At 45.1% G+C, this 57,113-nt stretch carries 55 protein-coding genes and 1 pseudogene (1 of these 56 running past the window's edge); 27 read left to right on the top strand and 29 right to left on the bottom strand.

Annotated features, from left to right (window positions below; translation table 11 throughout):
* Positions 1–210: 210 nt before the first annotated feature.
* The 3 genes from CLV31_RS17725 to CLV31_RS17735 all read right to left on the bottom strand — a co-directional run bounded on the left by CLV31_RS17725 (position 211) and on the right by CLV31_RS17735 (position 4,031).
* Positions 211–3,156 carry an FAD-binding and (Fe-S)-binding domain-containing protein gene (locus tag CLV31_RS17725; RefSeq protein WP_111394415.1) on the bottom strand — a complete coding sequence of 982 codons (2,946 nt, stop codon included), beginning with the start codon at positions 3,154–3,156 and terminating at the stop codon, positions 211–213.
* Positions 3,157–3,291: 135 nt separating this feature from the next.
* Positions 3,292–3,624: a nucleotidyltransferase domain-containing protein gene (locus tag CLV31_RS17730; RefSeq protein ID WP_111394416.1), complete on the bottom strand. Its 333-nt coding sequence runs from the start codon at positions 3,622–3,624 to the stop codon at positions 3,292–3,294.
* A complete protein-coding gene (locus CLV31_RS17735; RefSeq protein WP_111394417.1) occupies positions 3,624–4,031 on the bottom strand; it encodes a nucleotidyltransferase substrate binding protein in 408 nt (135 codons plus the stop codon). Before CLV31_RS17735 ends, CLV31_RS17730 begins: the two co-directional genes overlap by 1 nt.
* A gap of 212 nt (positions 4,032–4,243) precedes the next feature.
* Between CLV31_RS17735 and CLV31_RS17740 the strand changes: the two genes are divergently transcribed.
* The 3 genes and pseudogenes from CLV31_RS17740 (at position 4,244) to CLV31_RS17750 (ending at position 7,633) form a co-directional block, all read left to right on the top strand.
* The gene (locus CLV31_RS17740; RefSeq protein WP_111394418.1) at positions 4,244–5,014 is read left to right on the top strand and encodes a YdcF family protein; all 771 of its coding nucleotides are present in this window, start codon (positions 4,244–4,246) and stop codon (positions 5,012–5,014) included.
* A gap of 149 nt (positions 5,015–5,163) precedes the next feature.
* Positions 5,164–6,216: pseudogene (locus tag CLV31_RS17745) on the top strand (AAA family ATPase); the annotation flags it as partial.
* 73 nt (positions 6,217–6,289) lie between these two features.
* Positions 6,290–7,633 (top strand): hypothetical protein, encoded by a 1,344-nt coding sequence (locus CLV31_RS17750; RefSeq protein WP_111394420.1) that lies wholly within the window; start codon positions 6,290–6,292, stop codon positions 7,631–7,633.
* On the opposite strand, the gene CLV31_RS17755 is transcribed toward CLV31_RS17750, so the two are convergent.
* The 4 genes from CLV31_RS17755 to CLV31_RS17770 form a co-directional block, all read right to left on the bottom strand.
* Positions 7,630–8,931: a type II toxin-antitoxin system HipA family toxin gene (locus CLV31_RS17755; RefSeq protein ID WP_111394421.1), complete on the bottom strand. Its 1,302-nt coding sequence runs from the start codon at positions 8,929–8,931 to the stop codon at positions 7,630–7,632. The two genes, CLV31_RS17750 and CLV31_RS17755, sit on opposite strands and share 4 nt — an antisense overlap.
* Positions 8,925–9,260: a helix-turn-helix domain-containing protein gene (locus CLV31_RS17760; RefSeq protein ID WP_111394422.1), complete on the bottom strand. Its 336-nt coding sequence runs from the start codon at positions 9,258–9,260 to the stop codon at positions 8,925–8,927. The genes CLV31_RS17755 and CLV31_RS17760 overlap by 7 nt, the downstream gene beginning before the upstream one ends.
* A 294-nt stretch (positions 9,261–9,554) precedes the next feature.
* Positions 9,555–13,415, bottom strand: a complete 3,861-nt coding sequence (locus tag CLV31_RS17765) for an AAA domain-containing protein (RefSeq protein ID WP_111394423.1) — start codon at positions 13,413–13,415, stop codon at positions 9,555–9,557.
* Positions 13,416–14,228, bottom strand: coding sequence for an SDR family oxidoreductase (locus CLV31_RS17770; protein WP_111394511.1), 813 nt, complete (start codon positions 14,226–14,228; stop codon positions 13,416–13,418). It lies immediately after the preceding gene.
* 121 nt (positions 14,229–14,349) lie between these two features.
* On the opposite strand from CLV31_RS17770, the gene rlmD reads away from it, so the two are divergent.
* From rlmD to CLV31_RS17800, 6 genes are all read left to right on the top strand, one after another.
* Positions 14,350–15,756: a 23S rRNA (uracil(1939)-C(5))-methyltransferase RlmD gene (rlmD, locus tag CLV31_RS17775; protein ID WP_111394424.1), complete on the top strand. Its 1,407-nt coding sequence runs from the start codon at positions 14,350–14,352 to the stop codon at positions 15,754–15,756.
* Entirely contained in the window at positions 15,753–16,130 is a 378-nt protein-coding gene (locus CLV31_RS17780) for a hypothetical protein (protein WP_111394425.1), read from the top strand. The genes rlmD and CLV31_RS17780 overlap by 4 nt, the downstream gene beginning before the upstream one ends.
* 165 nt (positions 16,131–16,295) lie before the next feature.
* A complete protein-coding gene (locus CLV31_RS17785; RefSeq protein ID WP_111394426.1) occupies positions 16,296–17,768 on the top strand; it encodes an ATP-binding cassette domain-containing protein in 1,473 nt (490 codons plus the stop codon).
* A 48-nt stretch (positions 17,769–17,816) separates the two neighbouring features.
* Positions 17,817–18,023, top strand: a complete 207-nt coding sequence (locus tag CLV31_RS17790) for a DUF2191 domain-containing protein (protein ID WP_111394427.1) — start codon at positions 17,817–17,819, stop codon at positions 18,021–18,023.
* Positions 18,020–18,415, top strand: coding sequence for a PIN domain-containing protein (locus CLV31_RS17795; protein ID WP_111394428.1), 396 nt, complete (start codon positions 18,020–18,022; stop codon positions 18,413–18,415). Before CLV31_RS17790 ends, CLV31_RS17795 begins: the two co-directional genes overlap by 4 nt.
* A 145-nt stretch (positions 18,416–18,560) precedes the next feature.
* Complete coding sequence (locus CLV31_RS17800) at positions 18,561–19,829, top strand: aminotransferase class V-fold PLP-dependent enzyme (RefSeq protein WP_111394429.1); 1,269 nt, start codon at positions 18,561–18,563, stop codon at positions 19,827–19,829.
* On the opposite strand, the gene CLV31_RS17805 is transcribed toward CLV31_RS17800, so the two are convergent.
* Positions 19,826–20,203, bottom strand: a complete 378-nt coding sequence (locus tag CLV31_RS17805) for an iron chaperone (RefSeq protein WP_245943439.1) — start codon at positions 20,201–20,203, stop codon at positions 19,826–19,828. The two genes, CLV31_RS17800 and CLV31_RS17805, sit on opposite strands and share 4 nt — an antisense overlap.
* 63 nt (positions 20,204–20,266) lie before the next feature.
* On the bottom strand, positions 20,267–21,214 hold the full coding sequence (locus CLV31_RS17810; RefSeq protein WP_111394430.1) for a toxin-antitoxin system YwqK family antitoxin: 948 nt from the start codon (positions 21,212–21,214) through the stop codon (positions 20,267–20,269).
* A 70-nt stretch (positions 21,215–21,284) separates the two neighbouring features.
* On the opposite strand from CLV31_RS17810, the gene CLV31_RS17815 reads away from it, so the two are divergent.
* Positions 21,285–21,623, top strand: a complete 339-nt coding sequence (locus tag CLV31_RS17815; protein WP_111394431.1) for a nucleotide pyrophosphohydrolase — start codon at positions 21,285–21,287, stop codon at positions 21,621–21,623.
* Positions 21,624–21,778: 155 nt separating this feature from the next.
* Here the strand turns inward: CLV31_RS17815 and CLV31_RS17820 are convergent, their stop codons facing one another.
* The 4 genes from CLV31_RS17820 to CLV31_RS17835 all read right to left on the bottom strand — a co-directional run bounded on the left by CLV31_RS17820 (position 21,779) and on the right by CLV31_RS17835 (position 25,718).
* A complete protein-coding gene (locus tag CLV31_RS17820; RefSeq protein WP_111394513.1) occupies positions 21,779–23,335 on the bottom strand; it encodes a M81 family metallopeptidase in 1,557 nt (518 codons plus the stop codon).
* A gap of 109 nt (positions 23,336–23,444) precedes the next feature.
* Positions 23,445–24,152 carry a 2-phosphosulfolactate phosphatase gene (locus CLV31_RS17825; RefSeq protein ID WP_111394432.1) on the bottom strand — a complete coding sequence of 236 codons (708 nt, stop codon included), beginning with the start codon at positions 24,150–24,152 and terminating at the stop codon, positions 23,445–23,447.
* The gene (gcvT, locus tag CLV31_RS17830; protein ID WP_111394433.1) at positions 24,152–25,246 is read right to left on the bottom strand and encodes a glycine cleavage system aminomethyltransferase GcvT; all 1,095 of its coding nucleotides are present in this window, start codon (positions 25,244–25,246) and stop codon (positions 24,152–24,154) included. Before gcvT ends, CLV31_RS17825 begins: the two co-directional genes overlap by 1 nt.
* A 145-nt stretch (positions 25,247–25,391) precedes the next feature.
* Complete coding sequence (locus CLV31_RS17835; protein ID WP_111394434.1) at positions 25,392–25,718, bottom strand: HesB/IscA family protein; 327 nt, start codon at positions 25,716–25,718, stop codon at positions 25,392–25,394.
* Positions 25,719–25,813: 95 nt separating this feature from the next.
* On the opposite strand from CLV31_RS17835, the gene mce reads away from it, so the two are divergent.
* The 3 genes from mce to CLV31_RS17855 all read left to right on the top strand — a co-directional run bounded on the left by mce (position 25,814) and on the right by CLV31_RS17855 (position 28,133).
* Positions 25,814–26,215, top strand: a complete 402-nt coding sequence (gene mce / locus CLV31_RS17840) for a methylmalonyl-CoA epimerase (protein WP_111394514.1) — start codon at positions 25,814–25,816, stop codon at positions 26,213–26,215.
* 190 nt (positions 26,216–26,405) lie between these two features.
* A complete protein-coding gene (gene thiL, locus CLV31_RS17845) occupies positions 26,406–27,434 on the top strand; it encodes a thiamine-phosphate kinase (protein WP_111394435.1) in 1,029 nt (342 codons plus the stop codon).
* Positions 27,435–27,788: 354 nt separating this feature from the next.
* Positions 27,789–28,133, top strand: coding sequence for a type II toxin-antitoxin system HicB family antitoxin (locus tag CLV31_RS17855; protein ID WP_111394437.1), 345 nt, complete (start codon positions 27,789–27,791; stop codon positions 28,131–28,133).
* Positions 28,134–28,223: 90 nt separating this feature from the next.
* Here the strand turns inward: CLV31_RS17855 and dtd are convergent, their stop codons facing one another.
* Genes dtd through CLV31_RS17880 form a run of 5 tightly spaced genes read right to left on the bottom strand, consistent with a single transcriptional unit; the run spans position 28,224 to position 30,994 of the window.
* Entirely contained in the window at positions 28,224–28,676 is a 453-nt protein-coding gene (dtd, locus tag CLV31_RS17860; protein ID WP_111394438.1) for a D-aminoacyl-tRNA deacylase, read from the bottom strand.
* Entirely contained in the window at positions 28,673–29,392 is a 720-nt protein-coding gene (locus CLV31_RS17865) for a Rossmann-fold NAD(P)-binding domain-containing protein (protein ID WP_111394439.1), read from the bottom strand. Before CLV31_RS17865 ends, dtd begins: the two co-directional genes overlap by 4 nt.
* On the bottom strand, positions 29,389–30,012 hold the full coding sequence (locus CLV31_RS17870) for a thioredoxin family protein (protein WP_111394440.1): 624 nt from the start codon (positions 30,010–30,012) through the stop codon (positions 29,389–29,391). Before CLV31_RS17870 ends, CLV31_RS17865 begins: the two co-directional genes overlap by 4 nt.
* A 41-nt stretch (positions 30,013–30,053) precedes the next feature.
* Positions 30,054–30,467 carry a YkvA family protein gene (locus CLV31_RS17875; protein ID WP_111394441.1) on the bottom strand — a complete coding sequence of 138 codons (414 nt, stop codon included), beginning with the start codon at positions 30,465–30,467 and terminating at the stop codon, positions 30,054–30,056.
* A 5-nt stretch (positions 30,468–30,472) separates the two neighbouring features.
* Positions 30,473–30,994 (bottom strand): DUF7935 family protein, encoded by a 522-nt coding sequence (locus tag CLV31_RS17880; protein WP_111394442.1) that lies wholly within the window; start codon positions 30,992–30,994, stop codon positions 30,473–30,475.
* A gap of 113 nt (positions 30,995–31,107) precedes the next feature.
* Here CLV31_RS17880 and CLV31_RS17885 point away from each other — a divergent pair, with 113 nt between their 5' ends.
* Together CLV31_RS17885 and CLV31_RS17890 are read left to right on the top strand one after the other, a co-directional pair.
* A complete protein-coding gene (locus tag CLV31_RS17885) occupies positions 31,108–31,422 on the top strand; it encodes a HesB/IscA family protein (RefSeq protein WP_111394443.1) in 315 nt (104 codons plus the stop codon).
* Positions 31,423–31,457: 35 nt separating this feature from the next.
* The gene (locus CLV31_RS17890) at positions 31,458–31,952 is read left to right on the top strand and encodes a DUF6265 family protein (RefSeq protein ID WP_111394444.1); all 495 of its coding nucleotides are present in this window, start codon (positions 31,458–31,460) and stop codon (positions 31,950–31,952) included.
* On the opposite strand, the gene CLV31_RS17895 is transcribed toward CLV31_RS17890, so the two are convergent.
* From CLV31_RS17895 to CLV31_RS17910, 4 genes are all read right to left on the bottom strand, one after another.
* Complete coding sequence (locus CLV31_RS17895) at positions 31,949–32,407, bottom strand: DUF4268 domain-containing protein (protein ID WP_111394445.1); 459 nt, start codon at positions 32,405–32,407, stop codon at positions 31,949–31,951. The genes CLV31_RS17890 and CLV31_RS17895 overlap by 4 nt on opposite strands.
* Positions 32,408–32,412: 5 nt before the next feature.
* Positions 32,413–32,778: a dihydroneopterin aldolase gene (gene folB / locus CLV31_RS17900; protein WP_111394446.1), complete on the bottom strand. Its 366-nt coding sequence runs from the start codon at positions 32,776–32,778 to the stop codon at positions 32,413–32,415.
* Positions 32,778–33,755: a DivIVA domain-containing protein gene (locus CLV31_RS17905; protein WP_111394447.1), complete on the bottom strand. Its 978-nt coding sequence runs from the start codon at positions 33,753–33,755 to the stop codon at positions 32,778–32,780. The genes folB and CLV31_RS17905 overlap by 1 nt, the downstream gene beginning before the upstream one ends.
* Positions 33,756–33,862: 107 nt before the next feature.
* Positions 33,863–34,783: a WD40 repeat domain-containing protein gene (locus tag CLV31_RS17910; protein ID WP_111394448.1), complete on the bottom strand. Its 921-nt coding sequence runs from the start codon at positions 34,781–34,783 to the stop codon at positions 33,863–33,865.
* A 36-nt stretch (positions 34,784–34,819) separates the two neighbouring features.
* On the opposite strand from CLV31_RS17910, the gene CLV31_RS17915 reads away from it, so the two are divergent.
* Together CLV31_RS17915 and CLV31_RS17920 are read left to right on the top strand one after the other, a co-directional pair.
* Entirely contained in the window at positions 34,820–35,449 is a 630-nt protein-coding gene (locus CLV31_RS17915) for a 4'-phosphopantetheinyl transferase family protein (protein ID WP_111394449.1), read from the top strand.
* A gap of 13 nt (positions 35,450–35,462) precedes the next feature.
* Positions 35,463–36,041 (top strand): thioredoxin domain-containing protein, encoded by a 579-nt coding sequence (locus CLV31_RS17920; RefSeq protein WP_111394450.1) that lies wholly within the window; start codon positions 35,463–35,465, stop codon positions 36,039–36,041.
* Here CLV31_RS17920 and CLV31_RS17925 read toward each other — a convergent pair.
* The 3 genes from CLV31_RS17925 to CLV31_RS17935 form a co-directional block, all read right to left on the bottom strand.
* Entirely contained in the window at positions 36,035–36,880 is an 846-nt protein-coding gene (locus CLV31_RS17925) for a transglutaminase-like domain-containing protein (protein WP_111394451.1), read from the bottom strand. The genes CLV31_RS17920 and CLV31_RS17925 overlap by 7 nt on opposite strands.
* 35 nt (positions 36,881–36,915) lie before the next feature.
* Positions 36,916–38,532 (bottom strand): acyl-CoA carboxylase subunit beta, encoded by a 1,617-nt coding sequence (locus CLV31_RS17930; protein ID WP_111394452.1) that lies wholly within the window; start codon positions 38,530–38,532, stop codon positions 36,916–36,918.
* Positions 38,533–38,669: 137 nt separating this feature from the next.
* On the bottom strand, positions 38,670–39,470 hold the full coding sequence (locus tag CLV31_RS17935) for an N-acetylmuramoyl-L-alanine amidase family protein (RefSeq protein WP_111394453.1): 801 nt from the start codon (positions 39,468–39,470) through the stop codon (positions 38,670–38,672).
* Between CLV31_RS17935 and CLV31_RS17940 the strand changes: the two genes are divergently transcribed.
* The gene (locus tag CLV31_RS17940) at positions 39,469–42,261 is read left to right on the top strand and encodes a putative LPS assembly protein LptD (RefSeq protein ID WP_220084350.1); all 2,793 of its coding nucleotides are present in this window, start codon (positions 39,469–39,471) and stop codon (positions 42,259–42,261) included. The two genes, CLV31_RS17935 and CLV31_RS17940, sit on opposite strands and share 2 nt — an antisense overlap.
* Here the strand turns inward: CLV31_RS17940 and CLV31_RS17945 are convergent.
* A complete protein-coding gene (locus CLV31_RS17945) occupies positions 42,258–43,472 on the bottom strand; it encodes an arginine deiminase (protein ID WP_111394454.1) in 1,215 nt (404 codons plus the stop codon). The genes CLV31_RS17940 and CLV31_RS17945 overlap by 4 nt on opposite strands.
* A 212-nt stretch (positions 43,473–43,684) precedes the next feature.
* Between CLV31_RS17945 and CLV31_RS17950 the strand changes: the two genes are divergently transcribed.
* Positions 43,685–44,431, top strand: a complete 747-nt coding sequence (locus CLV31_RS17950) for a DUF4197 domain-containing protein (RefSeq protein ID WP_111394455.1) — start codon at positions 43,685–43,687, stop codon at positions 44,429–44,431.
* A 382-nt stretch (positions 44,432–44,813) separates the two neighbouring features.
* On the opposite strand, the gene lysS is transcribed toward CLV31_RS17950, so the two are convergent.
* Positions 44,814–46,520 (bottom strand): lysine--tRNA ligase, encoded by a 1,707-nt coding sequence (gene lysS / locus CLV31_RS17955; RefSeq protein WP_111394456.1) that lies wholly within the window; start codon positions 46,518–46,520, stop codon positions 44,814–44,816.
* 151 nt (positions 46,521–46,671) lie between these two features.
* Entirely contained in the window at positions 46,672–47,850 is a 1,179-nt protein-coding gene (locus CLV31_RS17960) for a proline dehydrogenase family protein (RefSeq protein ID WP_111394457.1), read from the bottom strand.
* A gap of 154 nt (positions 47,851–48,004) precedes the next feature.
* Here CLV31_RS17960 and CLV31_RS17965 point away from each other — a divergent pair, with 154 nt between their 5' ends.
* The 7 genes from CLV31_RS17965 to CLV31_RS18000 all read left to right on the top strand — a co-directional run bounded on the left by CLV31_RS17965 (position 48,005) and on the right by CLV31_RS18000 (position 55,875).
* Positions 48,005–49,078: a bifunctional 3-deoxy-7-phosphoheptulonate synthase/chorismate mutase type II gene (locus tag CLV31_RS17965; RefSeq protein WP_111394516.1), complete on the top strand. Its 1,074-nt coding sequence runs from the start codon at positions 48,005–48,007 to the stop codon at positions 49,076–49,078.
* A 503-nt stretch (positions 49,079–49,581) separates the two neighbouring features.
* Complete coding sequence (locus tag CLV31_RS17975) at positions 49,582–50,679, top strand: chorismate mutase (RefSeq protein ID WP_111394459.1); 1,098 nt, start codon at positions 49,582–49,584, stop codon at positions 50,677–50,679.
* A gap of 79 nt (positions 50,680–50,758) precedes the next feature.
* Positions 50,759–51,808, top strand: a complete 1,050-nt coding sequence (aroB, locus tag CLV31_RS17980) for a 3-dehydroquinate synthase (RefSeq protein WP_111394460.1) — start codon at positions 50,759–50,761, stop codon at positions 51,806–51,808.
* Between the two features lie 12 nt (positions 51,809–51,820).
* Positions 51,821–53,053, top strand: a complete 1,233-nt coding sequence (locus tag CLV31_RS17985; RefSeq protein WP_111394461.1) for a 3-phosphoshikimate 1-carboxyvinyltransferase — start codon at positions 51,821–51,823, stop codon at positions 53,051–53,053.
* Positions 53,050–53,874 carry a prephenate dehydratase gene (locus CLV31_RS17990; RefSeq protein ID WP_111394462.1) on the top strand — a complete coding sequence of 275 codons (825 nt, stop codon included), beginning with the start codon at positions 53,050–53,052 and terminating at the stop codon, positions 53,872–53,874. The genes CLV31_RS17985 and CLV31_RS17990 overlap by 4 nt, the downstream gene beginning before the upstream one ends.
* Positions 53,871–55,019, top strand: a complete 1,149-nt coding sequence (locus tag CLV31_RS17995; RefSeq protein WP_111394463.1) for a pyridoxal phosphate-dependent aminotransferase — start codon at positions 53,871–53,873, stop codon at positions 55,017–55,019. The genes CLV31_RS17990 and CLV31_RS17995 overlap by 4 nt, the downstream gene beginning before the upstream one ends.
* 7 nt (positions 55,020–55,026) lie before the next feature.
* Entirely contained in the window at positions 55,027–55,875 is an 849-nt protein-coding gene (locus CLV31_RS18000; RefSeq protein ID WP_111394464.1) for a prephenate dehydrogenase, read from the top strand.
* Between the two features lie 57 nt (positions 55,876–55,932).
* Here CLV31_RS18000 and CLV31_RS18005 read toward each other — a convergent pair whose 3' ends face one another.
* A complete protein-coding gene (locus tag CLV31_RS18005) occupies positions 55,933–56,295 on the bottom strand; it encodes a four helix bundle protein (protein WP_111394465.1) in 363 nt (120 codons plus the stop codon).
* 142 nt (positions 56,296–56,437) lie between these two features.
* On the opposite strand from CLV31_RS18005, the gene CLV31_RS18010 reads away from it, so the two are divergent.
* On the top strand, positions 56,438–57,113 hold the 5' portion of the coding sequence (locus CLV31_RS18010) for a Kelch repeat-containing protein (RefSeq protein WP_111394466.1). 293 nt of this gene lie beyond the right edge of the window; only the first 676 of its 969 coding nucleotides appear in the window; the start codon lies at positions 56,438–56,440; its stop codon lies off the right edge, out of view.

The raw sequence follows: 57,113 nt of genomic DNA on the forward strand, positions 1-57,113 counted from the left end.
GACCAATTTCCTCAACAATCCGGAAAAAGAACTCCAGGAAAGCCTCGCAAAATCCTCCCAAATGAGCATCTTTCCAACTTAGGGGGCTTCACTTTTCAAAACGTACAGGAAAAACCCGAAATTGGACAGATAGAAAAAGAAATGTCCGACTATTCTATTTTAGTCGGACAGTAGTGATTTTTATTTAAAACCTTCGAGGATTTTAAAACCTCAAAGGTTTAATGCCTCCCAAAGTATCTCCACCGGATGCTTGGCTTTTCGGCCAGTCCCATCAGCAATCTGATGACGGCAAGAAGTACCCGGCGCAGCAATAAGTGTATCCGCTTCAGCATTTCTCACCGCAGGAAAGAGCATCAACTCCCCTACCTGCTGAGACAATTCAAAGTGCTCTGCCTCATAACCAAAGCTTCCAGCCATTCCACAGCAACCACTTGGGATCGTTTCTACACTGTAGTTAGCGGGAAGCGAAAGTATTTTTTGGGTCCAATTCAAGGAGGAAAGTGCCTTTTGATGGCAATGCCCGTGCAGCTTGATCTTTTGGGTTTTGGAGGTGAAAGACTCCGATTTGATGTTTCCGGCAGCCACTTCCTGACCCAGAAACTCGTCGATCAACTTGACATGAAACTTGAGTTTCTTTGCAGCAGGCACCAAATCCGGACTTACAATCCGCGGATATTCATCTCGGAAACTCAAAATCGCCGAAGGTTCCAAACCAATTAATGGCGTATTCCCATCAATAAGTTTTTCAAAAATCCGCACATTGGCTTCCGCATGTTTTTTGGCTTTGAGCAAAAGTCCCTTGGAAAGTGCCGATCGCCCACTTTCCTCGTGATCAATCACTTTGACTTCGTAACCGAGTTTCTTCAATAGAGAAATCGCCTTGATACCAATTTGGGTATCGTTATGGTTAGTGAATTCATCGATGAAAAAGTACACGGACTTGATCGTTTGGGCGGGTCCGGGAAGAGAAGCATAGTTCTTTTTGTACCACTTTCTCAGACTGATCGGGCTGATTTCTGGCAGATTTCGGCTTGGAGCCACATTTAAGATGGACTTCATCAAGCCACCAGTCAGGGAATTACGGAGAAAGAAATTAGCGATTCCGGGCACTTTGGCTCCCAATTCATTCAGCTCATTGATGTAAGCAAAAGCTTTGGACCGAAGTGGAACCCCATTGGTTTTTTGGTACTGATAAAGAAATTCCGCTTTCATGCTCGCCATATCTACGCCTGAAGGACACTCCGCCGTACATCCTTTGCAACTCAGACAGAGGTCCAAAGCTTCTTTGATCTCTGGATGGTCGAAGGCATTCTCCTTTTTATCCAAAGTCAAAAACTCCCGCAGGGTATTGGCCCGACCACGAACGGTATCACGTTCGTTCCGAGTAGCCATAAAGCTCGGACACATCGTCCCTCCCGAACCCGGAAGCTTGCGACAGTCTCCTGAGCCGTTACATTTCTCTGCTAAACGAAGAATACCCCCGTCTGCTGAGTAATCAAAAACCGTCTCATGCTCCGGAGTGACCATTCCCGGCTCGTAGCGCAGGAACTTATTCATCGGCGCAGCATCCACAATTTTACCGGGATTGAAGATGTTTTTCGGATCCCAAGTGTATTTGATTCGACGGAAAAGCTCATAGTTCTTTTCCCCCACCATCAAAGGAATAAATGCCGCGCGTACTCGTCCATCCCCATGTTCACCAGAAAGCGAACCCTGGTATTTCTTCACCAACTTGGCCGATGCCAAGGAAATCTGATAAAACTCCTCGACATCCTCGGCCTTTTTCAAATCTAAAATCGGGCGCATGTGGATCTCTCCTGCACCTGCGTGGGCATAGTGAACCGGATTTTGGTTGAATCCTTTCAGAATCTCATCCAACTCGTCGATGTAATCCGCCAAGTCCTCGATATCTACAGCTGTGTCTTCAATACAAGCCACCGCTTTGGGATCTCCGGGAATATTCCCCAAAAGTCCCAAACCAGCTGCACGAAGCGCCCAAGCAGAAGCCACTCTTGCAGGCTCAATGATCGGGTAGGCATAGCCATAGCCCCCTGCTTTCAGGTCGGCTACAAGCGCCTCCCCTTTGGCCATGGCCTCTTCCAGTGTTTTCCCCCGAAACTCGATCATCAAAATCGCCTTAGGATCTCCCTCGACGAAGTAGCGGTTTTTGGAGTATTCGATGCTTTCCTTGGTGCAGTCCAGGATGATTTTATCCATCAGTTCCACCGCAGTCGCAGGATGCTTCATTGCAACCTGAGCGGATTTCATGCTTTCGTGGATACTTTCAAAATGTGCAGCAACGACGATTTCCACCGGATCAGGAAGCGGATCGAGACTGATTTTAATTTCGGTGGTAAAGGCCAAAGTTCCCTCCGAACCCGCCAACAACTTACAGAAGTTGAATTTTTCCTTTCCTTCAAAAAGTTCGGCCTTTAGCAATTCATCCACTGCATAGCCGGTATTTCGGCGATGGATGGACTTTTTAGGAAATTGGGCATGGATTTCCTTCCTGATTTCAGGGTTATTGAGTTCGTCGAAAATCTGCCTATAGATGCTACCTTCGAGGTCTTTTTGCCCACACTTCCGGTCAAAATCGTCTTGGGAGATCTCTCCAAAAACCACCTTTTTCCCGTCACTGAGAATGGTATTCAGAGAAATCACCTTATCACGAGTCACTCCGTAGACGATGGAAGTTGTCCCGGAAGAATTATTCCCAACCATCCCTCCGATCATCGCCCGGTTGGCAGTGGAAGTGATCGGACTGAAAAATAGACCATGCGGCTTGAGGTAACGGTTCAGCTCATCTCGAACCACACCTGGCTGCACGCGAACCCAGCGCTCTTCTTTATTGAATTCCAGGATTTGAGTGAAATGCTTGGAAACGTCAACCACAATGCCGTTTCCCACGCATTGTCCGGCGAGGGAAGTGCCCGCAGTCCTGGGAATCAGGGAAGTGCCGTGCTCCGCAGCAAAGTGAATGAGTTTTTGGATATCTGACTCAGACTTGGGAAAAGCGACTGCCAAGGGCATCTCCCGATAGACAGATGCATCGGTGGCGTACAGGGTCCGGGTGAGTCGGTCAAACTGCAAACTACCCTCCAATTGGGTGGACAGTTTTTCTAAATGAGGTACTAGGTTAGGTTGGTTTGAAAGCATGGTCAAAAATAGCTTTCTGGCTAGATTAAAGAAATGAAATGATCAATTATCAATGAACAAGTTCAATGACCAATTTCCAATGGTCAAAATCAATTATAATTCTTAAAGGTCACTGAAAATTGAATTAGAACTGAGTCATAACTTCTCCAAAGCAGGGTGATTCTGATCAACCGAATAAAAAATCTTCCCTACTCTTCGGATATGTTCTTTGAGGTTTTCATTTTTGATATCTTTCCAAACCTGAAGATCGACTGTCAAGGGAAAATCACTCGAATTAACCTCCATCCAGATTTCACCTAAGGTCTTTCGATCTATCTCATCAAGAATCACCAAATCCAAATCACTCCGTTCGCTGTGAGTTCCTTTGGCACGCGAACCATAGACTTTTACCTCAGAAATGGCTGGGTAATTCCTAAAAATATCGAGAAGGATTTGGAAGGATTTATCAGATAGTCCAAAGGTTTCCATTAGTGAATTTCTGAAAGTTTTTTTGCCAGTGAGGCTAACAAAGGTGTATAAACAGACTGGATATCAGGAATAACCGATTCAAAGGTTTCCAGATCATAACTATGACTTAGTAAGTTCCGATCATTGATCATTTCCAGCCAAACCTCAATTTGATCAATGTACTTGGCCTGAAAGGCTTCCTTTACGACCACTTTGGGAGAAATACGATCCAAAATCAAGCCATCAGACTCCATTTTATCTTTCAGCGTCTTCCAACCTAACTCTAATGTATATTCAAATCGCTGGACAATCCCCTCCTTTTCTAATTGAGAAAGTTCGTCCAAATCCATAGATTTTACTTCCACAAGGAGATTTACCGCCTTGAGGAAATTATCCAAACGCTGAATCCAACGAATATCCTTTTCCATAAACTCCTGAATTGATTGTTCAATTTACCACAATTACTTTGAGAGAAAAATCAATGACCAAACGGTCAACGCTATTAAGGAATGATCAATAAACAATGACCAAACTCAATGATCAATTATCAAGTATGCCAAACCCTTGATAATTGATCATTGAAAATTGAGTTTGAAAATTCCATCCTTCCCACGTTTATTTGCCCAAAACCTAAGTCCCAATGTTCTTCTACCTCTCCCAGTTTTTGAGTTTTTTGGCCATGCCACTGACGATTGTGATGATATTGATCCTCAGCGGAGCTGTTTTTTTCCGGAGAAAGTGGAGTAAAAAGTTGCTGTGGGCAGGTGTTGGACTTCTACTCTTTTTCACCAATCCATTTCTTTCCAATTTGGCTTTATTGGCTTGGGAACCCGAATTCAAATCTTTCGAAGAGATCGAAAATCACGAAATCGGCATTGTCCTCACCGGAGTTACCAACCTGAGCAAAACTGCCTATGACCGCACCTTTTTCAACAAAGGAGCAGACCGCATCACCCATGCACTACAACTTTATCGTATGGGCAAAATCAAAAAGATCCTGATCACCGGTGGACAAGGCCTCAACCCAGTCAATCCTCAATCGGAAGCGGAAGTATTAAAGCGGTTTTTACTGATGACTGGAGTTCCGGAATCGGACGTACTCATCGAGGATCAGAGTAAAAACACGGCCCAAAACGCCCAGTTTACCCGTGATTTTTTAGAGAAAAACGGAATCTCCACTTCTCAGGAATTTGTGCTGATCACTTCCGCTTTTCACATGACCCGAGCCAAAGGCTGCTTTGATAAAGTGGGGCTGAATACTGTGACTTTTCCCGTGGATTATTATTCCCACGAAGTCAAATACGATATTCCTGCATTGATTTTCCCCGATGCGGATTCCATTTCCTATTGGCACAAGCTGGTCAAGGAATGGATTGGGATAGTGATCTATCGCTTGGTTGGATATTTGTGATTTTTCGGAAACTTTCAAAGGTTTGAAAATTGCGTAATTTCCGCAACGCAATACACGCAACGTGATGTGCGCAAAAAATCACCAAATTAAACAGTAAATGAAAACTCCATTCAATCCTTCCGTAATCAAAGAGCTTTTTCTGTGACAGAAAGAAAGAACTGGAAACTTTGATCCAGCATATCAAAAACGATCGGAATATCGTCCTCTATGCCTGGAGAAGATTGGGAAAAACAGCCTTAATTCATCGGCTTTTTGAAGATCTGGAAGGATCTAATGAATTTGAAACGATTTACGTCGATCTCCTTGCTACACAAAATTTAGGAGAATCCATACAAGCCATTGCATCAGGTATTTATGAAAAATTTGGCAAGACCAGTTCAGGTATTGGTGCGGCATTACATAAACTTCTCGCTTCAATTGGTGCATCACTAAATTTCAACCCTCATACAGGTTTTCCTGAAATCAGTGTCAACCTAAGAAAACCAGAAAAAGCTACAGAATCCTTACATGCTTTGGGGGTATTCCTGAAATCCAGAAAAAAAAGAATTGTCTTGGCAATAGATGAATTTCAGCAAATAAGCGAGTATGAACCGCAAGCAGAAGCAATTTTTAGAACTTGGGTTCAAGAAATTCCTGAAGTTAGATTCATTTTCAGCGGAAGCCATAGATCCATGATGGAAGCGATGTTTACTGAAACTAGGAGGCCATTTTACCAAAGTTCTCAACTAGAAGCTCTTAATCCCATAGATCTAGTCAAGTACACTGATTTTATACGTGATCATTTTTTGAAAGCAAAAAAAGAAATAACCGATTCATCAATCTCAAAAATCTATGAGCTGAGTAGAGGACAGACCTACACCATCCAACTCTTATGTAATAGACTTTATTCGACCTATCAACGAATCAGCGAAACAGAAGTATCCTTAATTTTTCAGCAAATTTTAGATCAACAAAAGGTGATCTATGCCAATTTCCAAAAAATCCTTACCCGGACTCAATGGAATGTGCTCAAAGCAATTGCCAAAGAGGAACCCTTGTTCAACCCGTTCGCAAAGGAATTTATAGCAAAGCATGACTTAGGGGCTACAAGCTCCGTTCGAACGGCAATCAAGGCCTTAGAAAAACAGGAAATGGTAATCCAAGATCAGGGAGCTTATCTAGTTCACGATGTTCAGCTGGCCAGATGGCTCACTCAAATTTAGAAATCGAATTTTAGCGGTTTTTTACAGGCTATTTCCGTAGACAATTACTAGTTAGGGGAAAAAGAATTTGATCATGAATATAGTCAGCCTTTCCCTGCTTTTCAGCCTGATTTTCCATTTTTCTCAAGCCCAAGTGTCACAGGGTTTCAAGGAGAAGTCTGATAAAGACAAATTTTTGATTCAGGAGATATCACTCAAATCACCTTTCACCCTGGATCAGGAATTTTTCTTCAACAAAAAATTCTATTTCACTGCCAAAACCTCCGAAGTACAAGTCGATTCCTACTTCCTGATGAATACCAAAAATGGCCTGATTGCTATCGACAAGGACATCGCTGAGCAACTCAAGGAGCAAAAAGGGTCGGCACTCTTCAATGAAATGGACTTTTCAGTTCGAATGGAAACAGGAGAGTTTTTCACTTATTCCACCCGGCAGCGAACCGGCGATAAAATCTCCTCCATCACCCGGGAAATGCTTTCCTACTTGCCCGACTATTTGGATGAAGTATCCGAACCTGAATTTTTCAAAGAGTACATGGAGCGGGATGGAAACAAGACTTATGTCGGTGACAAGTCCCAGTTTCCTTCGGAGAGTTTTCAGGGCGTGAATCTGGGAGAAGGCGGACACATGCTGGCTTGGTTTTCCAAAAACACGGATTTTCAAATTAATCCGGAAAATAGGGCGCTGATTCTGAGCCCTTTTGGCATCGGATATGTCTTTTTCGAAAACCGAACCTACTTGGTCACCGGCTGGGAAAGCGATGATTTTGTCTCTCGATTGGAAAAAATCGAGGATGTCAATATCACGTTCAACGGCAAGGATTACACCCCTATCCAGCAGAAAATAGAAGAGAAAATCGTGGAGACCGGTGAAAAAATGGATGCCGCACGGGCAAAAGAGGCCGACGCGCTTGCCCGGAGAGAGCGCGAAGCACAACAGCGACTTGCCACTGCTTCCTCCAATGGAAATGATGTCCGAAAAGCTCAAATCGAGGTAGAAATCACCGAGATCAAAAAGCAGATTTTGGAAAAGCGAAAAACCCTGGAATCCAAAGCCATCAGCAAATCCAAAGATTTCAGCAAAAAACAGGGCTCGCTGGAATCAGCCAAAGAATCCATGGAAGCCATGTTTGAAGGAAATGAGTTTGTGGAAATCCAAAAACTAGAGCTTAAGGAAAGCATTCTCAAAGATGAAAAAGCGCTTTTGGGCAATTCGCTGGATTCAAGAGAACGCGACACCAAGCAAAAATCCATAGATTGCCAAAAACGATTGCTGGCCATATTTGAAGGGATTTATGACAAATTCACGGCAATCGACCGACAATATGGAGCAGACCCTCAGCAGGTCTTTCTCAAAAAAATGAATGTCTACAATCAGGAAATGACTCCAGTGTTGACCAATCCCTGTGGAAATTAAACCAAAAGCGTAGCCTGAATCGAATCCCTGAGTTTGGGCTCCACCTGGACTTCTTCCGCAAATTGATTCCATCGTTTTACCGCTTTTCTGACCCGATCGATCTTCTCCTCCGGTTTTTTGATATTCATCTTTCGGGCAACTTCCAGAAAATCATCTTCAGAGATTCCTTCTCGCTTTCCATTCACCTGAAGGGATTGACTGCTGACCCACAAGCTTCCCGGTCGATAGGCATGGCAAATATCATAAGCAGGTGAAAGACTCCATTTTCCGCTCTGATCCATCAGGAAAGCAAAGTTTTTGGTGTGGTCATCACAGTTGCGGGCAAGCACATTGAAGACCATTCTGATGAACATCTGTTCTGCTTCCGGATACGACAATCTCAGCATCCGCATCGTCTCAAACACTTGCTCGTAGCTATATACTCCCACCTGATTGAAATCAAAATGACGCATTCCGCAGAGACTTTGCATGTGGATTTTGTCACCGGCATCCGTTCGGTCAAACCGCTTGGTCATAAAGTGCGCCCGTCCATTTTCCTCCAAAATCCGGGATTCATTCATCTCAATTCCTGCCTCAAGTGCCATTAGATAATAGGCCATTTCCACCCGACCATAACCCACCGATGCACCAAACTGACTGTCCATGACCCCGTCAAACTTGATCAGCCAGTAAGAAAAACCCGCAGGAGCTTTGACCTGACCGCTTTTTACTTCCCCGGTTTCGGGGTTAAACGCGATCACTGCCTTAGCCCGAGCACCACCCGCGGAAGTACCGATTTTCAGAATATCGGCCAAGGCAGCTTCTTCTTCCTTAGATAGATCGGTTTGGAAGCTTTCCCGGGTATTAAGGATTTTATTGGCAATCGCTACCAAACTGTCCAGCTCCAAAGTGCTTGAAGTGCCGCTCTCGGAACGGAGCGAAGGCTTGATCTCAAGTGCTCCCACTCCTCGCTTCCCGATAAAGCAAAGCAACTCCACAGGGTTCAGACTATCCGTAGGGCGACCGTTTTGAACCAGCCAGGTATTAATCAATTGATTGCCGTATTTGTCCGGAAGCATATCGGCTAAAAGTCCGGGAAGGCCTTTGAACGTATCAAAAGCATCATTTCGCCCGCGTCGGATCTCCGGAAAGGTGTATAAGCGCTTTCCTTGCCTTAGCGGCATCATGACGGGCGCAATATCCCATCCAGAGCGCAAGAAGCCCTGATCAAACTCAAAGCTTGCCAACTGCTGCGCCTCATCCCACAGGATCGCTCCAGCCAGCCGATCCCAAAGCCATACCTCCGCTGCGACTACCATTCTGAAGGGGGAGGCTCAGCCGCTATATCCATTTTACGAACTCGCTGCCGCTGATATTTCTTTTGGAGCTTGATGTACTCTAAGGGGCTGATCTGCTGACGCACCTCAAAAGCCTCCAACAGCTGCAGCTCGTCCAAAACCCGAAGTGCCTGAATCAAGGTCAGTAAATGAACCTTCTCGCCACGCTCTAGGAGACTGAGGGTAGATCGACTCATGCCCGCCTCCGTGGCCATCTCGTCCTGAGTCTTATTGAGAGCCATACGCTTCTTTTTGATGAAGTCCCCGATCATCCGGAGAATGGCCATATCTGATAGCTGTGCGATATCCATGACTTAAATTTCATTCATTAAATCCAAATTTACAAGTTTATGAATGATAAATCAATCAAAAATAAGAATCAAGATGATAGACGTAAAACGCTAGACATTAGAATCAAGACTTGCCGATATCCAATATTAATTAATACATGAATTATCATTCACTATAATTAAAAAATTAAATTAATAAATGAAATCTCATTCATTAAAAAAGAGTATAGCTATATAAAGACCCAAAAGTCTAATGTCTTGTGTCTTGGCTCTAGAAACGTGATACCAACTATTTGATACCAGCTACTTGATACTTCAAAAATTCCTGCTCCACTTCCACTCCCAATTCCAGCCTTTCTCCTCAAGCAAAATCGGATGATAGGCCATCGCAGCCTTTGCCGTAGGCGCATCAAAAAATCGCTGGTCATCAGTCAAAATCGCCATTTGATTCCCTTCTTGGTCGGTTCGGATCAAATCCATCACCGCAGAAGGAATTTCTTTTGAAAAACAACTATCTGACTTCAGAAGTTGATTTTTCAAACTCCAGTGCAGCTCAAAGCCAGGCACTTTCACTTCGGGGGAAGGGATTTTCCGGGCTTTACTTTGCACTTTCACCCAAGCCAAAAACTCGCGCAGCAAGGCCAAACCCGGATTAGTAAGCTGACCTGGGCGGAAGTCCTCCGGTTCGATGGAAGAAATCACATGAAGCATTTTCCTTGCCCGAGTGATCGCCACATTCAGCCGGTTTTCAGCACCCGACTTGCTCAAGAGACCAAAATTCGTCACCAGCTTTCCCTCCCGATTAGGCGCATAGCCCAAAGACAAAATCACCTGATCGAATTCATCTCCCTGCACATTTTCGATATTGCGGACTTTGATCGAAGCATCTTGAAAGCCAGCTTTCCATAATTCTTCCCGAATCAACTCCATCTGGAAATAATTACCCGTCACTATACCGATGGAGTCTTGAGGAGCTTCTTTTAGAATGCGCTGAACCCGATTCAAGACCGCAAAGGCTTCCATTCGATTGATCTGATTTTCCCAGATTCCTTCGACTTTTTCCCAAGAAAAGGGAGTTTTTCCAGCCTTGACCGTGCCATAATCCGGCAAAGTTTCCAGTCGATTTCCATAAAAATGGGTATTGGAAAAGTGAATCAAACCCGGATCTGCAGATCTGTAATGCCCTCTCAACTGGAGATTCTCAAAAAAATGAGCCGCCAACTCCAGCAGCGATTCGGCTTCGTATTCCATGCCCTCTTCCTCACTTTCCCATTTCACCTGGTAAAAATCCGAAGGTCGAAGTTGCTTGGAGTCCCCTGCCACAACCACCTGCTTTCCTCTCAGCATCGCGGGCAGGCCGCGCTCCACAGGACATTGCGAAGCCTCATCGAAAATCACCAAATCAAACACCTGGTCCGTCGGAAACACAGCCGAAACTGTCTCCGGACTACCCAACCAACATGGAAGAACGCGAAAAACCTCCACTCCCAATTCCTCGAGCAACTTCCGAATGGGCCATTTTTGGCGCTTTTTGCTCACCTGATGAAGCAAATCCCGATAGGTCAGCCGATTGCCCAAGCGGTTGTATTCCAAATGCTCGGCTACTTGCTCACGAAGCCTGAGCAAGGCCAAATGCCGGGCATTTTTTCGCTTTTCGAGAATTGCAGTTTTGAGCTCGTCCATTTCGTGATGGAGACGCAGGGAACCCAATTCAGGCAACATCGGATGCTGCCGTTCGATCTCCCCGATCCAAGCCAGTCTCCAACCATTCCAAAAAGCAGAATTGATATCATTAAGATTAGTGGCAGAAAAATTTTCGAACAATCGCTCACCCAAATCCCGGAATTTCCATCCCTCTAAAAACTGATCAAATCCTTTCAGTTCGGCAAAAACGGAGGGCCAGTTCAGCGGATTTTCTGGAAAAACGGCTTCCAAACTCTTTTCCATCAAATCCAAAAACTGCGCTTCACTTAACCAAAGTCGATACGCAACCAGATGGGAGGACAAGTCTTCAGACCAAATTCGAATCTGATCCATTGCAGCTCCAAACTCCGAATAGGAAAGCTTTTTCCAATCCAATAATTCTTGAATTTCCGGAACTGCCTCCCAATGCGCTTTCCAAGTTAAAAGCTGATCCACCTCAATTAAATCATCTGCAAATTGTCCGCTTATCTTGATATAGGAAGAAGTTGGTATTCCCTCCAATTCTGCCTGAAGCCGAAGTTTTGACCGACATTCCAGCTGAAGATCAAGCAGATTTTGGGTATTGAATGACGCGCTACATTGGCTCAAGGCTTGAAAAGCTAAGGGAAATTTGGCCTTTGAAAATTTGGCCTGAAGCTTTCCAAAAAAACTTTGCGAAAGCGGAATCAAAGCTTTCAATTCCTTGCTCAAGCTCTCCAAATCCGACCCCAGTTCAAACTTCCAGCCTTGGGATGTCTCGATAGCCTGAATCAGAAACTTTCGGATTTTGGTCAGCGCTTTTTGCTCTTTGGGTTGAAAAATAAATGCGAGGTCTTTTTCTGGCTTGGATAGGTTTGAAAGCGAAAATTGAAGCTTTTTAACCTTCTCCAAAAACACCCGATCGGACCAAATTGCTTTGAAAAACGGCTTTGATTTCTCACCAAAAAGGAATTGGCGAAGCTCCTTTCGATAATTTTCTAAACCAATTAAAGACGCAGAAATCTGACCAAAATTCGAGGGCTGAACCCCAGAAAATGATACTCGCTTTTCCCAAAAGCCTCCCGCAAACCTGTTCTGATACCCTGAAAAAATCCTTAAATCCTGTTCAAATCCTTTTGCTTGCTCAACATCCAACTGGGTCAATTTGGTGTTGGAGAAAGCAGGTCGATTCAAATCAGCTAGGAGGTAAAGGGCTTTGATTGGAATTCCTGCAGGCTTTTCATCGAAGAGAGCTGTTCGCAGTTCCTCAAACTTTGCCGAAAGTCTGGAAATAGTCTTGGAAAGTTGACTCAGTTCCCGCTCCAACTGAATTGCATCGATTCCCCGGTTTTGGCTTTGGTACTCCTCCACCGATTCGATCTGGCTTTTGATTTTTCCAAAAAGGTTTTTCTGATCTGCTCGGAAATCATGAACCAAGCCCAAAAATTGACCAAAACCCGCTTTTTCCAATCGCTCAAATACCACATCCAAGGCGGCGCGCTTTTGGGAAACCACCAATACCTTTTTGCCACGGGCGATATAATCCGAAACCAGATTGGCGATCAATTGAGACTTGCCCGTGCCGGGAGGGCCTTGGATCACCAAGCTTTTTCCTTGACGAACTTTGATCAGCGCACTTTCCTGTGAAGCATCGAGAGGAAAAACGGGAAACAGGTTTTCCTCTCGAATCTGTTTTTCACTTTTCTCGGAAAGGAAAAGATGCTGAAACAGATCCTCCAAGGAACTCTCAGAATGATCCTGAATCAATTGCTCATAATCAGAAAACAAAAAACTCCCCTTTTGGGCAAATTGACCTAAAACAGCGTATGGCTTTAGAATGACTTTTCCCTCAGCAAATCGCTCCTGATCGAGTGAAATTTGGGAATTGGGAAATGGTAGAATCTGATCTTCTAGCAGATTAGATTGAACCTGAATGGCGAAGAATTCTTGAATTAGCTTAACTAAGGCTGTCCGAAATTCAATTGAATCTTTTGGTAGATTTTCCAGGAGTTCATCGGAAAAGGTTTCCGGCATATTCTGCCCAGTGGCATGCCTCCAAGCCAGTAAAAATGCCGGATTCCATTGCCAATTCTCCTCCGAAACCAAAATCCAAAACCCATTTTCCTTGTGGAGTTGAACCGGTTTCAATAGCAAAGGACTCCTGACGATCTGCCCGTTGATCAGCTTTCCTTCAGCAAAAAGCCAAGCCAGATACAGACTTTGTTCACCCGTTTCCTCCTGAGTCAGTTGATCCCGAAAAGCCATTCTCGAAAGAACCTTGGAAACCTGATTGGCATCGCCAGACCTCGGATCAAGATCGGGGGAAAGCGTGATTTTCTTTTTTCCCCCCATCCCTTTTCGAAGAATTTCAAAGGCTGGTTCTCCGGTCAAAAAATCAAACTCCCGAACATCCAACATCCCGGTTCCCTCCAATTTCGGCAGGTACAAAGACCTGTTTTTGGTGGACAGGTCAGTGAGCCGATTCAGGTAGGTTTGGAAGATGGATTCGGGCATTTATTTAAAGGGCGAGTCTTTTTCTTTGGCCATCTGATTATAGACAATTCCGTCCATAATTCCCGGCATCCACTTGTTCAGAAATACGGCCAATTTGCCCTGACCTGTAAGAACCAGATCGCGCTTTCTTTTTAAAACCGCTTTCAAAATATGCTCTGCGACTTCTTCTGAACTCATCATTTTTGACTCATCACGGGGAGATTCGCCTTGGGAAGAACCGTCGGCTGTGAGTGCGGTATTGCGGATATTGGAGGAAGTGAAGCCAGGTGCCACCACCAATACATGAACTCCTTTTTTCATGACTTCGGTTCGAAGGGATTCGAAAAATCCATTCATCGCATATTTGCTAGCCGTATATGCCGTACGGGCGGGAGTCCCTCGATAGCCGTTAATAGAGGAAATGCCAATGATGGAACCTTTGGATTCCAAAATCGCAGGAAGGCAAAACTTGGTGGCATAGACCGTCCCCCAAAAATTGGTGTCCATAACCTTGCGGAAAACCTCCAAATCCAAGTCCTGAAACAGCGCCCTCATGGAGATCCCGGCATTGTTGATCAGGATATCGATCCGACCGTAATGAGAAAGCGTCTCCTCGGCCATTCTTTGATTATCGGATTCGGAACCCGCATCTGCGAGAATGGAAAGCACTTCAATATGTTGCGACCGGAGTTTAAGCGTAGTTTGTTCCAGCTTTTGGGAATTGCGTCCGGTGATGGCGATTTTGGCACCCTGCCTACCAAATAGCTCCGCACAAGCCTCGCCAATTCCCGAGGTAGCACCGGTGATGATGACGACTTTGTCTTTGAAAATCATGGGTAAAATTTGGGGGTAAAGATAGGGAATCGGAGGAATTGACGAATTCATTTGAACCGAGACCTTCGGGGTTTTGAAAACCCCAAAGGTCTTCTGCCCCATTTTCCCTAATTTTGCGCCCATGTCGAGAAAAATGAAAAATAAGGTCATCACCAATCTGCTGATCGATCGCATCGCCTCCGAAGGGAAATGCGTCGGCCATCATGAAGGCAAGGTGGTGTTTGTCTCCAATGTAGCTCCGGGAGATGTAGTGGATGTGCGGATTACCAAAGGAAAAAGCTCCTTTATGGAGGGCGAGGCCATCCGGTTTCACGAATATTCCAAGGACCGGATCGAGCCTTTTTGCTCCCATTTTGGAACATGCGGAGGCTGCAAATGGCAGCACATTAACTATGACCTGCAGAAAACCTACAAGAGACAGCAAGTTTTGGATCAGTTTCAGCGGATCGCCAAAGTGCCGATTCCTGAAGTGGCTCCGATCCTGGGCTCCGAAAAAACCCAATACTACCGCAACAAGCTCGACTTTACCTTTTCCAATTCCCGCTGGTTGACCCGGGAAGAAATCAACTCCGGTCAGGAGTTTGAGCGAAATGCTTTGGGATTCCATATTCCCAAGATGTTTGACAAAATCATCGACATCGAGCATTGCTACCTGCAAGGCGGAATTTCCAATGCCGTGCGAAATACACTTCGTGAATTTGCCCGAAGCAATAACCTTAGATTTTACGATATCCGAAATCAGGCTGGCTTATTGAGAAACCTAATCATCCGAACAACGAGCACCAACCAAACCATGGTGATTGTTCAGTTCGGAGAAAATGACCCTGAGTCAATCCGATTGGTGATGGAGTTTTTGAAAGGCCGTTTCCCGGAAATCACCTCCTTACTTTACGTCATCAATACCAAAGGCAACGAAACCTTCCAAGACTTGGAGTTGGTAACTTTTGCAGGTCTTCCTTACATCGAGGAGGAAATGGAAGGATTGAAGTTCCGCATCGGTCCAAAATCCTTCTATCAAACCAACTCCGAGCAGGCTTACGAACTCTACAAAGTCGCCCGGGATTTTGCCCAGCTGAAAGGCGAAGAAGTGGTCTATGACCTCTACACCGGCACAGGCACGATTGCCAATTTTGTGGCCAAGCAAGCCAAGCAAGTAATTGGGGTAGAATACGTCGAAGCAGCCATCGAAGACGCCAAGCTCAACTCCCAAATCAACGGCATTGAAAATACCCTTTTCTACGCCGGTGACATGAAGGATATTTTAAACGATGAATTCATCGCCAAGCATGCAAAACCGGATGTGATCATCACCGATCCACCCCGAGCAGGCATGGATGAAAAGGTGGTTCAAATGCTCCTCCAACTCGAGGCTCCGACCATTGTCTACGTCTCTTGCAACCCTGCTACACAAGCGCGTGACTTGGCACTTTTGGGAGAAAAATACCGAGTGGAAAAAGTCCAGCCAGTTGACATGTTTCCGCAAACCTACCATGTCGAAAATGTCGTACGATTAACTCTCAATTCATGATCTCAGATTTCAACGATCCCGAACTCAGCGGCAAGTACCTTGGCACGATCACGAGTGACTTTGTCAAGATCTGTGATGTACTCAAAGAGGCCTCTTATCAGGTACGCTCCAGGGGATTTTCGGACTATCCGATATTCCCAATTTCAAAGGACATGCAGCCTATCGGAAAGATCTTTATCGGCAAGGCTGAGAAGGATCTGGACTGGAACTACTTTATCACCTATGTGGATGAATTTGTCCAGCGCAAACTGATCGCTGAAGAAGCTTTGGAAGACTTCCAAAAAGCCTATAAAGACCCCGATGAATTCTGTTGTTTATTCGTCATTGATGGGGCATTTACCAGTTTTGTATATATCCCTTATCCGAACGACTGAGTATAAAAAAGGCTTTAGCATCGAATTAGCTAAAGCCTTTTTTATTACTTCTAATCAGCATTTTATATTCAATCACTTTTAGGTTAATTTGAACCGGAAAACCTTTCTTTTTCATTATCAGAACAAAAGCGATTACATTAGACAAGCATCTCAAAGCCTAAATCCTTGACTTCCAAAACACTGCTTCAAATCGAAAACGCCCAAGTGAATTATCTGGGCAAAGCCACTTTTGATCAGCTCAATTTCACTTGGAATGAAGGCCAACACTGGGCAATCACGGGAGATTCAGGCAGAGAATTGACGGCTTTTTTGGAGACCTTGAGAGGCACTACCCACCTACCGGAAGGAAGAATTTGGAGGCCATTTGCTGCCGATTATATCTCCCAAAAAACCGAGGATGGAAGCGTGCACAGCTTTAGGGATTTGATCGCTTACGTCTCCCAACAGTACCGATTTCGAAATAAATCCAACCTCCAGAACTTCTATTTTCAGCAGCGATTTAACAGCTCGGAAGCAGATGAAGCAGCTACAGTCAGGGAATATTTAAAAGAAAATTCCACCACCAATCCTGGCCCCTGGAAACTCGAAAAAGTTTCCGATTTGCTTCGTCTCACTCCCCTTTTGGACTCCTCGATTTTGAAACTTTCCAATGGGGAAACCCGACGCTTGGCCTTGGCTTTGGGACTGCTTAGACAGCCCAAAATCTACCTCATGGATCAGCCCATGACAGGCCTCGATCAGGAAAGTAGGGCGGCCTTTGGAGACTTTCTTCAGGCCATCATTTCAGAAGGAATCCATGTATTGATCACCACATCTTCAGCAGAAATTCCTGAAGGAATCACGCATGTGGGGGGGCTAAAATCCGGTGGAAAAATGGAGGTTTGGGAACGGGAAAACTACTCTTTGAACAAAGGTCAAAACCTAGATATACATTGGAATCTTAAGCTCCTGAATACACTATTAGAAGGGTTTCCCAAGATTGAAAATGAGGTTATCCGGCTCGAAAACGTGAGTATCCGATATGGAGAAAAGACCATTCTCAACCAAGTCAACTGGCAGGTAAATGCTGGTGAACGATGGCAGCTGAAAGGTAAAAATGGGTCCGGAAAATCTACTTTAATCAGCCTGCTTATCGGAGAAAATCCCCAAGCCTATTCACAAAATTTTTGGCTTTTTGGCCGAAAAAGAGGAAGCGGAGAAAGCATTTGGGAACTTAAACGACCCATTGGATTCGTAGCACCCGAACTAGTTCGTTTTTTCCCTGCCAATCAAACCGTGCGAAAAGTGATCCTTTCCGGCTTTTTTGATACCATGGGTTTATTCAAAAAAACAACTGCTGAACAAGAGTCAAAAGCAAATCAATGGCTTCAACTTTTTCAGTTGGAGACATTTGCAAACCTTCCCATCCAGCGGATTCCCTTGGAGCAACAACGCTGGACGCTTTTGGCTAGAGCACTGATCAAAGCTCCAAAACTGCTGATTCTGGATGAAGCTTCTCAAGGAATGGATGAACGACAGCGGGTGATTTTCCGGGAAACCGTCCAGAAAATCCTCGAGCTCACGCCGATCACACTCATCTATGTAAGTCACTATCAAGAAGATATTCCGGAAAATGTGGATAGAATTTTTGAATTATAGTTTTTACATACGATAGCTCTTCGTATAATTGTAAAAAAATATAAACCTATGAAAGTCACCGCAATAATCGAAGATGAGCTGATCGAAGAGTTGGTCAGAGAATCCGGCGCAAAAAACATAACCGAAGGATTGCGCATCGCTATTAAGGAATATTTGTCAAAAAAGAAGATTCGAGATTTCTCGGAGCAGATGGTTGCCGAGCCCCTAGAGTTTGAATACGGAGCTGCTTACTTACGCGAGCAAAACAGGAAATGAACGGAGTCCTGATCGACACCTCGGTTTGGATAGAATATTTCCGTGGGAACAGAAATTTTATCGATCCAGGGTTGGAGTTGATTGACTTGGGTATGGCCTACAGTCTGGAGGTTGTTTTTGCCGAACTTGCGCAAGGTGCTAAAAGCAAACGTGAATTGGAGATTATTCTTGCTTTCTTCTCCAATATGAAGCTTTTGGATAGCAATGGGTTGATTTTTAAGGCAGGTGTTTATTCCCAGCAAAATCGATTAATCGAAAAAGGGATAGGCCTGATAGATGCCATTTTGATTGTTTGCACGATAGAAAATGATCTTAAGCTCTGGACACTTGACAAGAAAATTCTTTCCTTTTTGAATTCAGAAAGAGTTTTTCATCCAAAAACAAACTTCTGACCTTTGTTCAAAAATACATTTAAATGAAATTTTGAGGATCCTTTACTTTAACTCCTCAATTCCCATAAATACCCCAACCAATTTTTGACAAGCGGGATAGTTATCAGGATGCGCTTTCCTATTTTTCTGTTATTCGCCAGATCTCATGAATACCAGAAGAAATTTTATTAAGCAATTAGGCTTGGGAATGGCTATTCCAGCCTTTTCCAGCTTTGATCTACCTACTAAAGTCCTCCCTCCTTTTCCTTCCCCTAACCTAGCTGGTGAAGATTATTGGACCGAACTGAGAAGGCAATTTCCACTGACTTCAGATCGGGTCTATCTGAATAGTGGCACTTTTGGCCCTGCTCCTTTTTCTGTGCTCCAAGCTATGGAAGCGAGCAATCTGCAAATCAATACTTCTGGAGAATATGGCAACTCCGATCAGGAACGCGTGAAATTGGCTGAGTTCTTCCGGATCAAACCGACTGAATTTTCTATCACCCACAACACCACCGAAGGAATCAACATCATGGCTTGGGGAGTACCGATGAAGGAAGGGGATGAAGTGATTTTGACTACACACGAACATGCGGGAAATGCCCTCCCTTGGCTCAATCGGGCCAAATTGGAAGGAATTGTTATTCGGACCTTCGAACCCAAATCCACTCAAGCGGAAAATCTGACTGAAATTCAAAAACTGATTAATCCTCGAACCAAGGTTATCGCAATACCCCATGTTACCTGTACAACCGGACTGGTTTTTCCGATCAAGGAAATCTGTGACATAGCTCGGAAAAAGGGAATTCTGACTGCAATCGATGGGGCTCATGGAGCAGGAACCTTTGATTTGGACTTGTATGATTTGGGCTGTGACTTTTATGCAGGCTGCTTTCACAAGTGGATGCTGGGGCCGAGCGGTACGGCTTTTCTTTTTGTGAGAGAAGATGCTTTGGAAAAGCTAAAAGCCGTCATGATCGGAGGACACTCAGACATCGGTTGGGATATGACGGTAAATCCTCCCGAATTCAAAGGCTATGTGCCCTCAGCAAGGCGTTTTGACTACGGGACCCAAAGCAAAACCCTGGCAGTCGGGATGGTTGCTGCGGCTGACTTCCATACCCAAATCGGTAAGCAAAAAGTAGAAGTTCGGGTCAAAGAATTGAATCAATACCTTTTTGACGGTCTCACTGAATTGGGTTCAAAACTTGAAATCTTGACTCCTGCAGAGAAGGAATCTCGGATTTCGGTCATTTCATTTCAGCCAAAAGGCATGGATTTCAATGCCTGTGGCGCGGAATTGGGAAAGGCAGGTTTCCGTATCCGATTGGTTCATGAAGGTAATGTCAATGTAATCAGAGTATCCACACACATTTATAACACGATAGCCGAATTGGAAGCTTTTTTGAAAGAATTGAATCGAATTTTGGCTTAGCGCTTCTTTTTTAATTCCGCCCGAAACTTAGCCTCTTCTGCTCTAAACTGAGCAATCTGAGCGATCAGATCAAGTGGCAATTCTCGATCATAAGGAAACTGAATGGCACCTTTGGAAGTCACGTACTCGGCCAATTCCTTTTTGAATTCCTCCACTCCGGAGTTGGTCGGATAATAGCCCAAATGACTTTTTGCGGCAGCATAGTAAACCAATACTTCCGAAGTCTTGAAGGCTGGCATGTGATAGCTGATCACCTCTTTTGCCTCCGGCAATGCAGCTCTTAAGGTCTCCCGGATTTGCTGGAGTTTGGCTTGGATATCGGGGGGAAACCAGGAAAAGTATTCTTCGACGGAAGTAGGTTTGGGGTTCATCATGGGATGATTTTACAAAATCCGGAAATGATTTTTCCATAAATAAAAAACAAAATAGAGCTTGTATCAATCAATCTCCTGACTCTCCTCGGCCATTTTCATCCCAAACTCATCATAGATACGGTAAATCAGCTTCTTTTTTTCATGGTCCATGATGGATTCTTGACTTAGGAATCTCCCATAAACCCCCACGGTATACTCTCTGGAAAAAACCCACTTTCCCTGATCGTCATAAAAAGATTCGCCATGGGGTTTATCTGGAAATTCCTTGGTCCAAAAGTAAGACAACCCCACCTGCACTCCATTCTTATAATTCTTTTGGGTCAATCTTGTTCCATCATTGTAATTCCAAGCGTAAAACCCATGTCGAAGTCCGTTTTTGAGGTGTTCTACACCGATTAAATTTCCGAGTGGAGTGAAATAGTTAAGCTCCACAATTCCATCTTGATCGGATGGAAATTTGACACGTTCAATCTTTCCGTTGGGAAAAAAGAGTGTATCCTTGGAAATTTGCATAATGTCCAATTTACCCTGATTAAAAGCACTATCGAGCACCGACAACATCCTGATTCCTCTCTCGCTGCCCCAATCCCGGAAACCATCATTTTCCCTATATTTCTCCGAACGGGAACAGGCACCTACCATAAACTCTCCATTTGATTCTTTGGCAAACAAAACCCACTCTTCTCCCACCTCCATACCCAGATCACAAGAGGTCACAAATCCCAAATCCCGATGTCCTCCCCTTATTTTTAGCTCCTTCGTGGAATTCCCTTTAAACCGATGAAGCTCCTCGATCTCCGCCCAGTGAAACCTTTCTTCATAAGTTGTTACCTCACCCTTGGATTCACTTGGTTTCCTTCCTTTTACTTTTACCCATGCTACATAGTCATAGCTTTCTACCTCGCCAAGGGTAAAATTGACCGGCAATAAACATCTACATGCCAAGACAGGCCCGATTTGGATTAGCAAAAAGCCAATGAGCAAGAAAAACTTAAGTTTTGATTTAGTCATTACTCAAATTAATCATCTAGTCGATTTTTTCCAATTTTGAGACTAAGAAAACTTTGGCCAATTTTCACCCATGGAAAAAAATCTCACCATCGCCCAAGCCCAAGAACTCGTAGATCAATGGATCAAAACCGTCGGGGTGCGCTATTTCAACGAACTTACCAACATGACCATTCTGATGGAAGAGGTCGGCGAACTGGCCCGAATCATGTCGCGAACCTACGGAGAACAGTCCTTCAAAGAATCCGACAAAGGCAAAGACCTAGGAGATGAGATGGCCGATGTGCTGTGGGTATTGATCTGCCTAGCCAATCAGACCGGAGTTGATCTGACTAAAGCTTTGGAGAAAAACTTTGAGAAAAAGAACATCCGTGATCTGGATCGGCATAAGAATAATGAGAAGCTAAGATGACCGAAGTCGGATGTCGAATGTCCGATGAGTTAACATGCTTACCGAAAGTGTTGGATTTTGGAAGAAACCTTTGAGGTTTTCAAAACCTCAAAGGTTTCTTCCAAGCTTTAGATCAGAAAAAAGCCTGAAACGTATCGTCTCAGGCTTTCATTTTTTCAATCTTTAAAATCACTTGAACTCGGTATCCACTTCACGCTTAAATCAGGTTCGGGCATATCCTTATCTAAAGGAAACATCGGCCGCTTGATCCGCTTATAGCCCAGTCTTTCCAAATCCTGATCTACTCCGCCCGGCGTCAAAGCCATAACCCAATCTCCACGAAGATCATACAGTTCGGGCACCAAGTATCCAATCTTTACCACCAAGACATCTGTTTTAGTAGGATCAAGTCCCAATTCGGTGAAATCCTTGACGTAATGGTAAGGTTTCCGCTTTTCGGTCACGATGATCTTCAGCGAACCCAATTGCACGACTACCTCCGTCTTGGCATCTTGGTCTCCTTCTTTGATAGCCAAGACTTTTCCTTTCAGTGGCACAGGAGGAGCAAAACGGTTATCCACCATTGCACCGGCAAGACTTTCTACCCTATTTCCGATTCCCGCAGTTTTTGCTTTCGCTACCAAATCCGGTCCAGGGATCGAAGCATAAATCAACTCAGGGCCTGTTTCGGATTTGAATTCAGGCCTTTTTAAGAGTTCGGTAAGCGTCCAAGTCACGTCACCCGCACCACCGGCCGTAGGATTGTCGCCCATATCTGAAATTACAAAAGGCTTCTTCTCGCTTTTCAGCGCCATTTCCACGCTTTCATCCAAATAGGCAACCGGTGCCACAAATTCAAATTGATTTCGGACATCCCAGAAGCTTTTTGCCAGGTATTCGGCACTCTCTTTCACTTGCTTTACATCATCTCCGGTTACCATCACCACGGCATGATTTCGAGGCTCATCAGCCCAGGCATATCCAATCCAGATTGCAGCATCAATCACACCTTCTTTTTTGGTTTCGGGATCCACTTTTGCATAGAGACCCTTTCCGGGTTCGATGCGAGTGCTTGTCTTTTCACCGGGAAGCAAAATCGGCACAGGAATCCAAGCCTTATATTTCGGCTTGCCTTTTCCACTTTCGATCCGATCCAAAAGATTGACCAAAGCCCGCTTTTTGGATTCGATCGCATCTTCATGAGGAGCCATTCGATAGCAGGTAATCAGGTCAGAGTGTCCAGCCAGCCGCGCTGATACGTTCCCATGCAAATCCATGGACGTGGAAATGATTGTCTTCGAACCGACTACCTCTCGAATTCGGGCGATCATATCTCCCTCCGGATCATCCAAACCTACCACGCTCATCGCGCCGTGGATATCCAGAAACAGCCCGTCATAAGGTAGATTTTGCTTCAGCATATCCAGGGTTTTACCCAAGAGTGATTCATACGCCTCTTTGCTCACTATCCCTCCGGGAATCGAATGACCTCGAAGGGTCGGAAACCATTGTGCGCGGGCGCGGGTGGAGGAATCTTTTTCCATAAAAGGATAATAAGTAAATACCTCCTCTCCCACTCTAGATTTGAATGCTGCTTCCTCGGTTACGGCCGGTGAAAAAGTACTCGATTCTATGGCAATTCCTGCAATCGCGATACGGGGAAGTAGTTTTTCTTTTTCAGAACAGGAAAATAGACCCAATAAAAAGAGGCTCAGAACAAATAGTTTTTTCATAGGAAAGGGATTTCCTTCTGAAATACGGGAAAAAATAGCGGAGGCCAAAATTCATATTCAAAGTCTGGCTAATGAAAAATGAATGGGAATTGAAAAATTACTTTTGAAATCAAATCCGAACCAAGAAGCCTCGGTCATCTACTTTCACTACGTCTTGGTACAAATCCAAGGTCAGGCAGAAATCAATATCCGATTCAATGCCGTGATTTTGAAGTCGCTTGGCATGAGAGGCCTTGGAAAGGTAATTTTTCAATTGGTGACCTTCCCGCTCAAAAAGTGACTTCATAGCCAAAGCTCCGTCTTCATCAGCTTTGTGGGTGGACTCAAGGGATTTTACCAAAGCACCTGCATACAATGAGTCCTCGAGGTTAAATCTCCCTTTCCAGCCCGCACAGTGAACCAAAACGTCCAAATGTTGACCTTGGATGTAAGAGACCGTTGCCTGAAGATTGGGAAATGCGCCGATCAGAATCTCCGCTGCTCCTTTGGATTTTTCGATGGCTTGGGTGCCATTTGTCGTGGTCATCGCCAAACGTCTGCCTTCGTATCCTCCAGAAAGGTAAGCAACGGGAGAATTTCCCATTTCAAATCCCGGCGCGGTCAAACCGTTTCTTTCCCCACCGATCAAAAAGCCTTCTGCCTGCATGGCGCGACAAGCCTCCAAATCCGCAAAGGGAAGGATCTCTGTGACTCCGCTAGCCAAGGCGGCAACCATCGTGGATGTGGCCCGAAAAATATCGACCACAACCACAATTTTGCCTTCTACTTCATGGAGATGAATCAGTTCGGGACTAAAGCAGACTTCGATGGAATTCATTAGGCTTTCAAAAGCGGAAGTTTTTCGACTTGAGCTTTCAGGTTTTTATTACGGATTTGGATGAAAATCTCCGTTCCGGCCTTGCTGAACTCAGTTTTCACATAACCCAAACCGATTCCCACGCCCATGCTTGGAGATTGCGTACCGGAAGTCACCTCACCGATGACCTCGCCGGATGCGTCCACGATAGGATAGTGACCTCTTGGAATGCCTCGCTCCTGCATGATGAACCCAACCAATTTTCGGGAAACACCTTCTTCTTTGTGCTTTTTGATCGCTTCGGAATTGGTAAAGTCCTTGGTGAATTTGGTAATCCAACCCAAACCCGCTTCGATCGGAGAAGTGGTGTCTGTGATGTCATTGCCATACAAGCAATAGCCCATTTCCAATCTCAAAGTATCCCTAGCGCCCAATCCAATAGGCTTGATATCAAAGTCTTTTCCGGCTTCAAAAATGGCCTTCCAGACGTGCTCCGCATCTGCATTTTTCACATAAATCTCAAATCCACCCGCACCGGTGTAGCCCGTACCGGAAATGATCACTTCCTGTACGCCTGCAAAATCACCAACGGTGAAATGATAGAATTTAACGTCTGAAAGGTTTACTGAGGTAAGGGACTGCACTGCTTCAATTGCTTTTGGACCTTGCACGGCAAACAAACAATACTCATCGGAAGCGTTGGTCAACTTTGCTCCCATGGTATTGAATTTATTCACCCATGCCCAATCTTTGTCGATGTTGGAAGCATTGACGACAAGCATGTACTTTTCGTCAGAAAACTTATAAACAATCAAATCATCCACGATGCCCCCGGTCTCATTGGGAAAGCAGGAATATTGAGCCTGACCTACCACTAATTTGGACGCGTCATTGGAGGTCACTTTTTGGATCAGTTCCAAGGCATGTGGACCTTCTACAAAAAATTCACCCATATGGGACACGTCAAACACTCCTACTCCATTTCGCACGCAGAGATGCTCTTCATTGTCCGAACTGTAACGAACGGGCATGTTGAAACCTGCGAAAGGAACCATTTTGCCTCCCAGGGCAACATGAAGGTCATTTAAAGGAATGTTTTTGACAGTGTTTTCCATATTTGGGTCGTTTTTTTAACGTGGGCAAAGGTAAGGATTGGGGGCGATTTAGGCGCTGTGAAAACTGATTTTATCCTAAAGTTTTATATGAAAAAAGCAGCCATTTTGGGCTGCTTTCATGTAGAGTTTGTAAAACGGAAAGGTATTAAACCGAGAAGCTTTCCCCACATCCGCAGGTTCGGCTGGCATTTGGGTTGACAAACTGGAATCCTTTGCCATTCAAACCATCGGAAAACTCCAAAGTAGTGCCGGCGAGGTACAGCAGGCTTTTCCGGTCCACCAGGATTTTGACTCCTTTGTCTTCAAAGACATGGTCTGTATCCGCCAATGTGGCATCAAATCCCAAATCGTACATCAAGCCGGAACAGCCCCCGCCTTTCACAGAAACCCGGATGTTTTCATTTTCAGCCCGGCCCTCCTCTTTCTTCAGTTCGAGAATTCTCTCTTTGGCTTTGTCAGAAACGGTGATCATATCTTTTATAACTTTACTTATTGATATTGCTTTCGAATGTGGAGAAAACATACCCCCTTGAAAAAAGATTCAACCCAAAGATACAAAATAACCGCATGAGGAAAATCGAACATATCGGAATTGCTGTCAAAGATCTCGAAAAATCAAACGAACTCTTCCGAAAACTCCTTGGAAAAGAGCACTTTAAAACAGAGATCGTCGAAGGCGAAAGAGTGGAAACCAGTTTTTTTCAGGTCGGAGAAACGAAGGTAGAATTGCTTCAAGCTACTCGTCCTGACAGCCCGATTGCCAAGTATCTGGAGAAAAAGTCTGAGGGAATCCATCACATTGCTTTTGATGTGGAAGATATCCAGTCAGAGGTGGCCCGACTCAAAGCCGAGGGATTTGAAATCCTGAATGAAACCCCAAAAGCAGGTGCCGACAATAAATTAGTGGTATTTTTGCACCCCCGCAGTACAAATGGCGTATTGGTGGAATTGTGTCAGGAGAAGAAGTGATCAGTGGTCAGTCGGCAAAAAGTCAGAAAGTTGAATTCAGAAGTTTGAAAAGTAGCAATAGTACTTAGAAAAAATCTGCGAAAACCTACCTACAGTAGGCAGGTCTGTGTCTTTTTCTGTGAAAACTTGCCTGCTGCAAGCAGGTCTGCGGGAAATAAAAAACGTATTAATTCGAAAATTGTAAATCCAAATGTCAACTAAGAGAACAGAAATCAGTGAATTGGGTGAGTTTGGCCTAATTGACCATATTAATAACAGAGTACAACTCAAAAACGCCTCCACGCTGAAAGGCATTGGAGACGATGCTGCGGTGATCGATGCAGGTGACCATGTAAAAGTCGTTTCCACAGACTTGCTTTTAGAAGGCGTGCATTTTGATCTGGCCTATGCCCCACTCCCTCATGTAGGTTTCAAAGCGGTGGCTGTCAACGTCTCTGACATCGCGGCCATGAATGCCATTCCCAAACAAATCACGGTAAGTATCGCACTCTCCAACCGATTCTCGGTAGAAGCAGTAGATGCGCTGTACGAAGGAATCAACGCAGCCTGTGAGCACTACGGAGTGGACTTGGTCGGTGGAGATACCACGGCGTCCCGAAGCGGGTTAGTGATCTCAATCACCGCCATCGGCGAAGCCAAAAAGGAACAACTCAGCTATCGTTCCGGAGCCAAGGTGAATGACATCCTTTGCGTGACCGGAGATTTAGGGTCAGCATTAGTGGGTTTGCAGATCTTGGAGCGGGAAAAGCAAGTCTACCTTTCCAACCCTGACATGAAACCCGAACTGGACAAATATACCGTGGTGACCAGTCGTCAACTTCGACCCGATGCGCGAATGGACATCATCCATGAACTCCGAGAACTCGGAGTGGTGCCAACTTCCATGATGGATATTTCAGACGGATTAGCCTCGGAGATTTTCCATATCTGCAAAGCATCAGGAGTGGGCGCAACGATCTATGAAGACAAACTTCCGATCGATAAGCAGACTTTTGACACTGCGGTAGAACTGAATATGGACCCGATTACCTGTGTCCTCAATGGAGGAGAAGATTATGAATTGCTTTTCACCATTGATCAAAAGGACTTTGCGAAGTTGGAAAAGCATCCGGATATCCATTTTATCGGACACATCACAAAGCCTGAGGAAGGAAAATACCTGGTGACCAGAAGTGGAACTGCCGTGCAGCTGAAGGCCCAGGGCTGGAAACATTTCTGAAGAGACAAGATTTTAGAAGCGAGAAACAAGACAAAAGCCGGATAGAAATATTCGGTTTTTTTTGTTACATTTTGCAACTGAAAATAAGTTGCTAAGGTTAATGACAAAGCTGGATAAGTTAAAGGCAAGAATACTTCAGAAGCCAAACGACTTCACATTTCAAGAACTGGAGCCCCTTCTTTTTGGGCTTGGGTATGAAGAAAAAAAAACTGGAAAAACCGCCGGATCACGAAAAGCCTATATCCATCCACTAACCAAATCCATTATCCGACTCCACAAACCACACCCAGTTCCAATTCTAAAAAAGTATGTCATACTAGAGGTAATTGAAATCCTCACCAATCAAGGATACTTATGAAAAATACCATCACTTATAAGAATTTCATTGGCTCCATTTCATTCTCCTCCGAAGACGAAGTTTTCCATGGGAAAATTGAAGGGATTGATGATTTGGTTACGTTTGAAGGAACCACGGTGGAAGAAATGAAAAATGCATTTCGGGATGCGGTGGAAGATTATCTGGAACTCTGTGCCGAAATCGGGAAGAAACCCGAAAAGTCCTACAAAGGCACATTCAACGTTCGAATTAAGCCTGAATTGCATCAAAAAATTGCCAGAAAGGCCCTGATCAAAGGCTACTCCCTAAACCAGTTTGTGGAGAAAGCTTTGGAAGATTTTATGGTCAAAGAGCCGGATTGACTCCCCATTTTGGACATATGATTTCGGATTTGGGATGTCGGATTTCGGTAAATCCCAAAATCCGACATCCGAAATCCCCAATCCGAAGTTTTAGACCTTATTCTTCGTATCCATCACGATCGTCACCGGTCCATCATTAATCAGACTGACTTTCATATCGGCACCAAATTCTCCCGTTCCGATGGATTTACCGAGTTCGGTTTCGAGAGCGACAATCATTTTTTCATAAAGTGGAATGGCTACATCCGGTTTAGCTGCCTTGATGTAGGACGGGCGATTGCCTTTTTTGGTACTGGCGTGAAGAGTAAATTGAGAGATGAGCAAAATCTCTCCATTGACATCCAAAAGGCTTCGGTTCATCACTTCATTCTCATCGGGGAAAATGCGGAGGTTAACGATCTTTTTGGATAGCCAATCAATATCCTCAGGGCCGTCCGCGTCTTCGATTCCCAGGAGAATCATCAGACCAAGACCTATTTGGGCTTTTATTTTTCCATCGATTTTCACCGAGGATTCACTGACGCGCTGGATGACGGCTATCATTTCGAAAGGTCTTGCATTTGGCCGGAGGAGAGGATTTCAACCGACGAGGAATGAGAAGAAAGGGCAGTTTTTACCATGGCTTTGGCCACCTGATGATCGTAGATCGGACGGATGTTTTTGGCCAATTTGAGCCAAACTAAGGGCTTCATAACGATGGAAGCCACTTGCTCTCCAAATCGAAATTCATGTCGGTTCCCCAACAGAAGGGATGGACGAAACAATCCCAAATAACTGAATTGAAAAGCTTTCAGATCTTCTTCTGTTTCCCCCTTCACCTTATTGTAAAAGATAGCCGATGTCGCATCTGCGCCCATGGCAGAGACATACAGGAATTTGGAAGCCCCCAGTTTTTTCACCCAGGCGGCAAACCCAATCACCAAATCATGATCGATCGCATAGAATTTCTCCTTCGAACCCGCCACTTTGATCGTGGTCCCAATACTGGAAAAGGCATGGATTTCAGCTTTTTTTTCCTTGATCGCATCCAGTAGATCATGGTTCTCACCCCCAAGTGACTCAGAGCGGACTTTCCCTTCCCAATCCCAAGAAGAAAGTTTAAAAAGGTCCCCGTCAATTTGGATTAGTTTGTTGTGTTTCAAAGCGAGTTTCCTACGCCCCACACTGAGGATAAAATCATACTGTGCACTTTTCATCAGCTGATGGAGCAATTGCATCCCCACCAGCCCTGAGGTACCTGAAAGTATAGCAATCTTCATTGAATTACAGTCGATTGGATTAAGGGTAACAGCTCCGACTCCAACTCTTGGTTTTTGTTTCGGGCATACCAAAGATGCAAAGTTCCCGAAAACTCTTTATAGCTCAATCCTTTGGAATCTCTTTTATATTCCATCACTTGCTCATGGGCAGAAGGGGGTCTTGGCCCCCAGGTGAAAAGCTCACAGGTGAGATCTGCAGTCATTCCGATTACTTTTGGGATGGAACGTGTCCCTTGAGTCAGGTATTCATCCATCACTTCAGGATGCTCGTCGCGAAGAATCAAACGCACTTGGATGTGTGGATTGAGCTCGGCAAGTTTGATGATATAGGGAATATTTTGAGCAGCATCTCCGCACCAAGCCTCGGTAATCACCAACCAGATTTGATCTTCGGTGATCGCTTCCACCACTTCCCGCATCGTTTCAGACACTTTAGCAGTCTTATCCCATCGATTCATCCGCTGCACATTCATGCGGGTATAGTCGAGGTAAGCTTCGGAGTGATTTTGGCCTGTAGTTTTATTTTCTGCCAAAAGCTTATCGATCAATTCCCGGTAAGCTTGGTACGTCATGGCATGATTGATCAGATCACGGGTGATCGATCCCAAATGTGGCTCCATAAAATAATTGTTGGTTTGATCTTACTGCCAAACAGAGAAAGCTAAACTTGGGTTCGCTCCCATTCCAAAAATTGCTCGACCTCATCTTTGACTTTGGCATAGACCGCCAAGACCACCGAGAGATCATCTGCAAATCCGATCACTCCCAAAAAATCCGGAATCAAATCGATCGGCGAAAGAAAATACACCAAAGCTAAGACGATCAATCCCAAGGTGCTAAATGCGATCTTATGCTCTCCTCTAAAGTGGGCTTTGATCATCCGGATAAAAATCTGAATGGGCTGAATGAACTTCTGGACCTTGGGGTTATTTGCAACTTTGGAAAGCTTGGCAACCACACTTTGGACCAACTCCACCAACTTTTGCTCTTGTCGGACGATGACTTCTACCTGTCTCCCAAAGAGTGCTTTTGCTTTTTCCAATATTCCCGGCTTAGGTTCTGAGTAGGAGTTCATGCGTATTAGAAATAAAGTTGGATTTCAGATTTTACCTGCTTCAAAGCGAAATTGATCGCGTCATTTTTACGCTCCAAAGAAAGTGCGAAGATCGCTTTTGCCAATTCCATACCAGATGCATCTCCATCCAAAGATTGTCTGCTGAGATTGATGATTGTCGTGACTTCCTCCACGGCTCGACGCACCGCTTCCCAGGTTTCCTCGGAGAAATACACCTGCTGACTGAGGTTGTGATTGAACTCCTCCCGGACTTCAGAAAGTAACATGGGATGAAGTTCAGAGGCAGTGAATTGAGAAGGATTGGATCTTCTCACCAAGTTGTTGGGCGTGATTCGCTCCAGCAAAAGGCAAAGCCGCTCGGCAGCCTGAAGCCTGATGGGCAGGATCACTTGAGAATTTTGCGTTTTGAGTTCGACCAGCATTTTCTCCCGATCCTTGGACAGAAAGGACATGACTACAAGGTACATCCCATAAAGTACCGCGCCGGCAGGAAGAATAATTTTGAGAAGGTCAAGAAGGTATTCCATGAGTCGTTTTTTCTATTCGAATATCAGTAAATCTTTGGTGTCAAAAAACCGGCCGAAGTCCTATTTTTGACCCAAAATTTGAACCAAAGCTACCCATTTTTGATTTTCACCGCATGCTGATTCCCATTCAAATCACCCCAAAAGCTGAGACCGAGATCAAGGACATCATGGCCAACAAAAACATCCCTGCGGGCTATTTCCTCCGTGTGGGCGTGAAGGGCGGTGGTTGTGGCGGCATGTCTTATGCCTTGGGTTTTGACAAGGCCAAGCCTGAGGATCAGCAGTTTGAGATCAATGGCATTCCCGTTTTGATCGAAAAAAAACACTACATGTTTTTGATGGGCATGCAGATTGATTTCTTCGAAGGAGACGAGGCAAGGGGATTCACGTTTATAAATCCCGATATTCCCAAGCGACATGATCAGTGATTTTTTGTACCTTCTGAGTCTTAAACCAAAAGAACATGAAGGCGCTTCTCCCCATTTTCCTTTTTCTGACAATAAGTCATTGGTCCTTCGCCCAAGTACGACAGCTTGCTCCCGGGCAAAACCCCGGAAAAGGAACGGTAGCCGAATTTGATTGGCTGGTAGGATATTGGACCGGAACCGGACTGGGCGGAGACTGTGAAGAAGTATGGATGCCGGAAGTGGACGGTCATATGATCGGCACATTTCGGTTTTGGGAAAATGGAGCGTTGGTCTTCTCAGAGTTTATGAATCTGGTCCAAGACGGAGAAAGTGTCACTATGAAACTGAAGCATTTTGGGGCAGACTTCTTGGGTTGGGAAGAAAAAGAAGAATGGACGACTTTTGAACTGATTGAATTGGGAAAAAACAAGGCTTTCCTCAATGGCATGACCATCGAACGAAAGGGAGATCAGCTGATTTTTCAGGTGAACATTTCCGAAGGAGGAGAGCCTAAAATCGAGACCTTTACCTACACCAAAAAATCACTTTAATAATCCTCGAACCCCGGTTTTACATTGTCCCAAAACTCATCCAAGGCAATGATTCTGGGTTTGAGAAAGGAAATGATCTTCGGCCAGTCTTCTTTCTCGAGTACATTGACACTGGGCAAGATTTTTTCGATTTTGGTGACGGTCTGACCAAGCTCGTTTTGAGCATGAAGTTGCCAGTCCCACTCCTCTCCAAGACTGCCTTTAAGTAAATTTTTCAACTCCTTAAACTGATCAAAAAACAACTCCTGAAGCTCAGGGTCGGAATGTCCAAGCTCTATACCAATAGAAGCAAACCCTCGCTCGGCACGCATTCGAAAGTAAATATCCTTGATTCCTGTCTTGTAATTGGGCCAGTTGATCTTTCGTCCTTGAGCATTGGGCACGGGCTTCATGTACAGCCCAAAAGCAATCCAGAAGTCAGTCCGGATTTTGGAAAGTTCGGCTCGGGAATACATGAAACTCAGGCAAAATCTTCAGGGTAGCAAACCGTCACCGCCGAGTACTGTACGATTCCTCCGAGTGCGGGATGATGTTTTTTCAAGGTAAGCTTTACGCTTTTCACTCTAGGGTAAGCCTTTAAAATATCCGATACGATCCGATGCCCAAGGTGCTCCAACAGCTTGACCTTGACATCCATTCGGGCCTTGATCAACTGATAAAGTTTGGCATAATCCACGGTATCTTTCAAGCTATCGTGAAGCATGGCTTCCTTGAAATCGGTCTCCAACTCTAAATCCAAGGTAAACCGATTGCCCAAGATGGATTCCTCAGGGTAGGCTCCATGATAGGCGTGAAACTCGATCCCCTCCAATGCTACTTTACCCATCAGTCAAATTGATCAAAAAACGACCCTGAAGATTTCTTGGAATCCTCAGATGCAGGTTCTTTTCGAACCGACTCTACTTCAGCTTTGGGAGATTCCGGCAATTCTTCCACGATTTCCTCCTCCTCTTCCATGGCCGGCTCTTCCTCTACTTTTGGCATGGGTTCTTCTTCCACAATCGTTTCCTCCTCGGCAGGCAACTCGCCCATATCTTCCAGGTCATGCTCAAATGCCTCAATAGTCTCCTGAGTTTCGTCGTCCAAATGGGCTGAAGCCATATCCTCCTCAAACTGATTTTCGGGTTCGTCCTCTGTGTGGGGCACTACGCTCGGGATCGTCGTGGCAAGTGTAGCCACATTAGCGACGGTGAAGTGGCTGGAGCGGCTCAATTCTTCCACTGCTCTTTGATATGCCTTTGCATCTATTCTGAAAAAATGTGCATCAGAAAGCTCTATTTGATTCAGGGCATCCTGAGAAAGCCGCTTCAGGCTTTTCACCAAGGCCTCCCTTTGCTCCAACAACCCGTCATAACTTCGGACCAAGCTCTGCATACTTTCGCGGATTTCTTTGATCGTTTCTTTCGCTTTTGCTTCAGCAGCGGAAGTGATGATTCTGGCGTTTTCATCTGCTTGTTTTTTTAACTGTTCCGCATATTGCTGAGCCTGTTTAGTGGTGCTTTCCGCTAGTTGATTGGCTTCACTGATGATCTGATCCGCTGCCTCAGAGGCTTCGGTGATGATGGCCGCACCTGTATCCTCTGCTGTTTTCAGTGTACGGAAAAGCGAGTCTTCCACATCCTTCAATCTCTTCGCCTCCCCCTCTACTTGTTGGAGCCGACTTCTCAACTCAAGATTCTCTTGATTGATCTGCTCCATAGCCACACTCATTTCCTCGAGGAAATCGGTGACCTGTTTTTTCTCAAATCCTCTGAAGGAGGTTTCAAATGCCTTTTGGCGAATAGCGGTTGGGGAAATCTTCATGTGCTTCACATTTTTTTAAAAGCTGTCATCCAAAGGCTAATAAGGCTTCGGAAGAAATTCCGCATGGTCTGTCCCTTTCTCAAAGGACTAGGTTACCCTACGGGCTATTATAGGTTATCAACTTCGATTTGCCAGATAGCTATCGTTCGATCATCGGATACCGACACGATATTACCCGAATAAGTACTCCATAGGACTTTATTGATAGAAGTACCATGCCCTGCATTTCTGGCCTTATCGATGACTTTCAGGAGCTTGTGATTCTCCACATCCCAAACCTTGATCGACTTATCCATGGAGCAGGTAGCCAAGTATTTTCCGTCCTCCCGGTAAGATAAATAATTAATGGCATACATGTGTGCCACGATGTTTTGATCAAGAGTATAATTGACAGAATTCCAAAATTTCAATTGAGCATCTCTGGCCCCGGAGACCAAAAGTGTCTCATCAGGAGAGAAGCCCAAAGCAAAAATGGAATTGGTATGCCCTGAAAGATTGGCGATGGGATGAAGACCATTGGCAAGATCCAGCACCTTGATGGTGTGATCGCTCAATCCTACTGCCATCTGACGCTTGGTCCGCGCAATGGATAGCACCCGGATACTCTTTGAACTCAACTTGATGTGCTTTTTGATCGCACGCTCCGTCATATCGACCACGACCAAGACTCCGTCACCGGTCCCCACAAAGAGTTCGTTTCCAAAGATCTTGAGATCAAAAATCGCCTGATCGGTCAGTTTAAGGCTCCAGATTTCTTTGTTTTCATTCAGATCAATGACGTGAATTCCTTCAAAATTATGGCCGATGATTAAGTGATTTTTTTCGCGATCCACTTCGAGGGCATATACTGAATGAGGAAGTTTGGCGATCAGCTTTCCGTCCTTGGGGCGGTCAAGGTCCCATTCCACAACCATTCCATCGCCTGCACCTGTATAAAAAAATCGGGGATCACTCCCCTCTGCCAGCGCATAAATGCAATCGTTGTGACCTGTGAGTGTATGTAATTTATTTACTTGAATTTTTGACATATATTGAAAGATCACTCATCGGCGCCATTGAGCCCTATGCAAACAAAAATAGAAAAAATTGACTCTTCCTCAGCTTTGGCCGTGAAGATAATCGAAGAGCAAGAGTACAAGGATTTGGAATTTCTAAGCTTTCGTGAAAAACTTTCCTTCGCAAACATCTCCCACCCGGATAAAAAGAGGGAATGGGCCACGGCCAGATTGGCAATCTTTGATGCCCTTCAACAACTTCAAATCCCATATCCGGGATTTTTCAAGGATGAACATGGCAAATCCCAATCCATGAATGGTCAGGGGTTTGTCTCCTTAACCCATACACTTGGATTTGCAGGAGCTATCTTTCATCGAGAACAGCCGGTGGGGATTGACATGGATCTAATCCGTGAAAAAATCCTCGGCATCGGGTTCCGATTTCTAGATCCCCAAGAACTTAATTTTCTGGAAAAAGACCCAGCCCACTACACCATGGCCTGGTCAGCGAAAGAATCTATCTTTAAATGCCAGGGTAAACGAGGGGTTTCCTTTAGGGAAAATATCTTATTGGAACCATTCGCTCCAACCGACCAGGTGATAAAGGGCAAAATTAGAGGTACGGACTTTGCGGACCATCATTATGCCGTAGAAGTGCGGAGATTAGAAAATGTGATTTTAACCTATACCATTTGGTAAACTCCCGAATTTTATGAAACGTCTGACCCTCCTATTTGCCTTGCTTTTGAGCCTTAATTTTATAGCCAAAAGCCAAAATTACAGTCAATTATCCTCCACCGATGCAGAGACCGGCAAGGTATTGGAGCTTGGAAAAATGGTCAGTGGAAAAGGGATTGTTTTGATTTTTCACAGCCTAAATTGCCCATTTGCGAAAATGTATGAGGATCGGATCAAATACCTGAGGTCCAATTTTCAGAATCAGGGGATTGCCTTTGCGCTTATCAATCCTGAAGTAACCAATAGTGAAGCGGACCAGATCCCTCTCCGGGAATACATTGATCAGAGCGGACTCAATATGTCCTATTTGATTGATGCCGGACAAGGTTGGACCAAAACCTTTCAAGCTAGTAAAATTCCGGAAGTCATTGTCCTGACACCAAGTGCCAATGGTTTGGAGATCAGATACCGTGGCGCCATCGACAACAATCCCCAAGCTGAAACTGCCGTAACTGAAAGACATCTTGAGCGTGCCTTAAACCAAATCCTGAAAGGTGAAATGCCGATGGCAAGCCAAGTAAGAGCAGTAGGCTGTAATATTCGAACCTATTGATTCTCCAGGATAGCGATCATTTCGCGGACCTCTTCAACCTTGCCAGTCTCGCCCAGTTTTTCAAAGGCATTACCCAAGTTTCTCAATGACCTCAGGATTATATCCATGTGGGAGCAAGGTTCAAAAAACTCCTCTTTGGGCTCCAATTTCAAATGCTCAAGATAGTTGACAATATCCTGCCTGCTAAAAATCAATCCTTTGTTGAAGGCATTAATATAAAATGTCTGGTCAGCACTTTTATAGGTTAGCACAAATAGGTTGGGCAAATTGACCCCGTAAATGGGGAGCCCAAGTTTTTTAGCTACCAGCATGTAAATGGCGCACAGGCTGATGGGGTTGCCCTTTTTGGTATCGAGCACATTGGACAGCATGCTATTGCCGGGAGAATGGAAATTTTTGGTATTGGCCGAAAACCGAAGCGTGTTAAACAGAACATTATTGATGGTCCGAACCTGATCATAGGGTTGGAGGTCATTGTTAAATGCAGTCCAGACTTCAAAATAAATCTGATGCATTTCTGCATTCAGCTTGGCAAAATCCAGATCAGGATACTGATACGTATTGACAATCCAAAGGCCCGTGAGCAAGTCACGATCCTCTGAATTTTTCCATTCGGCCAGTCTTTTTTTCAACAATCCAAACTGAAGCTCATGGACCAACTCTTCGATTTCCTTTTGAAGTTCCGGATTGAAACTGTTTTCCCATTTTTGCTCCAGAAAAGGAATGATTTCGGCACCAATCGCCATGATTCGGTCCCGCACGTGTGATTTCACCTCCCAATCCGGGTCATCCAGCAGAGAAACCAATGCATTCAATTGGGAGGGACTCAATTCATCCATATTGGGTAAGTCTGAATAGTAAGTTAATCAAAAGATCAGGTCTGTATGACGCCTACGTTGAATCTTTCAGTAATAGGGGCATGATTTGCCGCTGCAATCCCTGCGCTGATGACTTTTCGGGTTTCCCTCGGGTCAATAACTCCGTCCACCCAAAGTCTTGCCGCCGCATAATAAGGACTCAACTCCTCATTATATTTTGCGACGATCTCATCCAACAACTGTTTTTCCTCTTCGGGAGAAATCTCTTTTCCACTTTTCTTCAAGGATGCCACTTTGATTTGCAGCAGGGTTTTGGCTGCTGATGCTCCGGACATGACGGCCATTTGAGCAGTCGGCCAAGAAAAGATCAGCCGGGGATCATATGCCTTTCCGCACATGGCATAATTACCTGCCCCGTAAGAATTCCCCACTACAAGGGTGAATTTGGGAACAACTGAATTGGCCATCGCATTGACCATTTTGGCTCCGTCTTTGATTATTCCCCCATGTTCAGCTTTGGAGCCCACCATAAATCCACTGACATCCTGAAGGAAAACCAGAGGGATCTTGCGCTGATTACAGTTCATGATAAACCGAGCGGCTTTATCAGCAGAGTCGGAATAGATCACACCGCCCATTTGCATTTCGCCTTTGGCAGTTTTCACGATTTTTCGTTGATTGGCGACAATCCCAACGGCCCATCCGTCAATCCTCGCAGTGCCGCAAATCAGTGTTTTGCCATAGTCTTTTTTGTACTCCTCCAGTGAACCTTCATCGATCAGCCCTTCGAGTACCTGGTGCATATCGTAAGGTTTGGCCCTGTCTATCGGAAAAATCTCCAAAAGCTTTTCCTGAGAAAGGGAAGGCTGCTTGGTTCCAATCCGGTCAAAACCAGCTTTGGGTTGGTCTCCAAGAGTTTCAAATATTCTGCGAATCGCGTCCAGGCATTCCTGATCATTTGCATATTTATTGTCTGTGACACCTGAAATCTCGCAATGCGTGGTCGCGCCACCGAGGGTCTCATTGTCTACATTTTCTCCGATGGCCGCTCTGACCAAATAAGATCCGGCCAAGAATATTGAACCCGTCTTATCCACAATCAAGGCCTCATCGGACATGATCGGAAGATAGGCACCTCCGGCCACACAACTTCCCATAATGGCGGCTACCTGTACGATTCCCATAGCGGACATTTTTGCATTATTACGGAATTGTCGGCCAAAATGCTCTTTGTCAGGGAAAATTTCATTTTGCATCGGCAGAAAAACCCCGGCACTATCTACCAGATAAATGATGGGTAATCTGTTTTCCATCGCAATCTCCTGGGCCCGAAGGTTCTTTTTGGCCGTCATCGGAAACCACGCACCGGCCTTCACGGTGGCGTCATTGGCTACGATCACGCACATTCTGCCACTGACCATGCCAATTCCAGTCACTACCCCGGCTGAAGGGCAGCCTCCTTCTTCCTGATACATGCCATCAGCCGCAAAAATTCCGATTTCCAAAAATTCCGAATCTTCGTCGATGAGGTAATCTATCCGTTCCCTTGCAGTCAACTTCCCTTTTTCGTGTTCGGCAGCAATTCGCTTAGGGCCTCCTCCTAACTTCACTTGAGTCATTTTGCTCCGGAGCTCCTCCAGATAGTTTTCAAAAGTGAGGGTTGTTTGTTCCATTTGAAATTGATAAAGTTAATTTGGGTTTACAGCTTTAAAACTCCAAACCAGGGGTTGAAGTTTGCTGGCTAAGATACAGAAAAGCCCTTTCCCAAACGGAAAAGGGCTTAAATCCTTTAGTTTCAAAAAGAAAGAAATCAATTCATTTCAATTTCATTTTTATAATCCCGAATGGAGCGATAAATCGCAGAAGCCATGTATTCCTGTCCTTCTTTACTCATCAGAAAGCGCTCTTCTTCAGCATTGGACAGAAATCCCAACTCCACCAATACACTGGGCATAGAGGGGGTCCAGAGCACATAAAAAGGCCCCTGCTTTACTCCCCGGCTTTTCCGGCCTACCTTATCCCTAAACTGGGTTTCGATATGATCCGCCAAAGTAATACTGTTGCCGATGTAGGCTTTTTGCATCAGGTTAAACATCATATAGGATTCAGGAGAGGTCGGGTCAAATCCTTCGTACTCTTCCTGATAGTTTTCCTCCAGAAGGATCACCGAGTTTTCCTTTTTCACAATGTCAAAGTTGGCCTCAAAATGCTTGGTTCCCATGACAAAAGTTTCGGTTCCAAAGGCCGACTTGTTTGGGGCAGAATTGGAATGAATTGAAACGAATAGGTCTGCTTTATTGATATTCGCAATGTTTGGCCTTTGTTTGAGGGTAGGAAAGCTGTCGTCCTTTCGGGTATAGATCACCTCCACATCGGGCATATTTTCCTTGATATATTTTCCGACAAGTAAGGTAACTGCCAGATTGATATCCTTTTCCCGGGCTCGGGATCCGATATTTCCGGGGTCACTTCCCCCATGCCCGGCATCCAGGACAATTTTTTTCATCCGAAATTTGGGCATCATCGTTTCATTCGGAATAAAACCACCAAAGAAAAAAGGAATAGCAATAAGAAAACTTAAGAGAATTTTTTTGTTATTGAACCGTTCCATGAGGGCAATCGAATTAACTTTACGCGAAATATCAATCAAATTAAACAAAGCGCAAGCAGCAGTGTCGGGTTTTAGAATCCTTTTTTTAATCATCTTGGGACTTTGGATCTTACCCCAAAAGGCGGACGCGCAACGACCAACTCAGCCTCAGCGAGAACGGAGACTTATAGCCCCTGACACGCTTTCATCGCCCTCTCCCAATTCAAGAATTTCTGACACCCTACTCACCAAGCAGGACACTTTGGTCAGACTCGACTCGGCAAATATTGTGCCTAGAAGCGATATCCAAACGGATATTCTCTATTTCGCAGAAGATAGTATCATTACTGATTTTGTAGAAAACAAGGTCTACCTCTACAAAAAAGCATGGTTTGAATATGGCCAAATGCGCCTTGATGCGGATCGGATTGTCATCGATTGGAAAAACTCAGAGCTTTATGCCTCGGGCGTAACCGATAGTGTAGGAACGATATCCGGGAATCCGTTTTTCAAGGATGGCAATTCGGTCTATGAAATCCGCAAAGAGATGCGGTATAATTTCAAAACCCAAAAAGCTATCATCAAAGATGTGGTCACGGAGCAGCAGGACGGTATCCTTCGAGGTACAACCATCAAAAAATCCTCAGATGGAAGTATCTATATGGACCACGGGTATTACACGACCTGTAAGCTCACCCATCCCCATTGGCACATTTCCTCGTCAAAAATCAAATCCATCTCTGGAAAACAGGTAGTTTCAGGACCATTCAACCTCTATTTCAATGGAATCCCCACACCCTTGGGATTACCATTTGGGCTTATTCCTGATACACCTGAAGAAAAAGCTTCAGGCATCATTTTCCCCTCCTATGGCAAGGAACAAGTTCGAGGATTGAGCCTGAGAGACATCGGGTACTATTTTGCCTTCAATGATTACATTCACTTAAGGTTGACCGCCGATATCTACTCCAAGGGTGGCTGGGGCGTCAAATCTCAATCCGTATATACCAAGCGATACCGATTTAACGGTGGATTTAATTTGGATTTTCAAAAGTTTGTAAGTCCTGAGACAGAACTCAATCCGGTGGATTACAACACTTTTCGGGTACAATGGAATCACACTCCCCAAAGTAGAGGCACAGGGAGATTTTCTGCTTCTGTCAACGCAGGTTCGACCAGTTATTTCAACAATATCGTAAACCCCACTAATTTCACCAACAACGTCACCGCGGATCTGAGTTCGAATATTTCTTATTCCAAATCCTTCACAGGGACACCTTTTTCTCTTTCTGCCAATCTTCGTCACTCCCAAAGTGTTCAAACCGGCGAAGTAAGACTCGATTTGCCCACGATTGGGGTGAATATGAACCGTCAGAATCCATTTCGAAATGTCAAATTTGAGCCACTAAAAACCCTAAATGTGGCTTGGAATTTCAATCTTCAAAATTCTATATCAAACCGCATTCAGCAACAATTCGGCGTAAACAATCCCGAAGCAGGCTCCAGACCGGAAACCATTCCTTTCAATCTGGATAATTTTGGTCTGTTGCTCAGAAACGGAAATAACGGTGCCCGAAACACCATTCCTCTTAGTTCCAATTTTACCCTGTTCAATTACTTCACGGGCACAGCCTCAGTCAACTATACCGAACTGTGGTATATGCAGCGGTATAATTACTACTATAATCCCGCCACTCAACGGGTGGACCGAATCACACAGGAGGGATTTAATAGGGTAGGATTCTATAATACTTCCTTTGCCATGAACACCAACTTCTATGGGTTCTACAATTTCAAAGGGAATGGAAAACTTCAAACGATCCGACATCACATCGCACCGACCTTTTCATTCAACTTCAATCCTGACTTTTCTGATCCAGCCTACGGGTATTATCAGGAAGTACAAAGTGATGAATCAGGTCGTATCCAGCGGTATTCCCGACATCAGGGGTTGATTTATGGAGAGGCTCCCCGTGGCGAGTCAAGGGCTTTGAGTTTGGGTATACGGAATGTGGTGGAGGCCAAAATCAAAACTCAAACCGACAGTACTGAGGGAGAAACGAAAAAAATCCCGCTGCTTGAATCCTTCAATATCAATACGGCATACAATTTTGCCGCGGATTCATTCAAGCTTTCCCCTTTCCAGGTTTCCGCCCGGACGAGTCTTTTTGACAGGAAGCTATCCGTCAACTTAAGTAGCTCGATCGACCCTTATGCCGTACTTTCCCAAGAGCAAAATGATGGAAGAGCAAACTTTCGAAGAATCAACGAATTTGCTTGGAGTAGAGGTCAGGGGATTGGGGTAATTCGAAACGCCACGCTTAATCTCAATGCTTCCCTCAATCCACAAAGTGGTCAAAATCCCGGTCAGGTCCGTGATGAATTAACACAGGACTTCCTTCGCCGGGGAGGAATGATGAATGAGTTTGTAGAAAATGAAATCAACCGTATCGTAGCTGACCCCAGCCAATATATCGATTGGAATATCCCTTGGAATCTAACCATAGGCTACAACCTATCCTACGCCAGGCAAATCAACAATACAACGAATGTCACCCAAGCAATGAACCTCAGTGGTGATGTGTCCATTTCCGAAAAATGGAAAATCAATTTCAACACAGGCTACAATTTTGACCAAAATGAGATCACCCAAACCATGATCGGAATTGCCAGAGATCTTCATTGCTGGCAAATGAATGTCAATTGGGTACCCTTCGGTCGATTTACTTCCTACAATATTGACATCCGGGTCAAGTCCAGCATTCTTCAGGACCTCAAGGTTTCCAGAAGAAGGTCCTTCTTCGATCGCTAAACCCTGGACCGGCTCAAAGGCATGGTCATACACCTTGGTCCTCCCAATCCTCTGGAAAGCTCAGAGCTGGGAATCTCCAACACTTCTACCCCCAAGTTTCTCAAGGCGCGGTTAGTGTGAATATTTCGGTTATATGAAATCACCCTTCTGGGTCCCACCGCAAATACATTGGCACCGTCAAACCATTGCTCTCGCTGAGAATAATCCGAATTGCCATCACCGGTAGACAACACCTCCAAATGCGGAATTTCTCTCCCTAATACGGTCAAAAGCGACTCCTTCAATACTTCTCGCTTGATGTTCACCCGATCTCCATTGACCTCCTTGAGCGTGTAAAGTGAGGTTTGCAATACCGCATTCATCGCATCCGGATAGGCAAGTACCAAATTTTCATCCAACACGGTGAAAACCGTATCCAAGTGCATGTACTGCCTCTTTTTGGGCAGGTGGACTTCATACACTCGTTTGACCGTCCCTTCCCCCAGAAGCGCTTTTGCGGCATGGTAGATGGCTTTTTCATCAGTTCGCTCCGAATTGCCGATCGCTACTGCCTCATGGGAAAGGATGATTACATCTCCTCCTTCAATGCTTGGAGGCGTATCATGCCCATTGATCGGATAGAGCGTATGCACATGCTCTTTAAACTCGGGATGATTTTCAAAAACGGTTCGTAGCAGATCCGCCTCCCTTTGACGGCCCTCCATTTTCATGGAAGAAAAAATGATCCCTCCCGGAGTTAAGGCCATCGGATCCCGCTGAAAATAAAGATTGGGACACGGTGCGATAGCAAAAGCCGAATCCATCAGTTCTCCAGCATTAAGTGAAGGAATTTTTCGCTTGAGTTCATGGATTTTCAATCCGGCAGTCAAGATCGTGGCACATTCAGCCGTAGAATATCTACCCAAAATTTCCTCAGCCAAATAACCCAGCCCGGATCTTTTGAGTGAATCCTGCATCAATTTGAGCAGAATTGTCTGATCGTACAGAACCCGAATAAGCAGTTCCCGAAGTTGATACACCATGGCACCGGTGGTTTCTTTGATCAAATTGGAAAAAGTATCGTGTTCTTTTTGGAGAGCCTCAAGATAAGGCACGTCCTCAAACAGTAAGTATTCTTTGTTGTAGGGAGTAAGCCGATCGATTTCTTTGCCCGGTCGGTGCATCAGCACGGCTTTGAGTGTCCCAAATTCTGAATTGATCCTCAGGTTCATATTTCTATATTTTCAAAAACTCAAGTCAATAATTTCCAATTTATAAACAATACCGAAAAAATTTTGACCAATTCGCATTTTTTACACCTTTTTGTTTTCAGACTTTATTATCAAAGAACCAGTGAATAAAAAAAGAAATGGCTTGGTTTTGGCGTGACCAGAAACTCAACCAAGCAAATCCAAGTTTAAAACTTAAATCATCCTAACCACACATGACTATCTGGTCCAAATTTTCAGCATTTTCTATTCTTTTGATTTTTGTTTTCTCACTTACCTCCTGCCAATCCACCGCGCAAATCGGAAAATTTCTGGAAAAGGCAGGACAAGTCGCAGGCAATCCAAGTGCCGCTGAGATTACCTCAGGCCTGAAAGAAGCTCTGGAGAAAGGTACCGGAATCAGCACCGATCGGCTATCCCTGGAAAATGGTTACTTAGGTAACTTGGACGTCAAAATCCTATTCCCTGAAGAAGCCCGACAAGTAGAGCGGACTCTTCGGAATATCGGCTTGGGCAATCTATGCGATCAAGTGATCACCAGTCTCAACCGTGCTGCAGAGGATGCTGCCAAAGAAGCCAAACCCATCTTCACCGATGCGATCAAGCAGATGAGTTTTCAGGACGTACAGCAGATTCTTTTGGGGGAAAACAATGCCGCAACGCAATATTTTCAACGGACTACCACCAATTCTCTTTCTGAAAAATTCTCTCCAGTTATCGATGGAAGTTTGAATAAAGTAAATGCCACCAAATTTTGGACGGATGCCATGACCCAGTACAATAGGGTTCCTTTGGTCAAACCTGTAAATACCGACTTGACTGCTTATGTAACTGAAAAAGCCATTCAAGGTCTATTCGTAGAAATCGCAAAGGAAGAGCTTAAAATCCGGCAAAATGTAAACGCCCGAACAAGTCCTTTGCTTCAGAAAGTATTTGGCTACGCTGAACGAGAAAAAAAGTGAACAGTAATCAGTCGTAGAACTTGTGCCGAGCTTTGGTCACCGAGTTTTTCGAGGTGGTCGAAGCAGGCAGGGTTTGAAAGTCAGAAGGTTGAAGTCAGAAATCTGAAAAAGTAAGTAGTCGCAGTAAGCTGTCGCTGAGTGGAGTCGAAGCCTTTTTAGCCGAAAAAAATAGAACAATTAATGGCGAGCCTTTAAGGTAAGATCAAAAAGCCGCGGTGAGTGGGGACACTCACCGCAGTTTTTTGAAATCTGTCAAAATCTGTGGATTTTTCTGCGAAAACTTGCCTGCTGCAAGCAGGTCTGCGGGAGACCCCCAGATACAAAAAAAAGAAAAGCTGGATTTTGGTCCAGCTTTCTTTGCTTTAAGATATTTGATGCGGTTTTAACCTACCAAATCCACTGTCAGGCTCTCCCCTTCCTTGGTCACTTTCACCAAGCCTTTTTGAGAAAGTCCTTTCATAGACACGTCCCACTTTTTGCCGCTTAGGCCGGATTGGGCTTTGAGGTCAGGCAGGGAAGCCGGATGGTTTTTGCCCAGTAAATCCATAATGACTTTTTCCTCCTCGGTGAGTTCGACCGCCTTTTTCTCAGGTCTCATCTGAGGGAAAAACAATACTTCCTGAATCGTGGAATTATCCGTCAACAGCATAGTCAATCGGTCAATTCCGATTCCCAAACCTGCTGTCGGAGGCATACCGTACTCCAAAGCCCGAAGGAAATCTTCATCCATCGCCATCGCCTCATCATCCCCGCGTGCGGCAAGTTTCAGCTGCTCCTCGAACCGCTCACGCTGATCAATCGGATCGTTGAGTTCGGAATAGGCGTTTGCAATTTCTTTTCCATTGACAAAAAGCTCAAATCGCTCCACCAGTCCGGCTTTGCTGCGATGCTTTTTGGCCAATGGCGTCATCTCAATCGGATAATCGGTGATATAGGTTGGCTGCACCAGATTGGCTTCTACCTTGGCACCGAAGATCTCATCGATCAGCTTGCCCTTGCCCATCGAAGGATCTACTTCGATACCGAGTTCCGCACAAACTTTCCGCAAACCTTCCTCGTCCATTTCGCTGACATCCACCCCGGCATATTCCTTAATAGAATCAAACATGGTCAGTCTTCTGTAAGGTCCTGCGAAGTCGATCTCTTTTCCTCCTACCGTCACTTTGGTATCCTCATGAATGGAAAGGGTCACTTTTTCGAGCAATTGCTCCACCATTTCCATCATCCAGATGTAGTCCTTGTAGGCCACATAGATTTCCATGGAGGTAAATTCCGGATTGTGAGTTCGGTCCATGCCCTCGTTTCGGAACATTTTCCCAAACTCATATACCCCGTCAAAACCACCTACGATCAATCGCTTGAGGTATAATTCATTCGCGATCCGCAAGTAAAGCGGCATATCCAGGGTGTTGTGGTGGGTCATAAAAGGCCGCGCAGCCGCACCTCCATGGACTGCCTGAAGAATAGGCGTCTCCACTTCCAACCAACCCCGATCATCAAAATACCGACGCATGTTGGAAATAATGCGAGACCGGGTGATGAAGGTCTTCTTGAATTCCGGATTGACCGTCAAGTCCACATAGCGCTGCCGATAGCGCTGCTCAGGATCGGTAAAGCCATCATACACATTCCCTTCTTCGTCTCTTTTCACGATGGGTAGTGGCTTTACAGCCTTGGAAAGAACCTTCAACTCGGTCACGTGAAGCGAAATCTCTCCGGTTTGAGTGGTAAAAATGTATCCTTTCAACCCAACAAAATCTCCGATTCCCAAGAGCTTTTTGAATACGGTATTATACAGGGTCTTATCTTCTTCAGGACAGATATCATCCCGACGAACATAAAACTGAAGACGTCCTGTTGAATCCTGGATTTCTCCAAAAGAGGCCGAACCCATGATCCGGCGGCTCATCAATCGACCCGCAATGGAAATGTCCTTATAATCGGTTTTTCTGTTTTCGTAGTTTTTATGAATATCCTCCGCAGTGACATTGATCGAAAAAGACTCCGCCGGATAGGGATTGATGCCCAAGGCGTAGAGTTCTTCCCGGTCTTTTCTGCGTTCTAGTTCCTGTTCGCTAAGAAGTTGCATTTATGTTTATTTGTTATTGTTGTCCGATGTCTGATGAACGATGTCCGATGATTTCAAACATATCAAAGGACTCTTCATCGTTTACTATTCACTTTTTACTACTTACAGATTACTACTCACTGAAAACTGAAGACTACTTACTGTCAACTGCTCACTTCCCACTTCTCCTCCTCTTCATCTCCCTTTTCACCAGTTCAAACTCCCGGCTGCTTTGTCCGGCAATTGAGGTGTTTTCGGCGGCACGACGGGTGAGGTAAGGCATTACTTTTTCCACCGGTCCATAGGGTACATATTTCACCACATGGTATCCGGCCTTGGCCAGATTGAAGGATATCACATCACTCATCCCGTAGAGCTGAGAGAAATAAACCCGATCTGATTTGGGTTCTATACCATGCAGATTCATCAGTTCGGTCAGTTGAAGGCTGCTTTTCTCATTATGCGTCGCGCAAACGAGATAAACTCCGCTTTCAACACTGTATTTGATCGCCGCATCATAGTCTCGGTCTGTGGCCGCCTTGTTGGGTTGAATCGGGTCAACATAACCCATTTCCTGAGCTCTTTCCCTTTCTTTTTCCATGTAGGCTCCACGAACAGGCTTGGCTCCAAAGAGATATCCACTTTCCAAAGCCACTTGATGGGCCTTTTTCAATCTTTCCAAAGAATCATGCCGATACATCTGATAGGTATTATAGACCACACAGCGCTCACGATTGTATTTTTCCATGGCTTCATAGGCCAGGTCATCGATCACATTTTGGAACCAGGACTCTTCGGCATCCACCAAAATTTTCAAACCCAAGTCATGGGCTGCTTTGCAGAGTCGGTCCACACGGCCTTTTAATTTGGAGAAAGCAAGCTCCTCTGCGGCACTCAGCTTTTCTCCTGCCTGAATCTTTTCCATGATATGGTAATCTCCCAACCCGGTGGTTTTGAACACCCCAAATGGCATGTAGTCCGTTTTGGCAGATTCGACCATGGTTTGATAAATCTCTTCACAGGTTCGGTCAAAGGACTCCTCATCCCCCTTCCCTTCCACGGAAAGATCCAAAATGGAATGAACCCCATACTTGGCAAGTTTTCGACATGCTTCGATACTTTCCGCGATGGTTTCCCCACCACAAAAATGGCCAAACATGGTCTTTTTCATGATCCCTTTGACCGGAAGTTTGAGTTTGAAGGCCAAATTGGCCAATCCAATACCGAGATCAGAGATCAGATTGTTGTTAAGCGTTGCGAAAATCAGGTACATTTTCCGGAGTTCCGCATCAGTTTTGGAAGCAAAGGCCACTTCCAGATTCTCAAAAGAAATTTTGGGTTTGACGGGCATATCGCTCATTTAAGGCTGCAAAGATATCAAAAAAACCTCAGGCACTTCCGCTTTGTTCGGGATTTGCCTGAGGGAATCAATGGAAAAAACCAGAATTTTTATCCCAAAGAAACTTTGGCCGGAGTACACTAGTTTTGCAGCTATGAACCCAAGTATGACTAACCTTTTCCCTTTCCCGGAATTAAATTCCGAAAGGCTCCCATTCCTCATTGCCGGCCCCTGCAGCGTAGAAACTCCCGAGCAACTTCACGCCACCGTAGCCCAACTGGTGAATAAAGGAATCCAACTTATCCGTGGGGGTGTCTGGAAGCCAAGAACCCGGCCCAATGGATTTGAAGGAGTGGGGACTTTGGCCTTGCCATGGATAAAGGAGGTCAAAAGGGAGTTTCCTGTCAGGTTTGCCGTTGAAGTAGCTTCTGCCAGTCATGTAGAAGAAGCGCTTAAAGCTGGTATCGATGTACTTTGGATCGGGGCAAGATCTACCGTAAATCCGTTTACCGTTCAGGAGATCGCCGAAAGCCTGAGAGGAATAGACATCCCTGTGTTAATAAAAAACCCGGTCAATCCCGATTTGGGCCTTTGGTTGGGAGCTTTTGAAAGACTGGAAAGTGTGGGTTTGAACAGATTGGGAGCCATTCATCGCGGATTTTCGAATTATCGGGACAAAATCCACCGCAATTCCCCCATGTGGCAAATCCCGATCGAATTCAGGACTATTCGCCCGGAAATCCCCATGATCAACGATCCAAGCCATATTTCAGGAAGGAGGGATTTGGTTCCATCTATTGCCCAAAAAGCACTTGACCTCAACTTTGACGGCTTGATGATCGAGTCGCATGTTCGGCCTGATGCCGCTTGGACCGATGCAGCCCAGCAACTTACCCCTGAGGTACTCGGAGAACTAATCGGAAAACTCAAAACCCGAAAAATCCACTTCGAGGCTCCAGAAACCCTCCACCAACTCGAGGAAATCCGTCAACAAATCGATGAGGCGGACAGGGAAATGCTAGAAGCATTTGCCCGGAGAATGCACTTGGTAGAAAAAATCGGAGAATACAAAAAGCTGAATAATGTAGCTGCATTTCAGCGGGAACGCTGGCAGGAAGTGTTTGAATCCCGACCGGAATGGGGCAAAAAACTAGGTTTGAATCCAGAAGCGGTCGAAGAGATATTTCGAATCATCCATCAGGAGTCGATTAGGAAACAAACGGAGATATTGGATCAATGAGAGGCTAGAGGCGAGAAACAAGATGCTAGACATAAGACACAAGTATCAAAACTCAGGTAGCTTTTCCAAAAGTCTAAACTTTGGAAAAGCTTTTAAACCAAACCTTACCGAATATCCTTACAGTTTGAATTCAGTCGATACAAAAATTTTTAATAAGTCAATTTTCAAAATTTTATATCGATTTAATAAAATAAATCAATACATCATTACAAAACCAGCTTCTAAAAACCAGTTAATTGAAATATTCGCAAACTTTAAGCCTTTTCAATTGAAAGTCTTCAACAATTTCTTCAAAAAATAATTTTGGATTTAAAAAATCCCCTTTTACATTTACGGCATGTTAATCACAGCAGCGATCTATTTTACTTTCTTTTACTTTTACTTTCGACAGAAAAATCGAATCGGAGCTGTGTATTGTCTAGCCAAAAACTAAAAGAAAATAAAAACACAAAAAGCCCGGTTCGAAAGAGTCGGGCTTTTTTCATTTAAAACGCTCAAGCCGTATGAAGCCACACAAACAAATCAAAGACTGGGGACTGGGATTGACCTCTCCACTGATCATCGCAGGACCTTGCTCTGCTGAGACCCCCGAGCAAATCGAACAGATCTGCAAGGAAATGAAAGAAGAAAACATGGTTCCGCAGCTTTTCCGAGCCGGAATCTGGAAACCAAGAACCCGACCCGGTTCTTTCGAAGGAGTAGGTGAAGAAGGCCTCAAGTGGATGGAAATTGTACGTCACCACTTGAATATCCCCATCACGACAGAGGTAGGAAATGCCGCTCACGTGGAGATGGCACTCAAACACAAGGTCGATGTACTGTGGATCGGTGCCCGAACCACCGTGAATCCATTCGCCGTACAGGAAATCGCTGAAGCTTTACGTGGTGTGGACGTTCCAGTGATGGTCAAAAATCCCATGAACCCGGATTTGGAACTTTGGATGGGGGCTTTGGAAAGAATGTACGCAGTAGGTATCGATAAGCTCGCTGCGATTCACCGCGGATTCTCTGACGCGTACGACAAACGCTACAGAAACAAGCCCAACTGGTCCATGCCGATTCACCTCAAGCGGGAGTGGACAGGAATGGAAGTGATCAACGACCCTTCCCACATCGTAGGCCGCAGAGATGGACTGCTTGAAGTAGCTCAGAGCGCGATGAACTTCGGTTTGGATGGCTTGATGATTGAGACTCACCATGACCCCGACAAAGCGTGGTCTGATGCCAAGCAGCAAGTCACACCGCATCGCCTGAAAGAAATGATCGACTCCATTGACTTCAAACAGCCTTTGGAGAACATGAAGCCGGACGAAAGATTGCAGGACCTTCGCCGTGCGGTAGATCATTTGGACGATCAGTTGTTGGATATCCTTCAGGAAAGATTTGCCGTAATCGATCAGATCGGTGCCCACAAAAGAGAACACCATTTGACCGTATTTCAATCGGATCGCTGGAAAGAAGTGATGGACTCACGTACTCAAAAAGGTGTAAAAAAACACCTCAGCGAGAAGTTTATGAAAGAATTGCTCTACTGTATCCATGAAGAATCGGTAAAGCGCCAGGAAAAGCAACTCCGTGAAGCCGAACCTATTAAAAAATAAATCTGCTCTCAACCTCAGGAAGGCCGTCCCTTTTGGGACCGCTTTCCTAACTTAGTCCTCTCACCAAATCGGTTAACCCGTGGAATCCGTCATTTTCTCAGCTGATATCAAGAAATCTCTTTCGGAGATTTTATCCAAAATCTCCTATTCCAGGCTGATCGTATTGACAGACTTAAATACCCAAAGACATTGTCTACCGATCATTCAGGAAATTCTACCTGAAAACGCTGTTTTCATCTCTGTTTCAGCCGGAGAAATCCACAAAAACCTAGATACCTGCTCCCTGATTTGGAGCCGAATGACGGAGGAAGCTTTGGACAGAAAAGCCCTGATGATCAATCTTGGCGGTGGAGTTATCGGAGATATGGGAGGCTTTTGTGCCAGCATTTACAAAAGAGGCATCCGATTCATCAATTGCCCCACCACCCTACTATCACAAGTAGATGCAAGTGTTGGCGGAAAATTGGGAATCGATTTCAACGGGCTGAAAAACCACCTCGGGGTATTCAATGAACCCGAAACGGTCATTATCGCACCGGAATTTCTTAAGACATTGCCTCATGCCGAACTCCGATCCGGCTATGCAGAAATCATCAAACATGGTCTTATCCGGGATAAAGCCTATTTCCAAAAACTTCAAGCTCAAAATTGGGAAAGCCAAGATTGGGAAAGTCTGATCCGCCATTCGGTAGGGATCAAAAAAGCAGTGGTAGAAGCAGATCCAAAAGAAAACGGACTTCGGAAAATCCTCAACTTCGGCCATACCATCGGACACGCTTTCGAGTCCTATTTTCTGGACACCCAGAATCACCTGCTTCACGGGGAAGCCATCGCTTTGGGAATGATCGCTGAGGGATTTCTTTCTTTCGAAAAAGTCGGTTTCAGCTTTGAAGAATTCAGAGAAATGAGCCGTTTTCTTCTTCAGGTATATGGGAAAGTTGATTTTCCCCTACACGAACTCGATCCCATTCTCGATCTCTGCACCCAAGACAAGAAAAACGAAGGCTCCGTTATTCTATTTTCCCTTCTCGAATCCATTGGTAACTGTACCTACAACATTCCAGTGACTCGGGAAGAAATCAAACACGCCATTCAGTATTACCACCAAATCCAAGCGGCTCAGGCCTAGACTATTTCCACCATGCAACTCCTTCGCCTTGCTCAAAAAAGCGAATTCGATACCATACGAATACCTCTTCCCTCTTCCAAAAGCGAGTCCAATCGGGCCTTGGTCATCGATGCCCTGACTTTAGGAAAAAACGAAATCACCAATCTTGCCGAAGCACGTGACACGCAGACCATGATTCGTTTGTTGGAAAAAAGTCCGCCGGTTTTTGACGTGCTCGATGCAGGTACGACTATGCGTTTTTTGACCGCCTACACGACGGTGACCAATCAAAAAAAGGTCATGACCGGCACAGCCCGGATGTGTGAACGTCCCATCGGCATCTTGGTGGATGCACTTCGGGCCATCGGAGCGGAAATCCATTACCTCAACAAAGAAGGTTACCCTCCTCTTGCAATTCACGGACTTCCCAAGCAGACCACCGACAAGGTGAAAATCCGCGGGGATGTATCCAGTCAATACATCTCAGCCATGCTGATGATCGCACCGATTTTGCCTTTGGGTCTGGAAATCGAGCTCGAAGGAAAAGTCGGGAGCCGAACCTACATCGAGATGACTTTGGAATTGATGGCGCAATTTGGTATTGCCTACACTTGGGAAGGAAACAAAATCCAGGTCCCTCATCAATCCTATACCCCTACCCGATTCGCGGTGGAAAGCGACTGGTCCGGAGCAAGCTACTGGTTCAGCCTCTTGGCCTGTGCGGATTCGGGAGAGCTATTTTTAGAAGGATTAAAAGAAAACAGCCTACAAGGCGACTCGGCCATTGTAGAAATCATGGACCACTTGGGCGTAAAATCCACCTTCCAAAACGGTGGTGTGCTTCTCCAAAAACAAGCCGTAAAAGGCTTGAAAAACTGGGATTTCACCCATTGCCCTGACCTCGCCCAAACTGTTGCAGTGACTTGTGCCATCTTGGGACAAAATGCAATATTCACCGGATTGGAAAGCTTGAGAATCAAGGAAACCGACCGGATCTACGCCTTGCAGCAGGAATTGGTCAAGTTTAACGCCGAACTGAAGGAAATCAAACCGGAAGTTTTCCAGGTCATTCCTTCGGTTACCATGCCTTGCCAGGTACAAATCCACACCTACGACGACCACCGCATGGCCATGGCCTTTATGCCGCTTTTGACCAAAACAGAAGTGGTCATCGAGGAGCCGGACGTGGTAAACAAATCCTATCCAAGCTTTTGGAAGCATGTGGCGCTGACAGGGGTCCAAGCACATAATCCAAGCGAGGTATGAGCCTGAAAATCGCCATACAGGGAGTTCCGGGCTCTTTCCATCATCAGGTGGCTTTGAAAACCTTTGGGCTGGATTCTGAGATTTTAGCATTCAATACCTTCGAACCCGTAGCCAAATCAGTCGCTCAGGGTCAGGCTGATTTTGGCGTAATGGCCATCGAAAACTCCATTGCAGGCGCGATTTTACCCAATTACGACCTGATCGACCGGTATGAACTCTTTATCCGAGACGAATATTACCTGCCCATAGCCCATCAACTGATGGCTTTGCCTGGACAGACTATAGGGGAAATCCGAGAAGTTCGATCTCATCCCATGGCTCTGCTTCAGTGCAAGGCTTTTTTGGCAAAATATCCCCATATTCAGCAAAATGATGATGTAGACACAGCATCAGTGGCCAAACGGATATCGGAGGAAAAACTCACCGGACTTGCCGCCATCGCCAGCGAAATCGCAGCGGAAATTTATGGCTTGGAGATTTTGGCTCGAGACATTCAGACGGTGAAAGACAACTTCACCCGATTTATCATTTTACAGAAGGAAAAGGTCCAAACCCAGATTCTTCCAAATAAAGCATCCTTCAAAATCACGATCCGAAATGAAGCCGGGGGTTTGGCCAAATTGCTCACCATGCTGGCGGATAAAGGCCTGAACCTAAGCAAAATCCAGTCGATCCCGGTCATGGAAAAACCTTGGGAATATGCCTTTTTTATCGATGCAGAATTTGGAGATTACAATCAGTTTAGAGAAGCCATGAACTTGGTGGTCAAAGATTTTGGCGACTTAAAAATATTCGGAGAATACAGCAGCAGAAAAGGATGAAGGGATTTGCAAACAGAATTAACAGCGTCGAAGAGTATTACTTCTCGGCCAAACTCCGGGAAGTCAACCAACTCATTGCCGAAGGTAAACCCGTGATCAATTTGGGGATCGGTTCGCCCGACCTCGCTCCCGATCGCAGCGTGATCGAAGCACTCAAAAACACGGCTGAAAACGGTCAGGCGCATGGCTACCAAAGCTATCAGGGCATTCCTGAATTGCGGATTGCGATGGCCTCATTTTACCACCGTGAGTTTGGCGTCGAGCTTGTTCCCAACAAGGAAATCCTTCCATTAATGGGCTCCAAAGAAGGGATTCTGCACATCAGCATGGCTTTTCTCAATCCCGGCGACCAAGTCCTCATTCCCAACCCTGGCTATCCGACCTATACCTCGGTGACTCGATTGCTGGAAGCCGAACCGATTTTCTATTCCTTGGATCTGGAGAAAAAAGGAAGACCCAATCTGGAAGAGCTGGGGCAAAAAGATCTCTCCAAGGTCAAGTTGATGTGGATCAATTATCCGCATATGCCAACGGGAGCTGCAGGTTCAATGGAAATCCTGACCGAATTGGTTGCTTTTGCCCAAAAGCATGACATCATCCTCGTCAATGACAATCCCTACAGCCACATCCTGAATCCGCAACCCTTGAGCGTGTTGAGCATTCCGGGTGGAAAAGAGGTCGCTTTGGAGCTGAACTCACTCAGCAAAACCTTCAATATGCCGGGTTGGCGAGTGGGCATGCTCTGCGGTCGGGAAGACTATGTAGCCGCCGTGCTCAAGGTCAAGTCCAACATGGATTCAGGCATGTTTCTCGGACTTCAAAAAGGCGCCATAGCAGCCCTTTCTTTAGGTAAAAACTGGTTTGCTGACCAAAACGAAATCTACACCAACCGTCGAAAGCTCATCTGGAAACTTGCCGATCACCTCGGCCTCAGCTACGATACCAAAGGCACCGGTCTTTTTGTCTGGTGTAAAGTCGAAGGGGAAAAATCCCCTGAGGAACTTGTCGATTGGCTGCTTTACGAAAAAAACATCTTCATCACTCCGGGTAAAATCTTCGGCACTGCAGGAAATGACTACGTGCGTTTCTCTCTCTGCATGCCCGAATTCAAAATCCTGGAGGCTATCAACCGTATCAAACCTTAACCTTGCTATGCGAAAAATACACATCATTGGACTCGGACTCTTGGGAGGTTCCTTTGGACTGGGAGCACGACAAAAATTCCCCGAAATCAGCATCACCGGCCACGACTCCAACCCTCAAAACTTGAAAGATGCCTTGACTTTGGGCATTATCACCGAAGCTAAAGAAACACCTGATGCCGATACCGATTTGGTCATCTTGGCAACACCTGCTGATACGCTTGGTGAGCTTTTGCTTCAGACCTTGGATCAGGTAGGCGAAAACACCCTGATTTTTGATGTGGGTTCGACCAAGGCCAAGCTCTGCGCCTTGATGGCTGGCCATCCCAAAAGAAGACAGTACTTGGCCGCCCACCCGATTGCGGGAACGGAATATTCCGGTCCGAAAGCTGCTTTTGCAGACCTGCTTGACCGCAAAGTGATGATCATCTGCGAACTCGAAAAAACGGATCTTCATCTAAAGGAGAAGGCCTACAAGCTCTTTGATGCGCTCAACCTGAAGTTACGTTTCATGGATCCGGAGGAGCATGACCGTCATTTGGCATTCGTGTCTCATCTTTCCCATGCTTCTTCGTTTATGCTGGGTCAGACCGTCTTGCAAAAAATGAAGGACGACAAAAACATCTTCGATATGGCGGGTTCGGGTTTTGCATCTACCGTGCGACTGGCAAAGTCAAGCCCGGCGATGTGGGCACCGATCTTTGTCGAAAACAAGGAAAATGTACTGGCTGCCTTGGATGGCTATATCCAAAATCTGACCGATTTCAGAAACAAAATCGCCGCGGACGACACGAAGGGATTGTATGATGAAATGGCGGAGATCAATAAAATTCGGGATATTTTGGATTTGGGAAAATAGACGATTTCGGATTTCGGATTTCAGATTTCGGAAAAAGAACCTCAGAGTTATTACCTATTACTTTGAGGTTTTTTGATTTTTTCTCGTAGTATTTATCGTGGAGACTACGATGGCTAACAATTCATTGCATTCTTTCCAAAGTGGATCTATTTGTTCCTGATTTGCCAAACCTGAATCAGAAATTAGCTCTAACCAGTAAAGAGTTTCGTCAGATTCCTCTTCCACAATTCCTAATTTGGAAAGAAATTCAGCTGTAGACCTACCTCGTAATGCAGATCTGTAATTCGCACCCATAGAAGTAGATGACCTTATGATTTGATTACTAATTATAAAAGTCGCATTCCTTTTGGGAAGTAAGTCACAAAGTTGAATAATACTTAAGGCAAATTTCTTGAAACGAATTTTCAATTGCTCTTTCATAGGGATTTGATTTTAAGGTTATAGATTTGAAAAATCAGAAATAAAGTAATATTTAATTTATTATAAATCAATTACTTAAAAAGGTTAATCCGCTTAGGGAAATTCCGATATCCGAAATCCCACATCCGAAATTGAAAAACCTATGAAACCCAGCCTAATCCTTCTCTTCTTCCTTCTTTCCACAAGCCTTTTCGCTCAGGAATCCTGGACGACCATCACTCTAAAAACCGAAGCCACTCCGCGCCATGAAAACTCCTTTGTGGAATGCGGCGGCAAGCTCTATTCCCTCGGTGGCCGTGGGGAAAGACCGGTGGAGGAATACGATCCCAAAACCAATACCTGGACCAAATTGGCCGATGCCCCCATGGAAATCCACCATTTCCAGGCCATCAGCTACCAAGGGGAAATCTGGGTGGTAGGCGCTTTGACTGGAAAATATCCCCACGAAACTCCGATTCCAAACATCCTGATTTTTAATCCCAAAACGAAAACCTGGAGAGATGGACCAGCGCTTCCCGAAGGACGATTGAGAGGATCTGCGGGTGTTTTTGTTCGGAACAGCAAAATCTACATGGTCTGCGGAATCCAGGATGGACATTATGACGGATTTGTCTCCTGGTTTGACGAACTCGATCCGAAAACCGGAAAATGGACCTCTCTTACCGATGCGCCCCGTGCACGCGACCATGTAAGCGCAGCCATGGTGGGAGATCGATTGTATTTGGCTGGGGGCCGAACTTCCCATGCAAAAATCGGCCGCGTCATCGACACTACCATCAAAGATGTGGATTACTACGACTTCAAAACCAAGACTTGGC

The organism is Algoriphagus aquaeductus (genome assembly GCF_003253485.1).
In the GTDB taxonomy this organism is placed as follows: domain Bacteria; phylum Bacteroidota; class Bacteroidia; order Cytophagales; family Cyclobacteriaceae; genus Algoriphagus; species Algoriphagus aquaeductus.

Excerpts from the sequence above, each read along its gene's own strand:
- CLV31_RS17725 (WP_111394415.1), bottom strand. The coding sequence starts at position 3,156 with ATGCTTTCAAACCAACCTAACCTAGTACCTCATTTAGAAAAACTGTCC.
- CLV31_RS17730 (WP_111394416.1), bottom strand. The coding sequence starts at position 3,624 with ATGGAAACCTTTGGACTATCTGATAAATCCTTCCAAATCCTTCTCGAT.
- CLV31_RS17735 (WP_111394417.1), bottom strand. The coding sequence starts at position 4,031 with ATGGAAAAGGATATTCGTTGGATTCAGCGTTTGGATAATTTCCTCAAG.
- CLV31_RS17740 (WP_111394418.1), top strand. The coding sequence starts at position 4,244 with ATGTTCTTCTACCTCTCCCAGTTTTTGAGTTTTTTGGCCATGCCACTG.
- CLV31_RS17750 (WP_111394420.1), top strand. The coding sequence starts at position 6,290 with ATGAATATAGTCAGCCTTTCCCTGCTTTTCAGCCTGATTTTCCATTTT.
- CLV31_RS17755 (WP_111394421.1), bottom strand. The coding sequence starts at position 8,931 with ATGGTAGTCGCAGCGGAGGTATGGCTTTGGGATCGGCTGGCTGGAGCG.
- CLV31_RS17760 (WP_111394422.1), bottom strand. The coding sequence starts at position 9,260 with ATGGATATCGCACAGCTATCAGATATGGCCATTCTCCGGATGATCGGG.
- CLV31_RS17765 (WP_111394423.1), bottom strand. The coding sequence starts at position 13,415 with ATGCCCGAATCCATCTTCCAAACCTACCTGAATCGGCTCACTGACCTG.
- CLV31_RS17770 (WP_111394511.1), bottom strand. The coding sequence starts at position 14,228 with ATGATTTTCAAAGACAAAGTCGTCATCATCACCGGTGCTACCTCGGGA.
- rlmD (WP_111394424.1), top strand. The coding sequence starts at position 14,350 with ATGTCGAGAAAAATGAAAAATAAGGTCATCACCAATCTGCTGATCGAT.
- CLV31_RS17780 (WP_111394425.1), top strand. The coding sequence starts at position 15,753 with ATGATCTCAGATTTCAACGATCCCGAACTCAGCGGCAAGTACCTTGGC.
- CLV31_RS17790 (WP_111394427.1), top strand. The coding sequence starts at position 17,817 with ATGAAAGTCACCGCAATAATCGAAGATGAGCTGATCGAAGAGTTGGTC.
- CLV31_RS17795 (WP_111394428.1), top strand. The coding sequence starts at position 18,020 with ATGAACGGAGTCCTGATCGACACCTCGGTTTGGATAGAATATTTCCGT.
- CLV31_RS17800 (WP_111394429.1), top strand. The coding sequence starts at position 18,561 with ATGAATACCAGAAGAAATTTTATTAAGCAATTAGGCTTGGGAATGGCT.
- CLV31_RS17805 (WP_245943439.1), bottom strand. The coding sequence starts at position 20,203 with ATGATGAACCCCAAACCTACTTCCGTCGAAGAATACTTTTCCTGGTTT.
- CLV31_RS17810 (WP_111394430.1), bottom strand. The coding sequence starts at position 21,214 with ATGACTAAATCAAAACTTAAGTTTTTCTTGCTCATTGGCTTTTTGCTA.
- CLV31_RS17815 (WP_111394431.1), top strand. The coding sequence starts at position 21,285 with ATGGAAAAAAATCTCACCATCGCCCAAGCCCAAGAACTCGTAGATCAA.
- CLV31_RS17820 (WP_111394513.1), bottom strand. The coding sequence starts at position 23,335 with ATGAAAAAACTATTTGTTCTGAGCCTCTTTTTATTGGGTCTATTTTCC.
- CLV31_RS17825 (WP_111394432.1), bottom strand. The coding sequence starts at position 24,152 with ATGAATTCCATCGAAGTCTGCTTTAGTCCCGAACTGATTCATCTCCAT.
- gcvT (WP_111394433.1), bottom strand. The coding sequence starts at position 25,246 with ATGGAAAACACTGTCAAAAACATTCCTTTAAATGACCTTCATGTTGCC.
- CLV31_RS17835 (WP_111394434.1), bottom strand. The coding sequence starts at position 25,718 with ATGATCACCGTTTCTGACAAAGCCAAAGAGAGAATTCTCGAACTGAAG.
- mce (WP_111394514.1), top strand. The coding sequence starts at position 25,814 with ATGAGGAAAATCGAACATATCGGAATTGCTGTCAAAGATCTCGAAAAA.
- thiL (WP_111394435.1), top strand. The coding sequence starts at position 26,406 with ATGTCAACTAAGAGAACAGAAATCAGTGAATTGGGTGAGTTTGGCCTA.
- CLV31_RS17855 (WP_111394437.1), top strand. The coding sequence starts at position 27,789 with ATGAAAAATACCATCACTTATAAGAATTTCATTGGCTCCATTTCATTC.
- dtd (WP_111394438.1), bottom strand. The coding sequence starts at position 28,676 with ATGATAGCCGTCATCCAGCGCGTCAGTGAATCCTCGGTGAAAATCGAT.
- CLV31_RS17865 (WP_111394439.1), bottom strand. The coding sequence starts at position 29,392 with ATGAAGATTGCTATACTTTCAGGTACCTCAGGGCTGGTGGGGATGCAA.
- CLV31_RS17870 (WP_111394440.1), bottom strand. The coding sequence starts at position 30,012 with ATGGAGCCACATTTGGGATCGATCACCCGTGATCTGATCAATCATGCC.
- CLV31_RS17875 (WP_111394441.1), bottom strand. The coding sequence starts at position 30,467 with ATGAACTCCTACTCAGAACCTAAGCCGGGAATATTGGAAAAAGCAAAA.
- CLV31_RS17880 (WP_111394442.1), bottom strand. The coding sequence starts at position 30,994 with ATGGAATACCTTCTTGACCTTCTCAAAATTATTCTTCCTGCCGGCGCG.
- CLV31_RS17885 (WP_111394443.1), top strand. The coding sequence starts at position 31,108 with ATGCTGATTCCCATTCAAATCACCCCAAAAGCTGAGACCGAGATCAAG.
- CLV31_RS17890 (WP_111394444.1), top strand. The coding sequence starts at position 31,458 with ATGAAGGCGCTTCTCCCCATTTTCCTTTTTCTGACAATAAGTCATTGG.
- CLV31_RS17895 (WP_111394445.1), bottom strand. The coding sequence starts at position 32,407 with ATGTATTCCCGAGCCGAACTTTCCAAAATCCGGACTGACTTCTGGATT.
- folB (WP_111394446.1), bottom strand. The coding sequence starts at position 32,778 with ATGGGTAAAGTAGCATTGGAGGGGATCGAGTTTCACGCCTATCATGGA.
- CLV31_RS17905 (WP_111394447.1), bottom strand. The coding sequence starts at position 33,755 with ATGAAGATTTCCCCAACCGCTATTCGCCAAAAGGCATTTGAAACCTCC.
- CLV31_RS17910 (WP_111394448.1), bottom strand. The coding sequence starts at position 34,783 with ATGTCAAAAATTCAAGTAAATAAATTACATACACTCACAGGTCACAAC.
- CLV31_RS17915 (WP_111394449.1), top strand. The coding sequence starts at position 34,820 with ATGCAAACAAAAATAGAAAAAATTGACTCTTCCTCAGCTTTGGCCGTG.
- CLV31_RS17920 (WP_111394450.1), top strand. The coding sequence starts at position 35,463 with ATGAAACGTCTGACCCTCCTATTTGCCTTGCTTTTGAGCCTTAATTTT.
- CLV31_RS17925 (WP_111394451.1), bottom strand. The coding sequence starts at position 36,880 with ATGGATGAATTGAGTCCCTCCCAATTGAATGCATTGGTTTCTCTGCTG.
- CLV31_RS17930 (WP_111394452.1), bottom strand. The coding sequence starts at position 38,532 with ATGGAACAAACAACCCTCACTTTTGAAAACTATCTGGAGGAGCTCCGG.
- CLV31_RS17940 (WP_220084350.1), top strand. The coding sequence starts at position 39,469 with ATGAGGGCAATCGAATTAACTTTACGCGAAATATCAATCAAATTAAAC.
- CLV31_RS17935 (WP_111394453.1), bottom strand. The coding sequence starts at position 39,470 with ATGGAACGGTTCAATAACAAAAAAATTCTCTTAAGTTTTCTTATTGCT.
- CLV31_RS17945 (WP_111394454.1), bottom strand. The coding sequence starts at position 43,472 with ATGAACCTGAGGATCAATTCAGAATTTGGGACACTCAAAGCCGTGCTG.
- CLV31_RS17950 (WP_111394455.1), top strand. The coding sequence starts at position 43,685 with ATGACTATCTGGTCCAAATTTTCAGCATTTTCTATTCTTTTGATTTTT.
- lysS (WP_111394456.1), bottom strand. The coding sequence starts at position 46,520 with ATGCAACTTCTTAGCGAACAGGAACTAGAACGCAGAAAAGACCGGGAA.
- CLV31_RS17960 (WP_111394457.1), bottom strand. The coding sequence starts at position 47,850 with ATGCCCGTCAAACCCAAAATTTCTTTTGAGAATCTGGAAGTGGCCTTT.
- CLV31_RS17965 (WP_111394516.1), top strand. The coding sequence starts at position 48,005 with ATGACTAACCTTTTCCCTTTCCCGGAATTAAATTCCGAAAGGCTCCCA.
- CLV31_RS17975 (WP_111394459.1), top strand. The coding sequence starts at position 49,582 with ATGAAGCCACACAAACAAATCAAAGACTGGGGACTGGGATTGACCTCT.
- CLV31_RS17985 (WP_111394461.1), top strand. The coding sequence starts at position 51,821 with ATGCAACTCCTTCGCCTTGCTCAAAAAAGCGAATTCGATACCATACGA.
- CLV31_RS17990 (WP_111394462.1), top strand. The coding sequence starts at position 53,050 with ATGAGCCTGAAAATCGCCATACAGGGAGTTCCGGGCTCTTTCCATCAT.
- CLV31_RS17995 (WP_111394463.1), top strand. The coding sequence starts at position 53,871 with ATGAAGGGATTTGCAAACAGAATTAACAGCGTCGAAGAGTATTACTTC.
- CLV31_RS18000 (WP_111394464.1), top strand. The coding sequence starts at position 55,027 with ATGCGAAAAATACACATCATTGGACTCGGACTCTTGGGAGGTTCCTTT.
- CLV31_RS18005 (WP_111394465.1), bottom strand. The coding sequence starts at position 56,295 with ATGAAAGAGCAATTGAAAATTCGTTTCAAGAAATTTGCCTTAAGTATT.